Origin of the sequence: Streptomyces sp. NPDC005799, from assembly GCF_040630525.1 — a bacterium.
GTDB lineage: Bacteria > Actinomycetota > Actinomycetes > Streptomycetales > Streptomycetaceae > Streptomyces > Streptomyces griseorubiginosus_B.
Window position 1 is genome coordinate 1 of sequence record NZ_JBEXXQ010000071.1, and the last position, 48,978, is coordinate 48,978.

General features: G+C 68.4%; 48 protein-coding genes and 3 pseudogenes. 38 read left to right on the top strand and 13 right to left on the bottom strand.

Annotated elements, in window-relative coordinates; translation table 11 throughout:
* Positions 1-171: 171 nt before the first annotated feature.
* Positions 172-741: a TetR/AcrR family transcriptional regulator gene (locus tag ABZ453_RS44085; RefSeq protein ID WP_359024589.1), complete on the top strand. Its 570-nt coding sequence runs from the start codon at positions 172-174 to the stop codon at positions 739-741.
* A 7-nt stretch (positions 742-748) separates the two neighbouring features.
* On the opposite strand, the gene ABZ453_RS44090 is transcribed toward ABZ453_RS44085, so the two are convergent.
* Positions 749-1,264 (bottom strand): helix-turn-helix domain-containing protein, encoded by a 516-nt coding sequence (locus ABZ453_RS44090; RefSeq protein WP_359024680.1) that lies wholly within the window; start codon positions 1,262-1,264, stop codon positions 749-751.
* 101 nt (positions 1,265-1,365) lie between these two features.
* Here ABZ453_RS44090 and ABZ453_RS44095 point away from each other — a divergent pair, with 101 nt between their 5' ends.
* Positions 1,366-2,181, top strand: coding sequence for an oxidoreductase (locus tag ABZ453_RS44095; RefSeq protein ID WP_359024682.1), 816 nt, complete (start codon positions 1,366-1,368; stop codon positions 2,179-2,181).
* A 66-nt stretch (positions 2,182-2,247) separates the two neighbouring features.
* Entirely contained in the window at positions 2,248-3,225 is a 978-nt protein-coding gene (locus ABZ453_RS44100; RefSeq protein ID WP_359024591.1) for an NmrA family NAD(P)-binding protein, read from the top strand.
* Positions 3,226-3,349: 124 nt separating this feature from the next.
* Here the strand turns inward: ABZ453_RS44100 and ABZ453_RS44105 are convergent.
* Both ABZ453_RS44105 and ABZ453_RS44110 read right to left on the bottom strand, forming a co-directional pair.
* Positions 3,350-3,568 (bottom strand): annotated as a pseudogene (locus tag ABZ453_RS44105) (transposase); the annotation flags it as partial.
* Positions 3,510-4,080: pseudogene (locus ABZ453_RS44110) on the bottom strand (LLM class flavin-dependent oxidoreductase). The pseudogenes ABZ453_RS44110 and ABZ453_RS44105, both read right to left, overlap by 59 nt.
* A 105-nt stretch (positions 4,081-4,185) precedes the next feature.
* On the opposite strand from ABZ453_RS44110, the gene ABZ453_RS44115 reads away from it, so the two are divergent.
* From ABZ453_RS44115 to ABZ453_RS44130, 4 genes are all read left to right on the top strand, one after another.
* Positions 4,186-4,815 (top strand): TetR family transcriptional regulator, encoded by a 630-nt coding sequence (locus ABZ453_RS44115; protein WP_359024593.1) that lies wholly within the window; start codon positions 4,186-4,188, stop codon positions 4,813-4,815.
* A 284-nt stretch (positions 4,816-5,099) separates the two neighbouring features.
* The gene (locus tag ABZ453_RS44120; protein ID WP_359024684.1) at positions 5,100-6,368 is read left to right on the top strand and encodes an acyl-CoA dehydrogenase family protein; all 1,269 of its coding nucleotides are present in this window, start codon (positions 5,100-5,102) and stop codon (positions 6,366-6,368) included.
* Positions 6,358-7,458: an acyl-CoA dehydrogenase family protein gene (locus ABZ453_RS44125; RefSeq protein ID WP_359024595.1), complete on the top strand. Its 1,101-nt coding sequence runs from the start codon at positions 6,358-6,360 to the stop codon at positions 7,456-7,458. Before ABZ453_RS44120 ends, ABZ453_RS44125 begins: the two co-directional genes overlap by 11 nt.
* On the top strand, positions 7,455-8,597 hold the full coding sequence (locus ABZ453_RS44130) for an iron-containing alcohol dehydrogenase family protein (RefSeq protein WP_359024598.1): 1,143 nt from the start codon (positions 7,455-7,457) through the stop codon (positions 8,595-8,597). Before ABZ453_RS44125 ends, ABZ453_RS44130 begins: the two co-directional genes overlap by 4 nt.
* A gap of 12 nt (positions 8,598-8,609) precedes the next feature.
* Here the strand turns inward: ABZ453_RS44130 and ABZ453_RS44135 are convergent, their stop codons facing one another.
* Both ABZ453_RS44135 and ABZ453_RS44140 read right to left on the bottom strand, forming a co-directional pair.
* Positions 8,610-9,077 carry an SRPBCC family protein gene (locus ABZ453_RS44135; RefSeq protein ID WP_359024600.1) on the bottom strand — a complete coding sequence of 156 codons (468 nt, stop codon included), beginning with the start codon at positions 9,075-9,077 and terminating at the stop codon, positions 8,610-8,612.
* Positions 9,078-9,159: 82 nt separating this feature from the next.
* Positions 9,160-9,861: a GntR family transcriptional regulator gene (locus ABZ453_RS44140; RefSeq protein ID WP_359024602.1), complete on the bottom strand. Its 702-nt coding sequence runs from the start codon at positions 9,859-9,861 to the stop codon at positions 9,160-9,162.
* A gap of 125 nt (positions 9,862-9,986) precedes the next feature.
* Here ABZ453_RS44140 and ABZ453_RS44145 point away from each other — a divergent pair, with 125 nt between their 5' ends.
* From ABZ453_RS44145 to ABZ453_RS44160, 4 genes are read left to right on the top strand one after another with little or no spacing between them, the layout of a single operon-like run.
* The gene (locus ABZ453_RS44145) at positions 9,987-10,751 is read left to right on the top strand and encodes an enoyl-CoA hydratase-related protein (protein ID WP_359024604.1); all 765 of its coding nucleotides are present in this window, start codon (positions 9,987-9,989) and stop codon (positions 10,749-10,751) included.
* On the top strand, positions 10,748-12,127 hold the full coding sequence (locus ABZ453_RS44150; protein ID WP_359024606.1) for an acyclic terpene utilization AtuA family protein: 1,380 nt from the start codon (positions 10,748-10,750) through the stop codon (positions 12,125-12,127). The genes ABZ453_RS44145 and ABZ453_RS44150 overlap by 4 nt, the downstream gene beginning before the upstream one ends.
* An 8-nt stretch (positions 12,128-12,135) precedes the next feature.
* On the top strand, positions 12,136-12,486 hold the full coding sequence (locus ABZ453_RS44155) for a hypothetical protein (protein WP_359024608.1): 351 nt from the start codon (positions 12,136-12,138) through the stop codon (positions 12,484-12,486).
* Position 12,487: 1 nt separating this feature from the next.
* Entirely contained in the window at positions 12,488-13,684 is a 1,197-nt protein-coding gene (locus tag ABZ453_RS44160; RefSeq protein ID WP_359024610.1) for an acyl-CoA dehydrogenase family protein, read from the top strand.
* 104 nt (positions 13,685-13,788) lie between these two features.
* On the opposite strand, the gene ABZ453_RS44165 is transcribed toward ABZ453_RS44160, so the two are convergent.
* Positions 13,789-14,745 carry a zinc-binding dehydrogenase gene (locus ABZ453_RS44165; protein WP_359024612.1) on the bottom strand — a complete coding sequence of 319 codons (957 nt, stop codon included), beginning with the start codon at positions 14,743-14,745 and terminating at the stop codon, positions 13,789-13,791.
* A gap of 497 nt (positions 14,746-15,242) precedes the next feature.
* Between ABZ453_RS44165 and ABZ453_RS44170 the strand changes: the two genes are divergently transcribed.
* From ABZ453_RS44170 to ABZ453_RS44180, 3 genes are all read left to right on the top strand, one after another.
* On the top strand, positions 15,243-15,761 hold the full coding sequence (locus ABZ453_RS44170) for a helix-turn-helix domain-containing protein (RefSeq protein ID WP_359024614.1): 519 nt from the start codon (positions 15,243-15,245) through the stop codon (positions 15,759-15,761).
* Between the two features lie 86 nt (positions 15,762-15,847).
* Positions 15,848-16,582 (top strand): NAD(P)-binding domain-containing protein, encoded by a 735-nt coding sequence (locus ABZ453_RS44175; RefSeq protein ID WP_359024616.1) that lies wholly within the window; start codon positions 15,848-15,850, stop codon positions 16,580-16,582.
* Positions 16,583-16,744: 162 nt separating this feature from the next.
* Positions 16,745-17,998, top strand: a complete 1,254-nt coding sequence (locus tag ABZ453_RS44180; protein ID WP_359024618.1) for an NtaA/DmoA family FMN-dependent monooxygenase — start codon at positions 16,745-16,747, stop codon at positions 17,996-17,998.
* Positions 17,999-18,018: 20 nt separating this feature from the next.
* Here the strand turns inward: ABZ453_RS44180 and ABZ453_RS44185 are convergent, their stop codons facing one another.
* Complete coding sequence (locus tag ABZ453_RS44185) at positions 18,019-19,635, bottom strand: class I adenylate-forming enzyme family protein (protein ID WP_359024620.1); 1,617 nt, start codon at positions 19,633-19,635, stop codon at positions 18,019-18,021.
* Positions 19,636-19,857: 222 nt separating this feature from the next.
* Between ABZ453_RS44185 and ABZ453_RS44190 the strand changes: the two genes are divergently transcribed.
* From ABZ453_RS44190 to ABZ453_RS44275, 18 genes are all read left to right on the top strand, one after another.
* Positions 19,858-20,610 carry an enoyl-CoA hydratase-related protein gene (locus ABZ453_RS44190; protein WP_359024622.1) on the top strand — a complete coding sequence of 251 codons (753 nt, stop codon included), beginning with the start codon at positions 19,858-19,860 and terminating at the stop codon, positions 20,608-20,610.
* 149 nt (positions 20,611-20,759) lie between these two features.
* A complete protein-coding gene (locus tag ABZ453_RS44195) occupies positions 20,760-21,089 on the top strand; it encodes a 2Fe-2S iron-sulfur cluster-binding protein (protein ID WP_359024624.1) in 330 nt (109 codons plus the stop codon).
* Positions 21,090-21,151: 62 nt separating this feature from the next.
* Positions 21,152-21,352 (top strand): hypothetical protein, encoded by a 201-nt coding sequence (locus ABZ453_RS44200; RefSeq protein WP_359024626.1) that lies wholly within the window; start codon positions 21,152-21,154, stop codon positions 21,350-21,352.
* 30 nt (positions 21,353-21,382) lie between these two features.
* Entirely contained in the window at positions 21,383-22,834 is a 1,452-nt protein-coding gene (locus ABZ453_RS44205) for an aromatic ring-hydroxylating dioxygenase subunit alpha (protein ID WP_359024628.1), read from the top strand.
* Positions 22,835-22,917: 83 nt separating this feature from the next.
* On the top strand, positions 22,918-23,319 hold the full coding sequence (locus ABZ453_RS44210; protein ID WP_359024630.1) for a nuclear transport factor 2 family protein: 402 nt from the start codon (positions 22,918-22,920) through the stop codon (positions 23,317-23,319).
* A 23-nt stretch (positions 23,320-23,342) separates the two neighbouring features.
* On the top strand, positions 23,343-23,696 hold the full coding sequence (locus ABZ453_RS44215; protein ID WP_359024632.1) for a hypothetical protein: 354 nt from the start codon (positions 23,343-23,345) through the stop codon (positions 23,694-23,696).
* 130 nt (positions 23,697-23,826) lie between these two features.
* Entirely contained in the window at positions 23,827-25,311 is a 1,485-nt protein-coding gene (locus ABZ453_RS44220) for an FAD-dependent oxidoreductase (RefSeq protein ID WP_359024634.1), read from the top strand.
* Between the two features lie 118 nt (positions 25,312-25,429).
* Positions 25,430-25,852, top strand: coding sequence for a cobalamin-dependent protein (locus tag ABZ453_RS44225; RefSeq protein WP_359024636.1), 423 nt, complete (start codon positions 25,430-25,432; stop codon positions 25,850-25,852).
* 62 nt (positions 25,853-25,914) lie between these two features.
* Complete coding sequence (locus tag ABZ453_RS44230; RefSeq protein WP_359024638.1) at positions 25,915-27,567, top strand: acyl-CoA mutase large subunit family protein; 1,653 nt, start codon at positions 25,915-25,917, stop codon at positions 27,565-27,567.
* Between the two features lie 124 nt (positions 27,568-27,691).
* Positions 27,692-30,049, top strand: a complete 2,358-nt coding sequence (locus tag ABZ453_RS44235) for a CoA transferase (protein WP_359024640.1) — start codon at positions 27,692-27,694, stop codon at positions 30,047-30,049.
* 7 nt (positions 30,050-30,056) lie between these two features.
* The gene (locus ABZ453_RS44240) at positions 30,057-30,848 is read left to right on the top strand and encodes an enoyl-CoA hydratase-related protein (protein WP_359024642.1); all 792 of its coding nucleotides are present in this window, start codon (positions 30,057-30,059) and stop codon (positions 30,846-30,848) included.
* A gap of 3 nt (positions 30,849-30,851) precedes the next feature.
* Entirely contained in the window at positions 30,852-31,703 is an 852-nt protein-coding gene (locus ABZ453_RS44245) for a MaoC/PaaZ C-terminal domain-containing protein (RefSeq protein ID WP_359024644.1), read from the top strand.
* 46 nt (positions 31,704-31,749) lie between these two features.
* Positions 31,750-32,511 carry an SDR family NAD(P)-dependent oxidoreductase gene (locus ABZ453_RS44250; protein ID WP_359024646.1) on the top strand — a complete coding sequence of 254 codons (762 nt, stop codon included), beginning with the start codon at positions 31,750-31,752 and terminating at the stop codon, positions 32,509-32,511.
* Between the two features lie 34 nt (positions 32,512-32,545).
* Positions 32,546-33,697 carry a thiolase domain-containing protein gene (locus ABZ453_RS44255; protein ID WP_359024648.1) on the top strand — a complete coding sequence of 384 codons (1,152 nt, stop codon included), beginning with the start codon at positions 32,546-32,548 and terminating at the stop codon, positions 33,695-33,697.
* On the top strand, positions 33,694-34,122 hold the full coding sequence (locus tag ABZ453_RS44260; RefSeq protein ID WP_359024650.1) for an OB-fold domain-containing protein: 429 nt from the start codon (positions 33,694-33,696) through the stop codon (positions 34,120-34,122). The genes ABZ453_RS44255 and ABZ453_RS44260 overlap by 4 nt, the downstream gene beginning before the upstream one ends.
* Positions 34,123-34,168: 46 nt before the next feature.
* Positions 34,169-36,067, top strand: a complete 1,899-nt coding sequence (locus ABZ453_RS44265) for a propionyl-CoA synthetase (RefSeq protein ID WP_359024652.1) — start codon at positions 34,169-34,171, stop codon at positions 36,065-36,067.
* 59 nt (positions 36,068-36,126) lie between these two features.
* Positions 36,127-37,296: an acyl-CoA dehydrogenase family protein gene (locus ABZ453_RS44270; RefSeq protein WP_359024654.1), complete on the top strand. Its 1,170-nt coding sequence runs from the start codon at positions 36,127-36,129 to the stop codon at positions 37,294-37,296.
* Positions 37,297-37,363: 67 nt separating this feature from the next.
* On the top strand, positions 37,364-38,203 hold the full coding sequence (locus tag ABZ453_RS44275; RefSeq protein ID WP_359024656.1) for an LLM class F420-dependent oxidoreductase: 840 nt from the start codon (positions 37,364-37,366) through the stop codon (positions 38,201-38,203).
* Here the strand turns inward: ABZ453_RS44275 and ABZ453_RS44280 are convergent, their stop codons facing one another.
* The 3 genes from ABZ453_RS44280 to ABZ453_RS44290 form a co-directional block, all read right to left on the bottom strand.
* Positions 38,204-38,704: a hypothetical protein gene (locus ABZ453_RS44280; RefSeq protein ID WP_359024658.1), complete on the bottom strand. Its 501-nt coding sequence runs from the start codon at positions 38,702-38,704 to the stop codon at positions 38,204-38,206. It abuts the gene before it with no gap.
* A 203-nt stretch (positions 38,705-38,907) separates the two neighbouring features.
* Entirely contained in the window at positions 38,908-39,660 is a 753-nt protein-coding gene (locus ABZ453_RS44285) for a GntR family transcriptional regulator (RefSeq protein WP_359024660.1), read from the bottom strand.
* A gap of 64 nt (positions 39,661-39,724) precedes the next feature.
* Complete coding sequence (locus tag ABZ453_RS44290) at positions 39,725-40,009, bottom strand: hypothetical protein (RefSeq protein WP_359024662.1); 285 nt, start codon at positions 40,007-40,009, stop codon at positions 39,725-39,727.
* 933 nt (positions 40,010-40,942) lie between these two features.
* Between ABZ453_RS44290 and ABZ453_RS44295 the strand changes: the two genes are divergently transcribed.
* The 3 genes from ABZ453_RS44295 (at position 40,943) to ABZ453_RS44305 (ending at position 43,890) form a co-directional block, all read left to right on the top strand.
* Positions 40,943-41,884, top strand: a complete 942-nt coding sequence (locus tag ABZ453_RS44295; protein ID WP_359024664.1) for a thiamine pyrophosphate-dependent dehydrogenase E1 component subunit alpha — start codon at positions 40,943-40,945, stop codon at positions 41,882-41,884.
* Complete coding sequence (locus ABZ453_RS44300; protein WP_359024666.1) at positions 41,881-42,879, top strand: transketolase C-terminal domain-containing protein; 999 nt, start codon at positions 41,881-41,883, stop codon at positions 42,877-42,879. The genes ABZ453_RS44295 and ABZ453_RS44300 overlap by 4 nt, the downstream gene beginning before the upstream one ends.
* Before the next feature lie 72 nt (positions 42,880-42,951).
* Positions 42,952-43,890, top strand: a complete 939-nt coding sequence (locus ABZ453_RS44305) for an LLM class F420-dependent oxidoreductase (protein WP_359024668.1) — start codon at positions 42,952-42,954, stop codon at positions 43,888-43,890.
* A gap of 401 nt (positions 43,891-44,291) precedes the next feature.
* Here ABZ453_RS44305 and ABZ453_RS44310 read toward each other — a convergent pair whose 3' ends face one another.
* Positions 44,292-45,929, bottom strand: coding sequence for an AMP-binding protein (locus ABZ453_RS44310; RefSeq protein ID WP_359024670.1), 1,638 nt, complete (start codon positions 45,927-45,929; stop codon positions 44,292-44,294).
* Positions 45,930-46,127: 198 nt separating this feature from the next.
* Here ABZ453_RS44310 and ABZ453_RS44315 point away from each other — a divergent pair, with 198 nt between their 5' ends.
* Positions 46,128-46,967, top strand: coding sequence for a LuxR C-terminal-related transcriptional regulator (locus tag ABZ453_RS44315; protein ID WP_359024672.1), 840 nt, complete (start codon positions 46,128-46,130; stop codon positions 46,965-46,967).
* A 222-nt stretch (positions 46,968-47,189) separates the two neighbouring features.
* Here the strand turns inward: ABZ453_RS44315 and ABZ453_RS44320 are convergent.
* Positions 47,190-47,549: pseudogene (locus ABZ453_RS44320) on the bottom strand (fibronectin type III-like domain-contianing protein); the annotation flags it as partial.
* 21 nt (positions 47,550-47,570) lie between these two features.
* Between ABZ453_RS44320 and ABZ453_RS44325 the strand changes: the two are divergent.
* Positions 47,571-47,711 carry a hypothetical protein gene (locus ABZ453_RS44325; protein WP_359024674.1) on the top strand — a complete coding sequence of 47 codons (141 nt, stop codon included), beginning with the start codon at positions 47,571-47,573 and terminating at the stop codon, positions 47,709-47,711.
* Positions 47,712-48,024: 313 nt separating this feature from the next.
* Positions 48,025-48,474 (top strand): hypothetical protein, encoded by a 450-nt coding sequence (locus tag ABZ453_RS44330; RefSeq protein ID WP_359024676.1) that lies wholly within the window; start codon positions 48,025-48,027, stop codon positions 48,472-48,474.
* Here the strand turns inward: ABZ453_RS44330 and ABZ453_RS44335 are convergent.
* A partial coding sequence (locus tag ABZ453_RS44335; protein WP_359024678.1) for an ATP-binding protein occupies positions 48,384-48,978 on the bottom strand: 595 nt, incomplete at its 5' end. The genes ABZ453_RS44330 and ABZ453_RS44335 overlap by 91 nt on opposite strands.

Here is a 48,978-nt window from a genome sequence, read left to right on the forward strand (position 1 = left end):
GTGCACGCGCGCGTGCAGGAACCGCAGCACGTCCTTGCGGCCGCGGAACCACTCCAGGTTGGGCGGCATCTCCAGCTCCACGCCGTACCCCCAGGCCGTCGCCGAGCCTCTGCCCCACCCCTTGGAAACCGAACGGTTTTCATTTCGTCCACTTCGGGTTAACCTCGCGGTATGACCACCGAAGTGAAGCTGAGCCCCAGGGAGCGGCTGCTGGAGGCGGCGGCCACCCTCACCTACCGAGACGGCGTCAGCATCGGCGTCGAGGCCCTGTGCAAGGCGGCAGGAGTGTCGAAGCGCTCCATGTACCAGCTGTTCGAGAGCAAGGACGAACTCTTGGCAGCAAGCCTGAAGGAGCGCTCCTCCGCCTATGTGGCGACTCTCCTGCCCACGGCGGACGACGGCCGGTCACCCCGCGAGCGGATCCTGCACGTCTTCGCGCAGGTGGAATCACAGTCCGCCGCCCCCGACTTCCACGGCTGCCGGTACCTGGCCGTGCAGATCGAACTCAAGGACCAGAGCCACCCCGCAAGCCAGGTGGCGCACCGCGTCAAGGCGGACCTGACCGCCTTCTTCCGTGCCGAGGCCGAGCAGGGCGGGGCGAGCGGCCCGGACTTGCTGGCCCGGCAGCTCAGCATGGTCTTCGACGGCGCCAGTGCCCGCGCCGGAATCCAGGCCGACAGCCTGACCGGGCTCGTCGCGCCCACGGTGACCACCCTGCTCGACGCGGCGGGCGTCCACTAGAACTCCCTCACATCCCGGCACCCGCGGGCAGCCCGATGGCCGTAAGCGTGTTGCCGAGCCTGCCGCACGCGAAGAAGCTCGCGGTCTCGTCGGTGTCGGCGCCCAGCGACAGATGCACGGTCTCCCAGATCCTCATCCAGCCCGCCCGGACGACCTCACCGAACAGGTCGTCGCCCTGCGCCTCGGCGGCCGCCACGGCAACGTATCCCTGCATCTGCATCAGGAGCGTTTCGGGGTGCGTCAAGATCAGCCGCGAGTAAGCGCTCGCCATCGCCTGGAGGGCCCGCTCACCGTCCGCCACCCCCGCGGCCGCCGCCTCGATAGCCAGGCGGGTGTTTTCCATGCTCCGCAGCAGTGCGGCGACGAAGATCGCCTTCTTGCCGGGAAAGAGCCGGAAGAGATAGGGCTGCGTGGCGTCGACCCGGTCGGCGATCGCCGCGGTGGAGGTGCGGTGGTAGCCGGTGCGTGCGAACTCGGCGACCGCCGCACGGATGACTCCCTCGCGCCTCTCCTGCGCACTGATCCTGCCCGTGAGGTCATTCTCCCTGTCTGAACTTGCGCCTGGAAACCGATCGGTTTACGGTAGCGGAAACTGATCGGTTTCGAAGGGTTCAGGAGTGCATGATGACGACAGGTCGGCCAGTGGCGCTCGTGACGGGCGCGTCATCGGGCATTGGAAAGGAAACCGCGCTGGCCCTGGGCGCAGCCGGATTCGAGGTGGTCGGCACCAGCCGTGACACTTCACGCGTCACCCCGCTCGACGGCGTCACGTTCCTCGGACTCGACGTCGCCGGCGACGACTCGGCCGCCGCCGCGGTTCACGAGGTGAGCGAGCGGTTCGGGCGGATCGACGTCCTGGTCAACAACGCCGGTGTCGGTTCCATGGGTGCGGCCGAGGAAACCTCCCTCGCGCAGGCCCGGTCCGTCTTCGATACCAACGTCTTCGGGGTCATGCGCATGGTGAACGAAGTCCTGCCGCACATGCGCGCTCAGCGGCGCGGACGCATCATCAACATCTCGTCCGTGCTCGGGTTCCTGCCCCAGCCCTACATGGCCGCCTACGCCGCCTCCAAGCACGCGGTCGAGGGCTACACCGAATCCCTGGACCACGAGGTCCGTGACCACGGTATCCGGGCGCTCATCGTCGAACCCGCCTACACCAGGACCGGGTTCGAGGCCAACAGTGCGAAGCCCGACACACCGCTGGACGCGTACGCGAAGCAGCGGCAGATCGTCGACCGCGTCATGGCGGAGGCCGTCAGGGGTGGCGACGCCCCTGTTGTCGTCGCCAGGGCGATCGTCGCGGCAGCGACCGATCCGAAGCCGAAGCCGCGCTACACCGCCGGTCCCTTGGCCGGACGCGCACGCGTACTGCGCCGCCTCGCTCCCGCCGGGGTCTTCGACAAACAGATCCGCAAGATGAACCAGCTGGCCGGCTGACGCACAGGCGCTGTGCCTGGGCTTTCCGAACGGCCGTCTCACCCCCAGTACACAAAGGACACCTTCATGCCAGAGCGCAATCCCATCCTGATCACCGGTGCCGCCGGCGAGATCGGTGGTGTGAGCCGGACGATGGTCGACATGCTGCTTGAACAAGGGCAGCCGGTCAGGGCGTTCGTACGCCACGACGACGAACGCGCGCACTCGCTCCGTCGGGCCGGCGCCGAGGTCTTCGTCGGTGACCTGCTCACCATCGCCGACGTGACTGCCGCTCTGAAGGGGGTGCGGCGTATCTACTTCAGCATGAGCCTGTCGCCGTACTACACCGACGCCGTGAGCCTGATGGCCGCTGCGGCGCGGGCCCAGGGCGGCATCGAGGCGTTCGTCAACATCTCCGAGTACGAGCAGTCATTCATGACGTTCGAGAAGATGACCGCGGCGGAGGAAGAACGGCGCGCGTGGCTCGGCGGACTTGTCGCCGACTGGTCCCCGCAACAGCGGGCCCATTGGGTCGCCGAGCAGGTGCTGGAGTGGTCCGGCCTGCCGACCGTCAATGTGCGGGCTGCCATGTTCGTCGAGAACCCCCTGATGACCTGGCTGGCACTGGAGCCGCTGACCAAGGGTGAACTGCGCCTGCCCTTCGGCGACCATCGGCTCGCGCCCATCGCGGGTTACGACGTGGCGGAGCTGTGCGTGAAGATCCTGACCGACCCGACGCCGCACATCTCCAAGTCCTATGTCCTCAACGGCCCGGAGTTGAAGAACATGCACGGCTTCGCGGAGGACTACGCGGCCGTACTCGGACGCCCGGTCACCTACGTCCCCGTCGGGATCGAAACCTGGAACGAGACCTACGTGGACGCCGCCCTGGCCTCGTTCCCGCACACCGCGGAGCACCTGAAGACCCTGACCAGGTTGATGGGCGGCGGGGGTTACCGTGGCACCACCGACCAGCTGGAGACCCTCCTCGGACGCGCCCCGAAGACTGTCCGCTGGGCACTGGGGAACCACCCTCGCATCCAGAAGCTGGCGACTGGTCTGTGACATTGACCGCCTCCTGGCTGAACAGGACGAGTGGTGGTGTTCCCGGGGGCGGGGCCGCCGGCGGAACCGGTTGAGGGAGACGGCGAGACTACGCTGGCGTCAGCACTCCGTACGAAGTGCCGCATCAGGCGACGTTTGCCCTGTTCACGACCCCGCAGAGGCGGTCGTTGATGGCGTGCTCGGTGCGCCGGATGATGTAGCGGCGGATCATGCTTCCCTGCTCTTTGTGCCGGGCATGGTCGGTGCCGTCCAGCGCGGACTGCCGCAGGGCGGTGAACTGGGCCTCAATCCGGTCGAGCCAGGAACCGTTGGCCGGGGTGCAGGCGATCTCCGCGTTGTGCGAGACGCCTTTTCCCTGCGCGCCGCGACCAGTTGAGTCTCCGAGCCCCGGTGTCGGTTTCCGCCCCCACGGCAATGACCGCCAGGATGCCGCAGTTGCCGAGGTGGGCGAGCACCTCCTGTACATGCTGGTCGTAGCTGTCGAACGGCGAGCTGTTGCGGTTACGGCACAGGGCGAGGTCGGCCACGGGGCCGGTGGTGGCCCGGCCGAGGCCGAGGGCGATGCGTCCCGGCGCGAGAGCCTCGAACTGAAGGAAAGTCTCGGCGACCTTGTAGGGGCTGTAGTGGTCGAGCAGCACCGGGCCGGAGCCGACTCGGATGCGCTGGGGCCGCCAGCGCGATGAGGATTTCCGGTGCCTGGGAGGCGAAGTTGGCGGTGTCGTGGTGCTCGGCGTACCAGATGCGGTGGAAGCCGAGGTCCTCCGTCTGCCGTGCGGCCTCGACGGCAGTCTGGAGAGCTTGGGGTTTGTCGGAACCGGTGGCCATGGTGGCCAGTTTGACGAGGGGGAGTTTCATGACTGACGGTCCTTGCTGGTGGCACTGACATTCAGTCCGCTGCAGAAACGGTAACCCGTACTGGAACGCAGTACCATTTCGGTCCTGTGCTTTACACTGGTTGGCATGCCCGAAGCGCCCAGCCCCTCATCCACCCGCGCCGCCGTGTCCCCCTCGCTGCGGGAGAGGACCCGCGCCGCCATGCGCGAGGAGGTCAGTGAGGTGGCGTTCCGGCTCTTCGCAGAGCAAGGCTTCGACAAGACGACGGTCGAGCAGATCGCGGCCGAGGCCGGTCTGGGGCGAACCACCTTCTTCCGGTACTTCGGCACCAAGGAGGACCTCGTTCTCCGCAAGGTGGGCGAGTTTGGTCACGAGGTCGCCGCGGCGCTCGCCGCCCGACCCGCCGACGAGCGGCCCTGGGAAGCGCTGCGCCGTTCCTTCGACGTGATCACCGATCCGCAGGCTGACGAGGTGCAGCCGTCCTTGAGTCGGATGCAGCTGCTCAGTGATGCCTGTTCCCTGATGACCCGCAAGTGGGAGAAGACGCAGGGCTGGCAGAGCATGATGGCGCCGGTGCTCGCTCGGCGGCTCGGCGGCTCGGGGTCTGCCGACGATATTCGCGCCCAGGCCCTCGTGGCGTCGGCGATCTCCTGCCTCGACGCCGCCACTGATGCCTGGACCGCCGCGGACGGCACGACCCCGCTGGCCGTTTTCGTGGACCAGGCGATGAGTGCGCTGAGCGAACTGGTTGACTAGCGGAACAGCTCTCGGCCGCCGATGTTCACGGTCTCGTGCTCGGCGGAGGTATCACCATCCCTGTAGTCGCCGCCTGTTGGGGGCGTAAGGCTCCGCATTAAGTCTGCAGTTACTCCGCCCGGCGGCGACCCGCCACTGCGTCCACAGGCCCTGTGCTGCGGGCGCGCAAGCGCCGCGCGATGTGCTACGGCGGTCCTCGGGGTCTCTATGACGACAAGAGGCATGCCATATTGCATGCCATCGGGTATGCTATGGCTCGCTGTCGTCTGGTCCCGGGAGAGATGATGGATCTGCACTACTCGGACACGGAGCGGGCCTACCGAATCCAAGTCCGCGAGCTTCTCCGGCAGTTGCTTGGTCCTGACTGGCGTGGGCTCGGAGCCCTGTCCGAAGGGGAGCGTCAGGGGTTTCGTGTGTCCTGGCGGGAGGCCTTGCAGGAACAGGGCCTGCTGGCGCCCGGTTGGCCGTCGGAGTACGGCGGGGGCGGCCTGGGGTTGATCGAGCAGTCGATCGTGGCCGAGGAACTCGCGGAGGCCGGGGCGCCACAGTTCCCGACAGCGAACGACGCGAACGGCATCGTCCTTTTGGGACCGACGCTGATGCACTACGGCTCGGCGGAGCAGAAGGCGTACTTCCTCCCCCGCACGCTTTCCGGCGAGATCAGGTGGGCGCAGGGCTACTCGGAGCCTGAGGCCGGCTCGGACCTGTTCAACGTCCGCACCCGGGCGGTCCGGCAGGGCGACTCCTGGGTGATCAACGGGCAGAAGATCTGGCAGACCGCAGGGGTCACCGCCAACTGGCTCTTCGGCCTGTTCCGGACCGATCCCGCGTCCCCAGGCGGCAGAGGGCTCAGTTTCATGCTGCTGCCGATGGACCAGCCCGGGGTCACCGTTCGCGGCATCCGCAACATGGCGGGTGAGACGGAGTTCGCCGAAGTGTTCTTCACCGACGCGACCGCCGCGCACGCCCACGTGGTGGGCGGAGTCGGCAACGGCGCCCAGGTCGCTCTCGGACTGCTGGGCTTCGAGCGGGGTGCCGGAGGGGTGGCCGCTGCCGCCGCCGCGCGTATCGAGGTCGAGCGGCTCACGGAGCTGGCCCGGGCGACGGGCGCTGCCGGGGACTCGGCCGTCCGAGCCAGTATCGCGAGGTGCCGTGCCGACGTACATGTGCTGCGCTGCCTGGCGCTACGCAGCCTCGCGGCCGGGGTGTCCGGCGCGCCGCCCGGCCCCGAGTCGTCGATTACCAAGATGTTCACCTCCCAGTACCGCCAGCGGATCACCGAACTCGCCCTGGACATCCTGGGACCCCGCGCGCTGTCCCTCGACGGTCCGGGCGCAGTGGCGCCGCTCGGCCCTCAGCCGCTCGGCCTCGATCCGACGTCCGCCACGGTGTGGATCCAGGACGCTCTGCACGCCCGGCCCGGAACCGTCTACGGCGGTTCGCTTCAGATCCAGCGCAACACCATCGCCGAACGAGTGCTCGGCCTACCACGGGAGCCGAGGCCCGCAGCGGCCCGGAACGCGCAAGCAGGAGGGGACAGCAGTGCGGTTTGATCTCAGCGACGAGCAGCGTGATCTGGCACAGCACGCCCGGCAGTTCTTCGAGCGCGCACGTGCCTCGGACCTCGAAGCGGTGCTGGAGGGCAAGCCCGTCGCCGACCCTCGCGTCTGGGCGCAACTGGCGGGAGAACTCGGGCTCGCCGGAATCGCCGTGGCCGAGGCGGACGGGGGAGCGGGAGGCAGTCTCGTCGACCTCGCCGTGGTCCTCGAGGCGGCGGGGTACGACCTGTCGACGCAGCCGCTGCTCGCCAGCGCCGGCTGCGCGGTCGCCGTCCTGCAGGCAGGCCGGGGCGACCAGGCGCAGGCATGGCTGGCCGGGCTGGCCGCGGGCGAGGTGATCGGGACCTGGGCAGACCCGGGGGGCCTGAGCGAGCCGGTCAGGGCCGAGGAGACGAGTGACGGCTGGCGGTTGCACGGCCGGATCATGCATGTGCCGTGCCCGGACCGGTCCGACTTGCACCTCGTCGTGGCACGGGCGGGAGACGACGAACGAGTCTTCGGGGTGCACAGGGGCGCCTCGGGTGTGCGGATGGAGCTGGATTTGGCCCTGGACCCCACGCGGCCGCTGACCACCCTCACGCTGTCCGGCGCCGAGGCCACGGCGGCACACACGCGGACCGACCGGGCCGCCCTGGTCCGCGCCCGCGCCGTACCGGTGGTGCTCCTTGCAGCCGAGGTGGCCGGTGTCGCTCGGGGAGCGTTCGAGCTGGCCCTGGCGTACGCCCGTGAACGGCAGCAGTTCGGCCGCCCGATCGGGAGCTTCCAAGCCGTCAAACACATCCTGGCCGACATGTTCGTGGACGTGGAGACCGCCCGGGACGTGGCGCGTTACGGCGCGTGGAGTCTCGCCGAGGGCGTCGACCCACCGGAAGAACTCGCGGCGATGACCCATGCGCACGTGTCAGCCTGCGCTGTCCGCGTGACGGCCTCGATGCTCCAGATCCTCGGCGGCATCGGCTACACCTGGGAGCATCCCGGCCACCTCTACTACAAGCGCGCGCTGAGCTCTGCCCGCTTGTTCACGACCGTCGAGCGCGAACTCGACCGTCTCGCGGGCCGGACCGGGCTCGGCGAAGCGCCATGAAGGCCTGGTCCTTCTCGCGCACGTCCCTGCGCGTGCACTGGGGCGACGGCAGCGCCGAGCGGCTCGCGGGGGAACTGGACCGGGTCGGGTCCGTGCGGCCGATGGCGGTGTGCACTCCGAGCGTGGCTCGAGACAACGATCTGCTCAGCCGCGTCGAACGGTGCACCCGCCGCGGCTTCGCGGATGTCCTGACAGACGTCCGTCCCCATAGTCCGGTCGAGATGGTTCAGGCCGTCGCCGGCCGACTCCAGGCCGCCGACGCGATCGTGGTGATCGGGGGAGGGTCCGCCATGGTGACCGCGCGGGCCGCGAACATCCTCTGCTGCGAGGAGGGCGAACTCGAGGCGCTCGCGACGCGGCGCGACGCCGGTGGTGGCCTCGTCAGTCCCCGACTGACCCGGCCGAAGCTGCCCATGATGGTCCTGGCGACCACACCGACGACAGCGGCACCGAAGGCCGGGGCTGCGGTCACCCGGCCGGAGTCGACCAGCCGTCTCGCCCTGTTCGATCCGGCGACCCGTGCCCGATGCGTGATCGTCGATCCCGAGCTGACGGCCGGGGCACCTGACACGGTGGCGCGTGACGCGGCGTTGAACGCACTCGTCATGGCGTTGGAGGGCATGACGACCCGGCGCCGGAACCTCTACGCCGACGCCGCTCTCAGCCACGCGGTCCGGCAGCTCCCCGGCCGCATCGTCGCGCTGGCGAAGCAGCGGGACGATCCGGCGGTGCGGGTGGAACTGACCCTGCTGGCCTTGCTCTCGGGCGAGGGGACGGACTCCACCGGGGGAGGCCTGACCGCCGCGTTGTCGCACAGCGTGGGCCACCGCGTCCATGTGCACAACGGCCTGGTGGACAGCATCCTGCTTCCCCATGTTCTCCGGCTGGCGAGCAGGCGGGACCCGTCCGCCCTGACCTCTGTGGGGGAACTCCTCGGTGTCGCGCCGGTTGACGTGGCCGACGCCGTGGAGGAGTTGCTGGCACCGCTGTCGCCCACGCGACGACTGCGCGAGATCGGTGTCGCCGAAAGTGACGTGCCGCTGTTCGCCGACTCGGCCATGGATGATTTCGCTTCCCGGGGGACGACCTTCCCGCTCCATGAACGCGACCTCGAGCAGGTGCTCGAGGAAGCGCTGTGAGCGGTCCGTCCCTCAGGCCGGCGAAGTGACGACGGGAACCTCGAGATGAGCGCGCAGATCGCTCAGGAACGAGGCGTAGAGGTCGCGCAGACCAGCCTCGATCGCCGGAGCCACCTCCGCGTTTGCGCATGCGTACTCTCCGTACCACTCCACGAAGGTGCGACCCGAGTCGGTGACCGGCAGGACGTGAATGGTGGCCAGATAGTCCGTCATCCCGAAGGGGAGGTGGTGCTGAGCCATCTCGTAGGTCATCAGGCGGTTGCGCGCGTCGTAGGAGACCAGCCGCTCTCGTGCGATGTGGTGGTCGTCCCCGACGGTCAGCAGCCGCACCGAACCGATCGTCGGCACCTGCTCGCCGACCTCCGGGCTCGAGGTGTGCACTCTCTCCATCCAGGCGTCGACTCGGTGAAAGTCGCCGAGCGATGCCCAGACCACGTCCACGGGCTGCTCGAAGACCGTGCTCACGTACACCTTACGCATGTGACCCTCCCAGCCTGAGTGTGTAGGCAATTATGCATGCAGGAGAAGGGCGCGGAAAGCCGGAGTCCGCACTTGGTTCCCTTCAGCCGACCGGCGACCAGCTGCCGGAAAGCTCTCTCGCGGCCTGCGGCAGTGTGAGGACGGCGGTATCGGCCGAGGGGCCGAGCATGTTCTGCAGCATGGAGCGTGAGCCGAACCGGTGCCGGTCCATCAGGGCGACGAGCTGAACGGCGTCCTCCGCCTCGATCGCGGCGATCATGGCGTCGTGGTCGACGGCGGCGCGCTTGCGTCGTTCGCGGTCGGACTGGTAGTGCAGCGCGCGGTACGGATCCGAGAGGCGCCAGATGCGCTCGATCTCGGTGACGAAGATCTTCAGGGGCGACCAGCTGAAGGTCAGGAAGTGGAACGCGCGATTGGCCTCGATGAGCCGGTCGATCTCGCCTTCCTCGGCGGCGGTGCGGCATGCCTCGTTCAGGGCCCTGAGCTCGTTGAGGCCGTCCGGGCCGGGCCACTCGAGGGAACGCAGCACCTCGGTTTCCAGGAGTGTGCGCATGGAGTAGCACTGCAGCAGGTCGCTGGCGCTCAGCTTCGCCACGGCATAGCCCGCGTTCGGCACGCGCGTGAGTATGCCGTCCGAGGCGAGAGCTCTCAGCGCCTCTCGCAGGGGTGTCCTGCTGACCTGGAGTCGTTCGGCGATGAGCCGCTGGTCAACGCGCTGACCGGGAGACAGTTCTCCGGTGCGGATCAGTCGGCACAGGTCGTCGGTCAACGGGTCGTCGGCCATGCAGCGCTTCTCCGGTCGAAGAGAATCATGTGGACCATCTTACATGCACAGTTGCTACGACAGGCGTCGTTGACGGTGAGCATAATTGCATGCAAGATAATCGACACGATGATGAGGAGGTGTTGATGACCGACGTCCTGCAGTCCGAATCGCGCGATGGCGTCCTCCTGCTCACTCTCAACCGGCCGGAGGCACGTAACGCGGTCAACAGTGCGTTGCGGGAGGCTCTCGCGGCGGCGATGCACGAGTTCGCGGCGGACGACTCGCACCGGGTCGTGATCATTACCGGTGCGGGGGAGAAGGCCTTCTGCGCGGGAGCCGACCTCAAAGAGATGGCCGACCGGTCCGTCGGCCGCCCGCCCACGGACTACTTTGCCGAGTTCGGGCCGGACGACTTCATCGAGAAGCCGGTCATCACGGCGGTCAACGGCGCCGCCTATGCCGGCGGGTTCCGCCTGGCACAGTTCGGCGATCTCTGCCTGGCATCGGAAACCGCGTCCTTCGCCATCTCCGAGGCACGCTGGAGCCGGGGCGCTCCGTGGGCGGCGCCCCTGACCCGCATGCTCCCACGACGGGTGCTGGCCGAGCTGCTGCTGACCGCGCGGCCGATCACGGCCCGCCGGGCCTACGAGGTCGGCTTGGTCAACGAGGTGGTACCGCCGTCCGAACTGCTTCCCCGGGCCTGGGCCACCGCGCGGACCATCGCCGACAACGCCCCGCTGTCGGTCAAAGCCTTCAAGTGGCTCATGCGCGTGGGGGCGGAAGCCGGAGTGGGGGCCACCGGCGCCATCGCCAAGGAACTCTTCCGGCCCGTCTACGACAGCGAGGACGCCCGGGAAGGCCCGCGCGCGTTCCGTGAGGGCCGCCGACCGGAATGGAAGAACCGATGAAGACGAGCGTGCGCATCGGGGGTGGTCTCGGCTATTGGGGCGACGACATCTCGGCCCCAGGCAAGCTGGTCCGCGAGGGCGCACTCGACTACCTGGTGATGGACTTCCTCGCCGAGGTCACGATGTCGATCCTGCGCAAGCAGATGCAACGCGACCCCGACGCTGGCTACGCGACCGACATCATCCCGATCCTGCGCGACGTACTGGTCGACGCGGTCGACCGCGGGGTCACCATCATCTGCAACGCGGGCGGCGTGAACCCGGTGGGCTGTGCGCGGCGCGTCCAGGAACTGGCCCGGGAACTCGGCGTCGGCGACCGCGTACGTGTCGCGGCGATCTCCGGTGACGACCTGATGCCCCGCGTCGGCGAACTCCTCGAGCGGGGGGTCGGCCTGGACAACACGGAGACCGGGGAGCCGTTCTCCGACGTGGCCGGCCGGCTCGCCGGCGCCAATGCCTACATCGGTGCCGAACCGGTGGTCGAAGCGCTGCGGCGCGGGGCGAACGTGGTGATCGCGGGCCGGGTGGCCGACCCGTCCCTGACCCTGGGAGCCCTTCGGCACGCGTTCGGATGGAAGCACGACGAGTGGGACCTGCTCGCGGCCGGCATCGTCGCGGGCCATCTGATCGAGTGCGGCGCACACGTCACCGGGGGCAACCACCAGGCGGGTTGGGAGGACGTCCCGGACATGGCGGAGATCGGCTCTCCGATCGTCGAGGTCGACGGACACGGCCGCATCGAGCTCAGCAAGACACCGGGCAGCGGCGGTGTGGTGGACGTGTCGACGACGATCGAGCAGCTGCTCTACGAGATCGGCGACCCACGCGCCTACCTGACCCCGGACGTGTCCGCGGACTGGACCACCCTGCGGGTGAGCCAACTCGCCCCCGACGTCGTGGAGATCACCGGTGCGAGCGGACGCCCCGCCCCACGGACCCTGAAGGTGTCCGCCAGCTACACGGACGGGTACACGACCAGCTCGCTCTGGCTCTACTCGGCGCCGGACGCCGTCGGCAGGGCCCGCAAAGCACGAGAGGTGCTCGAGCGCCGCATCGCCCGCCTCGGTCTCCCGATCGACGCCGTGCACTGGGACCTCATCGGGATGGACGCGGTCCACGAGCGCAGGACGCCCCGCACCTTCACCGGCCGGCCGAGCGAGGTGGTGCTGCGATTTGCCGCCCGATCGCAGGACCGCGCGGCACTGCAACGCGTGGTCGTCGAACTGGGCACCGTGTTCCACGGACCACCTGGCAAGACCACGCTGTCCCCCGGCAGGGCGCGGGTGTCGTCGGTGGTGAGCTACTGGCCCACTCTCGCGCCCCGGGAACTCGTCCACCCGAGCGTCGAACTCCTCCAGGAAGGCACTCCCTCATGAGAGTTCCGGTGGGTCGCATCGCTTACGCGCGTTCCGGGGACAAGGGCGGCACCGCGAACATCGGCGTGGCGGCCCGGCATCAGCACTGGTATCCCGCCCTGCACAGGGAGCTGACCGCGGAGGTCGTGCAGGACTACTTCTCCGACCGTGCCAAGCGCACCGAACGCTTCGAGCTCGAGAACCTCAACGCACTCAACTTCCTGCTGCACGGGATCCTCGGTCGCGGCGGTACCAGCACCCTCCGCCTGGACCCCCAGGGGAAGGCGCTCGCCGATGCGTTGTGCTTCCTCGAGATCGAGCTCACCGACACCGAATCCACCCTGCTGAGCGCGGGCGCCGACGACGAGGGGCTCAACTGACATGACCATCAAGCAGGAACACCTCCCGATCACGACGCTCGGGCACGACGACATCCGGGACGCGGTCAAGGCGATCAACGCCAAGTACCCGCTGGAGTACTGGAGCGAGAAAGAAGAACGCCAGGAGTTCCCGGAGGAGTACTACCGGGACTTCGTCGAGAGCGGGTTCACCACCATGACGGTGCCCGAGCAGTACGGCGGCGGAGGCGCCAGTATCAGTCAGGCCGCGGCCATGCTGGAGGAGGTCGGAGCAGGCGGCGGAGCCACAGCAGCCTGCAGCACCGTGCATTCCAGCCACATCGCCCTGGGCTCGATCATCAAGTACGGCAGCCGCGAACTGCAGGACAAGTACCTCGAGCGCATGGTCGCCGGCGACCTCGTGGTCAGTTTCGGTGTCACCGAGCCGGACGCGGGCACCGACACCTCCCGCATCAAGACGACCGCCGTGCGGCAGGGCGATCACTACATCGTCAACGGGCAGAAGGTGTGGAACTCCCATGCCCAGCGCGCCGAGAAGTGCCTGCTGCTGTGCCGTACCACCAGCCGTGGGGAGGACGGGGCGGAACAGACCTCGGGCATGTCGATGCTTCTGGTCGACCTGAAGGTTCCGCAGGTGACCATCAAGAAGATCGCCAAGCTTGGACGCAACGCCGTCGACTCCAACGAGGTGTGGTTCGACAACCTCCCCGTCCCGGCGTCCGACCTGGTCGGCGAGGAGGGACAGGGGTTCCGGCAGATCCTGGCGAGCGTGAACTCCGAGCGCATCCTGCTGGCCGCCGAGTGCGTCGGCATGGGCCGCTGGTGCCTGGAGCGCGGAGTGGACTACGCCGGCGAACGGGTCGTCTTCGGGCGCACGATCGGCAAGAACCAGTCCGTGCAGCACCCTCTGGCCGACTCCTACATCCAGCTCAGCGCCGCCGCCCTCGCGGTGCGGGAAGCGGCCGCTGCCTATGACGCGGGCGCCCCCGCCAAGGAGATCGGCCGTCTCGCCAACATGGCGAAGTACCTGGCCTCCGAGGCCGCCTTCCGCACCGCGGACGCGGTCATGCAGGTGCACGGCGGTTACTCGTTCGCCACCGAGTACCACATCGGCCGCCACTGGATCGAGCTACGGCCTCATCGGATCGCTCCCGTCAACAACCAGATGGTGCTCAACTTCATCGGGGAGAAGGTGCTGGGGCTCGAGAAGAGTTACTGACCCGCCCCCGTCCTGACGAGGCAGTGACGAAACGCGGCTCCTGGTGGTGGTGCCGGAGTGAAGACTCCGGAACCACCACCAGGAGCCTTCGCCGGTCCCGCCGCTCAGTCCTCGTACCGGGCGACGAGGCGGCCGACGACACCGCCCTTGCGGAGGCGCTCCAACCCCTCGGGGATGCGGTCGGGACTGATCAGGTTGATTGGTGGGTTCAGCTGTCCGCCGCGCATGAGCTCGTAGAGCTCGGTGAGGTCCTCTTTCGTGCCCGACAGGGAGCCGAGGATCTGCAGTTGCTTAAAGACGATCGTCTGGGTGTTCACCGTCGACTCATTGCGCCCCAGGCCGACCTGCACGAGTGTCCCGAACTGACCGAGCGTCTCCACTGCCTGGGCCGTCGTCGTTCCGAACCCCGCGAAGTCCACGATCAGCGGCAGGTCCTTGTCCGCGAACTCGGTGATCGACTCGGCGACGCGGGCCAGCCCGATCTCGTCAGCGAGTTCCCGGGCGGCCGGGTTGAGGTCGGCGGCGTAGACCTCGGCTCCCTTGAGCGCGGCGATGCGCGCGCCGATGTACCCCAGACCGCCGAGCCCGATCACCCCGACCCGCATGCCTTCCTTCGCACCGCCGCGTGTCACCACGGCGTGGTAGGAAGTGAGACCCGCATCGGTCGCCATGGCTCCCATCTCGAAGGAGAGCTCCTCCGGCAGCCGTACGAGGTTCGCCTCGGTGGCACGCACCTTGGGACCGTAGCCCCCGTCCCAGGCGCCGTAACCGATGGCGTCACCGTCGGGCATCAGCGGCGACAGCCCGACCCGGTCACCCACCTTCCACCCGTCCATCCCCGGGCCGACCTCGCTGATCACCCCGGCGTTCTCGTGGCCGAGCGTCATCGGGATGCGCGGGAACGACCGCATCCACGCCGGATCGTCGAGCGTGCCCACATCGGAGTGACACAGGCCGGCGGCCTTTACATCCACGACCACCTCACCGGGACCCGCTTGCGGCGCGTCCACCTCTTCCAGGGTCAACGGCTGACCGGTCCCGTGGAATCGCCAGGATTTCATGACGCTCACTTGTCCTTTCGTATGGCATCGGCGCGTATTCGCTCGAAGGCCAACACTCAAGTGCCTGATGTGCGCTGATGCAGCAGCTGTCCGTGCCGCCGGCGCGCCCGGTTCGGCGCGGCGGAAGTCGGTGTGCTCCCGTCTCTCGGACCCGGGCGCCGCCCGGTTCCGTCGGGGGGCACATCGAGGCCGGCTGTGCGGTTCGAGGATGGCGGCCCGCCGTCGCCCTACGCCCCTGGCCGTCGATGCGGCCGGCGACAGCGATCGTCCAGTCGCTGTCGGCCGCCCAGGCCCGGACTCGTAGGTCTTCGCCGCGAGTGTACACGGACCCTAAGTGGTACTCCATACCATCTTGGGCTACCGTTCCTCGTGACGGATGTGTTCCATCCGCAGGAGCCGAATTTGACCGGAGGGTGCCTCCGTTTTACGGTGGACTCTGTGCGGAGGTAGCCTCCGTTTCGTTTGGATCGCAGAAATGACCTGGTCAGGGAGGACGCATGGTCGCCGACGAACAGCAGGGGCGTAGGCCCCGGGTGCACGTCCAGCGCAACCGCGTGGCCCTCCTGGATGCGGCGCAACGTCACTTCCTGGCCCATGGCGTCGGCACGCCTCTGGAGGCGGTCGCCAAGGAGGCGGGTGTCGGGCTAGGCACGTTGTACCGGCACTTCCCGAGCCGGGAGGCGCTGCTGGCCGCCGTGCTGCAGTCGCGCTCCATGGAGGACTACTTCAGCGCCTTCAGCGGGCTGCCGGAGCCGCTCATGGCCGCGGCCAGGGCGCACGATCCGGGAAATCCACTCACCCTGCCCTGCGAGACCCTGATCTCCGCGACCGAGGGATACGTCAGAGCCGCACCGCTCGCCGGGCATGTGCGCCCGTCCGTCAAGGGCTACGACCTATTCCTCGCGGCGGTCTCGATCGCCTGGGTCAAGGGCACCGCGGCCATCGACGAGGAGTCGTCGGGCCGCCTGCGTTCCCTCATCGAAAACGGATACAGCGAGCCGCGCGAGTGGGTGTAGCCCGCCGCATCGCCATCGGCCTCACCGCACCGTCAGACCTTGCGTTGCCCCTCAGGGGCGATGCAACCTTGGAAAGGAAGAAAACAATGAAGATCACCGTTATCGGCGCGGGTGCCATCGGAGGCAACCTGGCCCGCAAGCTCAGCGAGGCGGGCCACGACGTTCAGGTCGCGGACGTCCGCGGGCCCGAGGCCGTCCCCGCCGAGGTCCTCGCCTCGGGAGCCCGCGCGGTGGACCTCGACGCGGCCGTCCAGGACAGGGAAGTGATCGTCCTGTCCATCCCCTTCGACCGGGTCCCCGAACTGGCCGGCCTGTTCGCCTCCGTGCCCGAGGAGACGGTGGTTATCGACACCTCCAACTACTACCCGCACCTCAACGGCCGGATCGAGGAAGTGGAGAAGGGGGAGGTGGAGACCGTCCGGAACGCCCAGGCCCTGGGCAGGCCCCTGGTCAAGGCGTGGAACGCCGCCCTGGCCGAGACCCAGCGGGCGAAGGGTGTCCCGGCGGGGACGCCGGGCCGTATCGCCATCCCGGTGGCGGGCGACTCCGACGAGGCCCGGCGCGTGGCCATGCGGCTCGTGGACGACACCGGCTTCGACGCGTACGACGCCGGCGTGCTCGCCGACTCCTGGCGCCAGCAGCCCATGGGCCCCGCCTACTGCACGGAGCTGACCCTCGACGAACTGCCGGCCGCCCTGGCCGCCGCCGACCGGGTAAAGGACGCGCAGGTCCGCGACAGCATGATGGAGCGCTTCGCCGCACTCGGGGACGCGCCGACGCACGACGACGTCGTCGAGATGAACCGCGCCGCCCACCGCTGAAACGGCGGCCTTGAACCAGGGTTTACGAGCCGGTCGCGGCTGGGTGCCCGGACCCACAGCACCCAGCCTGCATCCGGCCCACTTCGAGTCCATGCCAGGACGGATGTCGAGAGGCCGACCGTTCTCGACCCGTCACACCGCGCTTCACAGGGAGGAGCGGCCATGGCAAATCGGCCTCTGGCCCGCTATACGGACATGGACCAGTTCGTGCGGTACGCCCAGGCCGCCGAGCGCGGCAAGATCCAACTCCTCTTCTTCGCGGACACCCCGGTCCTGGACGTGGACCTCGAAGACCAGGCCCCCCACTTCCCCGTCGACCCGCTGCTGGTCATGACCTCCGTGGCCCGCGAGACCGAGCGGATCGGTCTTGTCGCCACCGCCTCCACCACCTTCAACGAGCCCTACAACCTCGCCCGCCAGTTCAAGGCCCTGGACGTGATCAGCCACGGCCGGGCCGGCTGGAACGCGGTCACCACCTCGGATCCCGCCGCCGCGGCGAACTTCGGCCGTCAGATACCGCCGCGTGCGGAGAAGTACGAGCGCGCACACGAGGTCGTGCAGATCGTGCAGGCGCTGTGGGGCAGTTGGGAGAAGGACGCCTGGGTCCGCGATGTGGGCGGCAAGCGGTTCGCCGACATGAGCAAGATCCAGCCCGTCAACATTCAGGGCCGTCACGTTGCCTCCCGCGGCCCGCTGTCCATCCCTCCGTCCGAGCGGGGTCAGCCCGTCATCTTCCAGGCGGGCGGCGGCCTGAACGGACTGGAACTGGCGGGGCGTTACGCCGACGGCGTCTACGTCAACCCGCACACCGTCGAAGACGGTCAGGCTCAGCGCGATGCCGCCAAGCGAGCCGGACGCGACCCGGACGAGGTGAAGATGTTCGCCGGCTTCATGCCGACCATCGCGGCCTCCCGCCGTGCCGCCCTCGACCGGCGCCGTTTCCTGGACGAGTCGGTCGACCTCCACCAGCGTGTGTGCTACCTCGGTGCCATGATCGGTCTGCCGCTCGGCTACGACCAGATCGACGAGCGGCTGACCGACAGCCAGCTCGCCGACGCCGTACCCAGCCCGCACGACCCGCGCTCCGCTCGTGCCCTCGAGGTGGCCCGCGAAGGCTGGAGTCTGCGCGACGTGCTCGCGCACGGGGTCATCGACTACCACCCGGTCGTATCCGGCACCGCGGTCGACGTGGCCGACCACATGCAGGATTGGTCCGAGGCGGGAGCCTGTGACGGCTTCTCGCTGGCCATCGACGGCTACCACGTGGGCGTCGACGCCTTCGTCGGCCAGGTCGTCCCGCCCCTGCAGGAACGCGAACTGTTCCATCTCGACTACGAGGGCCCCACCCTGCGGCACCATCTCGGGGCCCGCGACCAGTACGGGCTCGACCTCCGCGTCACGGAACCGGCCCGGTAATGCTCGGCCGATCATCTCGGTCACGGATGCCGCGCGGCGGCGCGGAGGTCCTGCTTCCGCAGCTTGCCCATCGGCGTCGTGGGCCACTGGCCCGGGGTGATCTCATGGAACCACTTGGGGATCTTGTAACCGGCGAGCCGTCCGCGGCACGCCTCGCGCAGCGCGTCCGGGGCGAAGGCCACGCCGGGTGCGAGTTCCACGTAGGCGACGACGGCTTCGCCCCAGCGCTCGTCCGGCGCTCCGACCACCGCCGCGGCGACCACTCCTTCGATCTCGCGGACCAGGAAGTCCTCCACCTCCGTCTCGGAGACGTTCTCGCCACCCGTCTTGATCATCATGGAGTAGCGGCCCCGGTAGTAGAGCCGCCCCGCGTCGTCCAGCCAGCCGTGGTCGCCGGTGTGGAAGAACCCGTCGCCGTCGATCACCTGGCGTGTCAGCTCAGGAGCCTTGAAGTACCCGGAGAAGAGGTTCCAGCCCTTGAAGCAGATCTCCCCCGCGGCGCCGGCCGACTGCGGTGCCCCGGTGTCCGGGTGGCAGATGCGGACGGTCACCCCGGGCAAGGGGTAGCCGTTGCTCATCCTGCCGCGCTCGGACTCGAGGTGCGGTTCGGTCAGGGTGACCATGTTCGCGGCTTCGCTCATCGCGTACATCATGACGACCGTGGCGCCGAGGTCCTCCAGTCGGTCGTGGACGGTCGTTCCAGGCGCGCACCCGACTTTCCGGAACGGACACGGCCAGGCGTTCTTCTCGAACTCGCCCAGCAGTCGGGACAGGACCAGGTCGAAACCGGTGGTGGCGGTCATCGCGTGCTCGTGGGCCGCCCGAGCCATCTCGGCGGGCTGGAAGCCGTCGTAGAGGTAGTGGGCGGAGCCGTGGAGGAGGGGCCCCAGCAGCTGGACGAGCCCGCCGGCGTGGAAGTACTGACCGAGTCCGAGAAAGCGGTCGTCGGGGGTGAGCCCCAGTCGGCCCATGAAGAAGTGCGCCGATCCCAGCAGCGACTCCTGACGGACGACGACGCCCTTGGGGCGTGCGGTCGAGCCCGACGTGAACAGGACCATCGCGTCCTGGTTGTCGGCGGGTTTCGGGGGCAGGCCCGCGTCAGCGCTCAGCCACTCCTGCAGGTGCCAGTCATGGGAAGTCGCGTCTCGGTCTTCGACGACCACGGCGCGCAGCGCGGGATACCGGGAACCGGTGACGGGTCCGTCCTGCGGCAGTCCGAGGGCGGTAAGGCGCTGCGCAATGGGCTTTCCCGCCACGGCCGCGCTGAGGAAGACGAACTCGGCGTCGGTGAACCGGAGAGCGTAGTCCAACTCGTCGGCTTCCCAGGCCGTGTTGAGCGTGATGACCACGGCCCCCACGCGCCACAGGGCATGCAGGAGGACGACGTGTTCCCAGCAGCGCCTGAGATACAGCGCGACGTGCGTGCCCGGTACGATCCCGCGCTCGGTCAGGACCGCGCTGAGAGCGTCACGGCGCACTGCGAGTTCGCTGAACGTCAAAGTCGTGTCACCGTCGACCACTGCTGGGCGACCGGGCCACTGGACGACGGCCTCGTCGAGGGCCTCGCTGATGACCCTTGCCCGCCACGGGTTGCCGGCCACGTCCCCGAGCGGGAGGTTGCTGCCGAGTTCTGCCATGAACGCCCCTCTTCCTTCTCGCGCGACATTGCGCAAGTGGTCGGCGCCTCGCCTGCCGTCAAGATGTCATGCAATATAGTAGACCAAACGGCCCGGGATCTTACGATGCTGCCAGGAGGTCCTCGGCGCGGCAGACGTCCGCTCGCAGCCGACCTCCTCACAGCTGAAAGGGCCTGCTCTCGTCGGCCCCGTCGTCGCCGCTATCGAAGGTCGTGACTGCCCATGCCGCACATCCAGACCCGGACACACGAGACAGTCCACATTCTGACCCTGAACCGCCCCGAGCGGCTCAATGCGGTCATCCCCGAGCTGTTCGACGAGCTCTCCGAGGCGCTCGTCGACGCGCGGGACAAGGCTCGCGCGATCGTCCTTACCGGGGCGGGCAAGGGTTTCTGCGCCGGTGGTGACATCCGTGCCCCGAAGCCGGACTACGCGCCGGCGTCGCGCCGGATGCGACGCTTCTACCACCCCGTGGTGGCGCAGCTGGACGAGCTCGACATCCCGGTGATCGCCGCGGTCAACGGGCCCGCCCTCGGCGCCGGTCTGTCCCTCGCGGCCGCCGCCGATCTGCGCCTGGCCTCCGAGCACGCGTCCTTCTCCGCGGGGTTCGCCGCCGTCGGCCTCTCCCCGGACAACGGCGCCACGCATCACCTGGTACGAGTGCTGGGCTACACCAGGGCTTTCGAGCTGCTCCTGACCGACGTGCGCCTCGACGCGGCGGCGGCGCTGGAGTGGGGGCTGGTCAGTGGCGTGGTGCCGCACGAGGAGCTGCTGGACCGGGCGGTCGAACTGGCCGACCGCCTGGCGGCCATGCCGGGCGTCAGCGTCTCCGTGACCAAGCGGCTGCTGAAGGACGCACACCAGCGACATCTCGCCGAGCAGCTCGAACTGGAGGCGCGCGCGTTCGACCGGACGTCACAGGACCCCGGCCGCGTCGCGGCCCGCGAGGCCATGCGGAAACGGATCACATCCTGAAGCGCAGCCGTCTGACCAGGGCCTGCGCGCAGAGCCGGCAACGCGGGAGCTCCGTTGAAACCCGGAGTGCTGTGACCCTAGACACGCGTCGATTATTTTGCATAACATGACGCCTACCAAAAGGGAGGCCCGTGGACGAAGGGATCCCGATGCCACAGCCTGACGGACGCCCCGTGACAGTCACGGTCGAACCGAAAAACGTAGTGATAGAGGTCCCTTCGGGCCTGAGTGTCTTCGAGGCCGCCCTTCAGCAGGGTGTCCGATGGCCGACGACATGCGAGGGCATGGGGACGTGTCACCTCTGCTTCATGTCGGTGGTCGAGGGCGCGGACCATCTCGACCCGCCGGGGCCGCTGGAAGCCGAGGGACTCACCACGATCGTGGACACCGTGAACAGGGGCCCGCTGCGCCTCGCCTGCCAAGTGCGTCCGGACAAGGACCTCGTCGTCTTCAAACGCGGAGTGCGCAGGGCGGCATGACACGGGACCCGGGCCGCATGCCTCGAGCCACCCAGACGGGTCGGGAACGCCAAGGAGCAGGGATGAGCAAGAAGCTGGTGCAACGGGGCACGAACATGGTCTTCACTTTGCTTCCTGACGGCACGGTGGAGGTCGAGAAGCCCGACACGGGCGAACGCGGTGTGTTCCGCCGCGACGGGACGAGGGTGTCGGGGGACCTCACCTACGCGGACCAGGTGATGCTCGACTATGTCGCCGGCGCCCACACCGCATCCCAGGACTGAGTCACCACAGCGAGAGGAGCGGCGCCGAAGATGACGCAGCTTTCGGAATCTTCCTCGGAGCAGACCGACGTCGAAGCGCTGATCGAGAAGAAGGTCGCGGGACGGTCGGGGAAGACCTATCAGCAGGTCGTTCGAGAGGACGGGGACGAGATCCCCGACTTCCTCCGCCCGTCCTGGACGGATCTGGGGGACGAGGACATCCCCGCCGAGCGCTACACCTCGAAGGAGTTCCTGCAGCTCGAGGTCGAGCACGTGTGGCGCAAAGCGTGGCAGATGGCGTGCCGGGAGGAGGAGATCCCGGAGCCCGGCGACCATGTCGTCTACGAGATCGTGAACGACTCGTTCATCGTCACCCGCACCCCGGGCGGACAGATCAAGGCGTTCCAGAACGCCTGTCTGCATCGGGGCCGCAGGCTGCGCACGGTGGACGGAAGGGTGCCGGAGCTGCGCTGCCCGTTCCACGGCTGGACCTGGGACCTGGACGGCGGGATCAAGAAGCTCCCGTGCGGTGACTGGGACTTCAAGCACGTGGACCAGGAACGGTTCGCGCTGCCCGAGGTGAAGGTGGGTACCTGGGGTGGGTTCGTGTTCATCAACATGGACCCCGACTGCGAGCCGCTCGAGGAGTTCCTGGCACCCATCCCCGATCACTTCAAGCACACCCGCTACGAGGAGCGCTACAAGTCGGTGCACGTGGCGCAGGTCGTGTCGGCCAACTGGAAGGTGGCGCTGGAGGCGTTCATCGAGGCCTACCACCTCCCCGCGACGCATCCGCAGACAGCGCCGAGCATCCAGGACTACATGAGCCAGGTGGACCTGTTCGGCAAGAACGTCAACCGTGTCCTGTCGGCGCGCGGCGTGAGCAGCAGCACCCTGGGCGAGTTGGAAGAAGAGGACATCTACGAGAGCTATCTCGAGGCACGGACCTTCTACGAGGAGCGGCTCGGCACCAACTCACGGGACGTGCCAAGGGAGATTCTCGAAGGCCTCCCCGAGGGGATGACCGCACGCCAGCGCATCGTCAACACCATCCGCGAGGAACTCGCACCTCGGCTGGGTCTGGATCTGCGGGACACCCCGGCCTACCAGCTGATGGACGCCGTCCAGTACTTCGTGTTCCCGAACTTCTTCCCCTGGGACTCGGGGATGACGAACATCTACTACCGGTTCAGGCCCAACGGCAACGACCCCGACTCCTGCATCCTCGAGATCTTCTATCTGACGCCGGTGCCCGAGGGACAGCCCCGCCCGGAGCCGGCCAAGGTGCACTGGCTCGAACGGGACGGCGACTGGCTCGACGCTCCCGAACTCGGGAGCCTGGGAGCGATCGTGAACCAGGACCGCATCAACATGCCGGAGATCCAGCGCGGTCTCAAGGCGCTGCCGCGGACCAAGCCGGGGATCACACTGGCTTCGTACCAGGAGAGCCGGATCCGGCACTTCCACGCCCGGCTCATGGACTACATCAACGACCGCGTCTGACCGCGCGACCTGCCCCCCACCATCAGTGCCACCGATCCCCCCACTTGGAGTTCCATCACGACCGCTCAATGAGGAGACCGGTTATGAGCAACGCGCACAAGGAAGTCGTCAAGACGTACTTCAAGGCGATGGGGGCAGGTGACGTGGAGCTGTTCAAGTCCACGATCACCGAGGACTACCGCGCCGTCATCGCCGGGTACAGCAAGATCTCCGGGACCATGGACCGTGACGCGGTGCTCGCCTTCGTCGAAGGAGTGCCGAGCATGACCAGGTCGGGGATCAGCTTCGAGATCCGGTGTCTCACCGCAGAGGAGGACCGGGTCGCCAGCGAGTCGCTCGGGCGGTCGGTCATGGTCAACGGGGCCGAGTACAACAACCAGTACATCCATCTCTTCCGGTTCCACGACGGAAGGATCCGTCAGGTCACGGAGTACATGGACACCCAGCTGGCGGAGAAGACCCTGCTCCCTCTCATGTCCCACTGACGACGAGACAGAGAGGGACAGGCATGGCCAGAGGGATCTTCTACGTCGAGACATGGCCTTCGGCGCCGGAGCGCGAGGCCGAGTACAACCACTGGTACGACCATGTGCACCTCCCTGACGTCTGCTCCGTCGAAGGATTCGTCGGCGCACGCCGCTACGCCCCCGCTGACGGCAACGGGCCCCACGTGGCGATCTACGAGATCGAGGCGGACGATCTCCAGGGCGCGGTCCAGCGCCTGCTCGCCGCCTTCGACGCGGGCGAGTTCCGGATGTCGGACGCGATCCAGACCGATCCGCCTCCGGTGACCAGACTCCTGCGGCTGATCACCACCCACGACACCGCGGCGGCGCGGACAAGCTCCCCAGGAGAGTCCTGACGGGCTCACGATCGTGTGACGGTGCCCATGAACGGGGGTCCTGGCTTCGAAACGGACACCGTCCACGGCAAGTGTCCTGCGGCAGCCGTCGAGGAGCCGTGCTCGCATGACCCCATTGACAGGAGAGACCATGAGCAACACCAGCCAGGACGCCGTCACGAACGACGTCGATGTCGTCGTCGTCGGTTCGGGGATGGCGGGTCTGTCGGCAGCCCTCGAGGCGGCGGAGAACGGCGCGGACGTGCTTCTCGTCGACGCCGAGACGACCCTCGGCGGCGCCAGCCGGCTCTCTACCGGCATCATGATGGCGGCCGGTACCAGTCTGCAGAAAGCGAACGGACTCGAGGACGACCCCGACGCACTGTTCCACGACTACATGCTGGCCAACCACTGGGACGTGGTGCCCTCCGTGGTCCGTCGTCTGGTGGACGAGCTTCCCGAGACCTTCGAGTGGATCCGCGGCCTCGGCGTCACGTTCCAGGACCAGCTCATCCACGCCGGTGAGGAGAGTGTCCCTCGGGGGCACGCGGTGCCGGGCCAGGGACAGGAGATCGTCGACGTCCTGGTGCGTCACGTCCGCAGGCACCCGAAGATCGACATAGCCCTGGACCAGCGGGTCGACCGCCTGGTGGTCGAGGACGGGGTGGTACGCGGGATCGCCGCGGGCGACCAGGTGATCCGGGCCGACGCCGTGGTGCTCGCCACGGGGGGTTTCGCCGGCAACCCGGCCCTGCACGAGAAATATCTGCCGCTCGCCCACGAGAACGACGCCTACTGGTACATCGGCGGGGACTTCCCCGACTCCGGTGACGTCTTCGGTCTCGTGGAGCCGGTCGGCGCCTACATCGAGGGCAAGGACCGCGGCGCGTGGGTCCTCATCGCGGACTTCAACCGCGACCCGCAGGCGTACCTCCCCGGCTGGCTGGTGATAGTCAACCGCGACGGGCGCCGGTTCATGGACGAGATGGCGCCCTACAGCGTGGCGGATCCCATCGTGCGCGCGCAGGGCAATCGTGTCTTCGCCATCTTCGACCACGCCGCGAAGCAGGCGGCCAGCCCGGCCGCCACCATGGCGGCCACGAAGGTCAACCTGTCCGGTGTCCCCAGGCCGCACTTCATCGAACCGGTCATCGACGAGGCGATCGAAGCGGGCAAGGTCAAGACCGGTGCGACACTGGCCGACCTGGCCGCGCAGCTCGGGATTCCGCCGTCCAACCTGGCCGGCACCATCGAGCGGTACAACGCGGACGCCGCGCACAAGCACGACTCGCTGTTCCTCAAGGACGGCGAGCAGATGCGCCCGGTCGACCAGGGGCCGTTCTACGGATGCGAGCTGCGGCTGTCCATGACCGGGCTGACCGCCTGCGGACCCGCTGTCGACTCCGAGGCACGGGTGCTGCGCGGCGACCAGCGACCGGTGCCCGGCCTGTTCGCCGCGGGCGAGTGCACCGGCGGGGTGATCGGCAAGGTGTACATCGGAAGCGGCAACTCGATCGCGAACTGTCTGGCGTACGGACGGGTCGCGGGCCGTAACGCGGCTCACCTCGGCGACGACACGGCCCGGCCCGCCTCGCCCGACGCGGTACCGGAGGCGTCGACCGCGATCGGGGCCTGACCCTGGACCCGGAGGCCCCGCAGACGCGGATCGCTCTCGGCGGGGCCTGCCGCAGACAGGCGGAGGACGATGGAATGCTAAAACGCATGCACGCTGTGCGGGTGAGGGAAGGTTCCCGGTGAGTCCACGGAAGATCCGATGCGTTCTGGGCATGGTGGCGTCCGACAAGCACAGCAAGGGCATCCGCACCCTGGCCCGGACCTTTCGGGACCACGGCCTGGAAGTCGTCTACCTGGGCGAACACAACACCGCTGAGCAGCTTGCCGAGGTGGCTGTCAGCGAGGACGCCGATTTCGTCGGGGTGAGCTTCAGTACGGGTGACTATGTGGCGCGGAGCGAGGAGCTGGTCAGGGCGCTCGCCCGGGCCGGAGCCGAAGACGTCGGGGTCCTCGTGGGCGGGCTCATCCACCCGGAGGACGTCCCCGCCCTGGAGGGCCTGGGAGTCACCGGCGTCTTCGGGCCCGGTTCCACCCGTTCCGAGATCCTCGAGTTCATCGACCGCACCTTCACGCCGCCGGCGTCGAGTGAGCGGGGTCCGTGAGACCCGATCGGTCGACAGCGGCGGCAGGCCGGTACCAGCACGGCGATGTGGAGGGAGCAAGGGTGAACGCTCAGGAGAACGGACGTACCACCGAGGACGTGTCCGAGGTCTCGGTCAAGCTGTCACGGACGGACACCTGGTCGGGGATGCCGACAGAGGCGTTCTACCGGCCCGACGAGCCGGACGAGCGGTACCACGAGGCACTCGGTGACCCGGGCGTCTTCCCCTATACACGCGGCGCCTTCCCGAAGATGTACCGCAGCCGCATGTGGACCCTGCGCAACATCGTCGGCTACGGCAGTCCGGAGGACACCGCCGAGGGTGTGGCCAGGTCGCTGGACGCGGGATCGGCCGCCGTCGACGTCGTACTGGACACGGTCTCGACCCAGGGGCTGGATCCGGACCACCCGGTGCTGCGCCGTGACGTGGGCCTCGAGGGCGCGTCGGTGTCGAGCGTCAACGACCTCGAACGGCTGCTCAGGGACATCGACATCACCAAGACCGACGTGGCCTGGCACGTCACCTTCAACATCTACCCCATGGTCATCGCGTACGCCCGCAGGAACGGGCTGCCGCTCAGCGATCTGCACGGCTCGCACATGCCGGACTACCTGCGGCTGAACCTCGACGGCGGCGGGCAGAAGTTCGTCTCGCCGGCCTTCGGGCACCGCCTCGCGATCGACACCCTGGAGTTCGTCGCCCGCAATACCCCGAAATGGTCCTGCGGGTTCCCCCAGTGCTACAACCTGCGGGAGCGCGGGACGACGCCCGTGGGGGAGATCGCCCTGGGGATGGCGATCGTCCGGCAGACCTTCACGGACCTGCTCGCACGCGGAGTGCGGATCGACGAGATCGCCCCGAGAATGGCCTGGGTCTCCACCACCGACATCGACCTCTTCGAGGAGGTCGCCAAGTTCCGGGCACTGCGCCGGATCTGGGCGCGCACGATGCGGGACGAGTACGGCGCGAGGGACCCGCGCAGCATGCGGCTACGCATCGCCTGCCACACGTCGGGGCGCTCCCTGGTCCACGCGCAGCCCCTCAACAACCTGACACGCGCCGCCGTCGAGACCCTGGCCGCGATCCTCGGCGGGGTCCAGTCGGTGGAGACCTGCACGTTCGACGAGCCCATCGGTGTCCCGACCCATGAGGCCCGCGAACTCGCCACCCGTACCCAGCTGATCCTCGCGCACGAGGTGGGTGCCGCGCGCACGGCCGATCCGCTCGGCGGAAGCTACTACGTCGAGGCGCTCACGGACCAGGTCGAGGCCGAGGCACTGGCCCAACTGGCGAAGATCGAGGAGCACGGACTGCTGCGAGGCATCGAGGACGGCTCGATCGAGTCGGCGATGGACGAGGAGAACTTCCGCCGTGAGGAGGAGGTCGAGGCCGGCGAACGCATCGTGATCGGAGTGAACGCCTTCCCCCCGTCGCACGACGAGCGGCCGCCCCGCTTCCAGGTGGACCGTGCCGCCGTCGAGGCGCATGTCCAGCGTTTCGTGGAGGAGAAGAGGGCGCGTGACCCGCGGCAGCTGGAACAGGTGCTGCGCGGCGTGTACGACTCGGCACGCGGACAGAGGAATACCCAGGACGCCATGGCGGACGCCTTCCTCGCCGGCGCGACGGTCGGCGAGGTGTCGGGCGTGCAGCGTCTGGCCTGCGGCATGCGCTACGACCCCTTCGACGCGGTCGAGTCACCCTTCGCCTTCGGCTGACCTTCCGGTCTTGCCGGTCCTCCCGGCTCTGATGGACGTGTCCTGCTAGACGTTGACGTTGGCTCAGGTGTCGCCAAAATGGCATGCAATCTGGCATGCTTATCGGAGCGATAAGGAGATGATCGTGACTCAACCCAGTACGCGTGCCGCAGCCCGTGGGCTACGTTCCGGCGACCTGCTCGCGGGTACCCGCGTGGTCGAGCTCTCGTCACGTCCGTCCGGTGCCTACGCGGGCAGGTTGCTCGCCGCTCTCGGCGCGTCGGTGACGCGCTTCGGGCCGCCCCTCGACATGGCGGCGACAGGCCGGACCGCGGAGCTGGCCGACCGGTGGCTCCACGAAGGAAAGGCGCAGCCCGATTTCAACGCGTCCCTCGCTCCCGAGAGCCTGGTCCACGGCGCGGACGTCGTCCTCGTGGAGACCGACTCGGGGGACGCGCGGTGGCGCGAGCGGGCGTCGAAACTCGTCACCGCGGCGGCCCAACTGGCCACGCCGCCCGTCGTTGTCCACCTCGCGGGGGCCGTCGTGGACGGCGAGACGATCCCCAGCGACAGCCTTACCACCGCCGCGTGGTCCGCGGTGAGCTGGTCGATCGGCAACGCGGACATGGCACCGCTGAGCCTCCCCTTCGACATCGCGGACTTCCAGGCGGGCGTCTACGCGGCGGCCGCCGGGCTCGCCGCACTCCTCGCGGACCCCGACAGCCGCGACCTGCGCAGCGTCGAGGTGGCCGGCCGCGACGTGCTGGCCTACTACGTCGGAATGATCACGGCGAACTTCCTGCCGTACGAACGGCCGTGGACCCGCGACGGCGCACGGCCTCCCGGCTCGGCGGGTGTCTACCCGGCCAGCATCTTCCGCTGCCAGGACGGTCACGTCGTCCTGATGTGCCGCAACCAGCGAGAATGGCACCTCCTGCTGGAAGCCATGGGCAACCCCGCGTGGAGCCGCGACGAGAAGTTCGCCGATCCGCGGGTGGTGGCACGGCTGCACGCCGACGAGGCCGACGCCCACCTGGAGCCCTGGATCCGCGCGCACACCATCGACGAACTGATGGAGATCGGGCGGGAGAAGGGCCTGGCGGTGGCACCTATCCGATCCATGCGGGAGGCCCTGGAGGAGGAGCAGTTCGCGTTCCGGGACTTCCTCGCGGAGCACCCCGATGGCGTTCGCGCTGCCACCGTCCCCTGGCACCTGCACGAGCCCGCGGCCGACACGACCGGCCCGCGCCCCTGGCCGGTGACGGGCACCGCGCACGAGCCCGCCCGTCTGCTCCAGGGCCTGCGGGTGCTGGACCTCAGCTGGGTCTGGTCGGGTCCGCTGACTACTTCGGTGCTGGGCGACCTCGGCGCGGACGTGATCAAGGTCGAGCACGCGGGGCATCTGGACACCGGACGGCTGCGGGGCAAGGCCCGTCGCGACGGCGTCGAGGTCGAGGGCCCCGAGCACGAGGCGACGCCGTACTTCAACCAGATGAACCACGGCAAGCGCAGCATCACCGTGGACATGAAGGACGAACGCGGCCGGGCACTCCTGCTCGACCTGGTCCAGCACTGCGATGTGGTCGTGGAGAACATGCGCCCCGGCGCCCTTTCCCGCCTAGGCCTGACGTACGCGGACTTCGCCGAGCGCAACCCGTCGGTCGTCATGCTCTCGATGTCGATGGGAGGGCAGGAGGGTCCGCTGCGCACGATGAAGGGCTACGCCGGGATCATGGCGGCGATGTCCGGCCTGGAGTCCCTGATCGGCTACGACGAACACAACATCGTCGGCAGCCTGTCACCCGCTCTCGGTGATCCGAACGCCGCCGGACACGCGCTCACCGTCCTGCTCGCCGCGCTCATCCGCCGACGCCGCAGCGGGCGGGGCAGCTGGATCGACCTGTCGCAGATCGAGGCCCTGCTGTGCGTGCTGCCGGCTCCGATCGCCCAAGGCCAGATCGAGGCGAACATCCCGGTGCCGGCCAACACCCATCCGCGGTTCGCCCCGCACGGCCACTTCCCGTGCAAGGGCGGCGACCGGTGGATCGCGCTCAGCGTCCGCGACGAGCAGTGGCCGGCTTTCGTCGCGGCGGCGTCGGACGCCCCGTTCGCCGCGGACCCGCGCTGGTCCGACAGCGGCGAACGACTGCGAAGTCGACCCGAGCTGGAGGCGGCGATCGCCCACTGGACCTCGGGCCACGACCGGGACGAACTCGTCGAGACGCTGCTCGAGGCCGATATACCGGCGGCCCCCGTCGCCTCGTTCGAGGACATGTCCCGCTCGCCCTGGGCGAAGGAACGTGAGCTCACCGTCCGCGTCCCCCACAAGTACCTGGGCGACACCGACGTCTATGTGGTCCCCTGGAAGTTCGGCGGCAGGACCGGGGGACGGGCAGCGCCGGCGCCGTTGCTCGGCGCCGACACCGACGACGTCCTCGAGGAACTGCTCGCGGTTGATCCGCGGCGGATCGAACAACTGCGCGCCGACGGCGTCCTGCGCTAGGAGTCCCATGAGCACATCCCCGATCGACGTGACGGCCCATGACAACGGGCGGACCGAGATCATGTTGTCGCGTCCCGAGCTGCTCAACCGTGTCGACGACTGTCTTCGTGACGCACTCGTCGACGCAATCCACTCCGTGGCGAAGGACGGTTCCACACGGTGCGTCGTCCTGGGCGCCGAGGGGAGGGTGTTCTCCGCCGGCGGCGACATGGAGATGCTGAAGAGCAAGCATGGCGACATCGCCGCCATCCAGCGCGGCACCGACGCGGGCCGTCGGCTCATCGACGCCCTGTTCGACCTACCGGTGCCCGTGGTGGCTGCCGTGCACGGACACGCCGTCGGTCTGGGCTCGACGATCGTTCTGGCCTGTGACGCCGTGGTCGCCGCGCGCGGCGTCCGCATCGTCGATTCACACGTGGCCATCGGACTGGTCGCCGGGGACGGCGGCGTGGTGATGTGGCCGGCCGCGATGGGAATGGTGAAGGCCAAGCGCCATCTGCTGACGGGCGACCCGCTGCTCGCCGAGGACGCCGCAGCGCTCGGTGTGGTGTCGGACCTCGTGGAAACTCCCGAGGAGGTCCTGCCCACCGCCCGTGCGCTCGCCGACCGGATCGCCGCGCTGCCGCCGCTCGCGGTCCAGGGCACGAAACGGTCCCTCAATCACGTGATGCGGCTGCGCGCCCAGGAGGTACTAGAGCTGTCCTTCGCCTACGAGGCGCAGACGATGAGCTCGCAGGACCTCCTCGAGGGGATCAGCGCGTTCCAGTACAAGCGCGCACCCAAGTACTCGGGGCACTGACCCATGGAGCTGAACCTCGACGCGGTCGGTTTCCGGGCGGAACCGTTCACGGTGAACTGGACCGACAAGGACGCGATCCTCTACGCACTCGGCGTCGGCGCCGGCCAGGCCGACCCCGCGGACGACCTCAGTCTGACGACGGAGAACACCGCCGGCGTCGCCCAACAGGTCCTCCCCACCTTCGGCATCGTGCTCGCCCAGAGCGGCCTCCTGCGGCGCATACCCCTCGGCGAGTTCGACCGGGCCAAGCTCCTCCACGCCGACCAGCGGATCGAGATGACCGCGGCGATCCCTCCCGAGGGCGCCGCACTTGTCGAGGCGCGGCTCGAGGGAATCCACGACAAACGCTCGGGCGCGCTCGTCGTCATCTCCACGAGTGCCTCGCACGCCGAAACGGGCGAGCAGCTGTGGCGCAGCCGGCTCGGCTACTTCATCCGGGGAGCGGGCGGGTTCGGCGGGCCCCCCGATCCCATGTCGGGATGGAGCGAACCGGACACCGAGCCGGACACCGTCGTCACCACGCCGACCAGACCCGACCAGGCGCTGCTGTACCGCCTCAGCGGGGACCGCAACCCCCTGCACTCCGATCCGGCCTTCGCGGCCCGGGCGGGTTTCGACCGGCCGATCCTGCACGGTCTGTGCACCTACGGCGTGGTTCACCGCGCCCTGGTCGGCGAGCTGTGCAAGGGGGAGGTGTCCCGGTTCCACACCATGTACGCGCGATTCAGCCGTCCCGTACATCCGGGCGAGCGACTACGGACGGAGACGTGGGCAGACGACGTCGGGGTCCGGTTCAGGACGAAGGACGAGACAGGGCGGACCGTGCTGGACCAAGGGCGGTTCGACTTCCGGTGAGCACGGGCAGAGCGGGTCATAGCAACAAGCCGCAGAGGAGAGAGCAATGGTGAACCTGACCGGTCGCGTAGCGGTCGTCACGGGTGCCGCCCAGGGCATCGGGGCCGCCACCGCGCAGCGACTGGCGGCGGCGGGCGCCGCGGTCGCCGTCGTCGATCTCGCCGGAGACAAGGCCGAGTCGGTGGCGTCGGGCATCATCGCCGACGGCGGCAAGGCCACCGCAGTCGGCTGCGACGTCTCCGACCCCGATCAGGTGGCCGCCGCCGTCGAGCGCACGATCGGCGAACTCGGACCGATCGGGGTACTGGTCAACAACGCCGGGGTGCTACGGGACAACCTCCTGTTCAAGATGACCGTCGACGACTGGACGACGGTCATCGACACCCACCTGAAGGGCACGTTCCTGTTCACCCGGGCCGCCCAGGCCTCCATGGTGGAGAACCGTTGGGGACGGATCGTGAACCTCTCCAGCGTCGCGGCACTCGGCAACCGCGGGCAGACCAACTACTCGGCGGCGAAGGCCGGAATCCAGGGCATGACCAAGACGCACGCGCTGGAACTCGGCCAGTTCAACATCACCGTGAACGCCGTCGCCCCTGGTTTCGTCGACACCGACATGGTCCGGCAGACTGCCGAACGGCAGGGCATCGACTTCGACGCCTTCAAGGCCGCCGCAGAGAAGCGCAACCCGATGCGCAGGGTTGCCCAGCCCGTCGACATCGCCAACGCGATCGCGCTCCTCGCGAGCGAGGACGCGGGTTTCATCAACGGCCAGGTGATCTACGTAGCTGGCGGTCCCCGCACGTGAACACCGCCGATCCCGCTGTCGCAAGGAGTGCCCGATGACCCTTCGTGGTGCGGCCTTCATTGTGGGTGCCCACGAACACCCCGGGCGCGTCCTGCCGGACACCTCCACGGCGCAGATCCATGTCGAGGCGGCCCTTGGCGCGCTCGCCGACGCGGGTCTGCGACTGGAGGATGTCGACGGGTACTTCTGCTCCGGGGACGCGCCCGGGGGACCGTTGGCGATGGCGGACCATCTGGGGCTCGCCGCCAGGCACATTGACTCGACGGACCTGGGCGGCTCGACCTACGTGGCCGAGGTGAGCCATGCGGCCCAGGCCATTGCCGCGGGGAAGTGCACCGTCGCGTTGATCACGATGGGCGGCCGCCCCCGGTCCGCCGGACGCCGAACGCCCCCGTCCACCGGTCCCGCTCATCCCTTCGAGGCGCCCTACGGACACAGCAACGCCGCCTCCTACGCGCTCGCGGCACGCCGGCACATGTACGAGTTCGGCACCACGCCGGCGCAGCTCGCCGAGGTCAAGGTCGCCGCCGCCGCGCACGCGCAGCACAACCCGCGGGCGTTCCTCTCGAAGCCGGTGACGGTCGAGGAGGTCCTGGAATCCCCGATGATCGCCGACCCCTTGCACCGTATGGACTGCTGTGTCGTCACCGACGGAGGCGGAGCGCTGGTGGTGGTCTCGCCGGAGGTCGCGGCGGGCCTGTCGCGCCGGGCCGTCAAGGTGCTCGGAGCCGGGGAGGCCGTGAAACACACGGACCTGGGGCGCACCGACCTCACGCACACCGGCGCGGTATGGTCCGGACCTCGTGCCTTCGCCGAGGCAGGCGTCACCCACGCCGACATCGACTACGTCTCGATCTACGACTCCTTCACCATCACGGTCGTCATGACGCTGGAGGACCTCGGCTTCTGCGCGAAGGGCGACGGCGGACGCTTCGTCGCCGACGGCACGCTGCGAGCCGGCGACGCACTGCCGTTCAACACCGACGGCGGGTCCCTGTGCAACAACCATCCCGCGAACCGCGGCGGGATGACGCGCACCATCGAAGCGGTACGACAACTCCGGGGCGAGGCAGCCCCGGCGGTACAGATCCCGGACTGCGACGTGGCGCTGGTCCACGGCACGGGCGGCTGGCTCGGCACGCGCATGGGCAGTGCCACCCTCATCCTCGGCCAGGAGGACTCATGAGCGACGGCGGATCGCACGCGTGGCCCGATGTGGCGTTCACCGTCGAACCCGGCATCGAGGCGTACTGGGAGGGCGCGGCCGAGAACAGGCTGACCCTCGCGAGGTGCGCCGAGGACGGAGCGTTCCTCTGGCCGCCCCGCCCCTTCTGCCCTCGCCACCAAGGCAGCGAGGTCCGCTGGGAGACGGTCGCCGGCAACGGCGTCGTGTACAGCCACACCGTCGTGTACCGGGGAGAAGGTGCCTTCGCGAAGGCCTCGCCGTATGTGCTGGCGTACGTCGAACTCGAGGAAGGGCCACGTGTGTTGACGAACGTCATCACGGCCGACGGCGGTCCTGTCTTGGATGTCGCCATTGGCAGCCGCGTCACGGCACGCTTCGACAACGTCGGCGCCGCCCCCGTCCTGCGCTTCGTTGTGCAGTCATGACCCACGGGCGAGCGACCGTTCCATCGACCAGGGAGTGAGGCGAACAGTGGACCAAGCAGCCACGTATAAGGAGGTCTTTCGGTCGAGCATGGCGGACCGGGAGGGCTTCTGGCTCCACGCGGCGGACAGCCTCGCATGGCACCGGGCCCCGTCGAAGGCACTCGACGACGCGAACCCACCCTTCTACCGCTGGTTCCCCGACGGTGAGCTGAGTGTCGCGTTCAACGCCCTGGACCGGCACGTGAATGACGGGCACGGCGATCATGCCGCCTTGATCTACGACTCCCCGGTCACCGGGCACACGCAGACCTACACCTATGGGGAACTGCTTTACTACGTGGCGCGGTTCGCCGGTGTGTTGCGCGACCTCGGGGTGCACAAAGGCGACCGGGTGATCATCTACATGCCGATGGTGCCCGAGGCGGTCGTCGCGATGCTGGCCTGTGCGCGGCTCGGGGCGGTGCATTCGGTGGTGTTCGGCGGGTTCGCCGCGAAGGAACTGGCGGTCCGCATCGACGACGCGGAACCGGCCGTGATCGTCTCGGCGTCCTGCGGCATCGAGGGCAAGCGGGTCATCGAGTACAAGCCCCTGCTGGACCGTGCTGTCGAACTGGCTAGGCACACACCCGGCAAGCGCGTGATCCTGCAACGCCCCCAGGCCGAGGCCACGATGGGGCCCGACGACGTCGACTGGGCCGAGGCGATGGCGTCGGCGGAACCGGCGGACTGCGTGCCGGTCGAGAGCACCCACCCCCTGTACGTGCTGTACACGTCGGGCACCACCGGCAAACCGAAGGGCGTGGTGCGCGACTGCGGCGGCTACGCGACGGCGTTGGTCTGGTCGATGCACAACGTCTACGACGTGGGCGCCGGCCAGACCATCTTCACCGCGTCCGACGTCGGCTGGGTCGTCGGTCACTCGTACATCGTGTACGGGCCGTTGCTGGCCGGGGCGACGACGATCCTCTACGAGGGCAAGCCCGTCGGCACCCCCGATGCCGGGCAGTTCTGGCGCGTGATCTCCGAGCACGGAGCACGCACCATGTTCACCGCTCCCACCGCCTTCCGGGCGGTCAAGAAGGAGGACCCGGCAGGCGAGTACGCCCGGCGGTACGACCTTTCCTCCCTGAAGTACCTGTTCCTCGCAGGCGAGCGGCTGGACCCGGAGACGCACCGCTGGGCGTCGGAGCTGCTCGGGATCCCGGTCATCGACCACTGGTGGCAGACCGAGACCGGGTGGCCGATCGTCGCCAACCCGGCCGGGATCGAGCTCCTCGAGATCAAGCCCGGGTCGCCGACGCTCCCGTTGCCCGGCTGGGACGTACAGGTCCTCGACGCCGGCGGCAGGCCGATGCCGCCCGGCGAGGATGGGGCCATCGCCGTGAAGCTGCCCATGCCACCCGGGGCGCTGCCCACCTTGTGGAAGGACGACGAAGGCTTCATCAAGTCGTACCTGTCGGCGTACGAGGGCTACTACCTCACAGGCGACGGCGGACGGATCGACGCCGACGGCTATGTGTACGTCATGGGGCGCACCGACGACGTCATCAACGTCGCCGGGCACCGCCTGTCCACCGGTGGGATGGAGGAGGTCCTCGCGTCCCACCCGCACGTCGCCGAGTGCGCCGTGATCGGCGTGAACGACCAGCTGAAAGGACAGGTACCGCGGGGCTTCGTGGTCCTCAAGGCGGACGTCGACACCAGCGGCGACGACTACGCCCAGAAGCTGTGCGCCGAACTGGTCGGGATGGTGCGCGACCAGTTGGGTGCCGTCGCATCCCTCAAGGACATCGCGATCGTGCCGGCCCTGCCCAAGACCCGTTCGGGCAAGATCCTGCGCAAGACCATGCGCGGGCTCGCGGACGGCGCGGACGAGCCGGTGCCGTCGACCATCGACGACCCGCGCGTCCTCGACACGCTCCGTCCCTTCCTTCATAGGACCTGAGCGGTATGACGCTCGCCGGAAGCCAAGAGGCCGCGCCAGGCCTGACATCAGGAGGACATATGTGGGAGCTCACCGAGGAGCAGCGCGACCTGAGGGCGCTGGCGGCGCAGGTGGCCGCCGAGCAGTACGCGCCTCGGGCTCGTGAGTGGGACGCCGGACGGGTGCACCTGCCGGACGCTGAGCGCAGGCGGCTCGCCGACCTGGGGCTGCTGGCCCTGACGTTGCCCGAGGAGTTCGGCGGTGGTGGCCGCCCGCTGATCGACGCCCTCATCGTTCTGGAGGAGCTGGCCAAGGCGAGCCCGGTCGCCGCCTGGCCGGTGTTCGAAGCGTCGACCGGTCCGGCAAGGGTGATCGACCTGTTCGGATCGGAGGAGCAGCGCAAGCGCATCCTGCCCGAAGTGGCGAGTGGGAAGACGACGATCGCCGTGTCCATCTCCGAACCCGACGCGGGATCCGCGGCCACGGACGCGACGACCACCGCCCGGATCGAGGGTGACCAGGTGGTGCTCAACGGCACCAAACGCTGGTGCTCGGGCGCGGGATTCTCCGAGAAGTACCTCGTCTACGTCCGCTTCGGCCCCGAGAAGGGGTCCGCCGGAATGGGCGCCGTGCTGGTGGACCGCGACACGCCTGGCCTGACCTTCGGGCCCCAGGAGAACCTGATGGGCTTTCGGGGCATAGGTTCCGCCGACATGTTCCTGTCGGACGTCCGCGTCCCGCTCGATGACGTGATCGTCCCGAAGGGCGGGTTCCGCAAGCTCTTCACCGCGTTCTCCGTGGAGCGTCTGGGCAACGCGACCATGTCGCTCGCCGTCGGCCAGACCGCGCTCGACCGCACCGCCCGCTACATCCAGGAACGCCGCCAGTTCGGCCGGGAGATCGCGGAGTTCCAGACGGTCCAGTCCGCCCTCGCGGACATGGTGGTCCAGGTCGAGGCCGCGCGGCTGCTGATCGCACGCGCCGCGGTCAACGCGGGAACCGGTGCACCGGCCGCGCTGGAAGCCTCGGTGGCGAAGCTCTTCGCCAACCAGATGGCGAAGCAGGTCTCCGATCTCGCCATCCAACTGCACGGCGGCTACGGCTACTCCGAGGAGTACGAGGTCGAACGGCTGCACAGGGACGCGCACGGGTGGGCCCTGGCCGGGGGCACCCCCGCCATGCAACGGATCAGGATCGCGTCCGAGTACCTGGGGCGCCGATTCGACCAGCGCGGGCAGTGCGCCGGATGACGGGCCGCGACGGCCAGTCGGATCGCTTCCCGAAAGCGGGCGGCGCGAGATGCACAAGGGGCGTCACATGAAGCTGGGATTCTTCGGGGCGAACGTCGGCGGGATGGTGTCCCGCCAGGCGAGCGAGGTGGCCGCGTACGCGGAAGGACTCGGCTACCACTCGCTGTGGACCGGGGAGCATCTCGTCCTGCCGAGTCCCCGGCAGGACAAACCTCCCCTCGACCCGGACTGGCCCATGGCCGACCCCCTGGTCACCCTCGGCTACCTCGCCGGCCACACCGAACGCATCCAGCTGTGCACCGGGATCGTGGTGGCCACGCTGCGGCAACCGGTCCAGCTCGCCAAGGAGGCGGCGACCGTCGACGTCCTCTCCGGCGGGCGCCTGGTCCTCGGCGTGGGCGTCGGCTACCTGACGGTCGAATACCAGGCCATGGGCGTTCCCACGGACCGCCGACGCGCCCGGTTCCGGGAACACCTCCAGGCTCTGAAGGCGCTGTGGACGATGAAGGAACCCGTCTTCGACGGAGACTTCGTGACGTTTGGCGGCATCGACGCCCATCCGCGTCCGATCAGCCCCGACGGCCCTCCACTCGTCCTCGGGGGCACGACGCCCACGGCGTTGAAGGACGCCGCCGAACTCGGCTCCGGCTGGTACGGCTTCGGACACACCCCGGAGCAGGCGGCGGAGGCGAGAACGGCCATCTTCCAGCATGCGGAGACACTCGGCCGAGACCTCACCGGGTTCGAGATCACGGTGACCCCCCGCGCGCGCCTTTCCACGGAACTGGTCGAGCGGTACCGGCGGGCCGGGGTGACCCAGCTCGTGGTCACGGTGGAGGCGGACACCTTGGAAGGGGTTCGGCGCAGACTCGAGCTCAACGCCCCGGAGCGATACGGGCTGCTGTGATCATGGCAGGCTGGCCGACTTCTTCTCGAAGGCCTCGGCTGCCTCCGTCAGCCGGTGGAACTCCTGGGGCACATCCGCGTCCTCCAGGACCCAGAGGTCGGAGGCGCCGAGGTTGCCGCTGAGGTGGAACTCCTCGCCGATGAGCCGGCCGGCTTCGTCGAACGGCCACAGGATGCAGTTGCGGAACCGCTTGAGGTAGACCCTCGCCGGGTCGGCGTCCGGCACCCCGCGATCCCTGATGTTCTGTCCGGGCAGGACGGCGGACATGTAGCCGTCTGTCACAACCGTCCGGTCGTCCACCACGATCGTCTCGATGTCGTACTGCAGGACGAGGCCGCGTGCGCGCAGATGTCCCGCGTACCAGTCCCGCACGGCCTGGCGGCCCTTGGGGCCGACGTCGGCGCCGTCATGCCATACCCGGTAGCTCGGCTCGGGAACCGGGTAAGCGTTCATGAGCCGGTCGAGGTCGAACTCGACCTCGCCCTCGAGGTGCTCGAGCACCTGCTCCAGCATGTGCCTGTGGCGTGGGTTCCGCGTCGTCTCGTAGCGATCGCGGACCCTCTTCACCATCCGAATCGGATCGAAGGTGAAACCCTGGGCTTTGGGGATCGACATAGTCCACCCTCTCTGCACGCTGTAATAATGCATGCTATTTTGCGTGCGATTGGATGGTCAACATGTCAGCGGTCCGCTGGTACGTCCACTCAGGAACTCTGACGAGCCCGCCGGCTGTCCTGGGGGAGGGACACGAGTGCGGGCGTGATGGCCGAACCGAGCATGTCCTGCAGGAGGTTCCGCGACCTTCCCCGATGCTCGTCCATGAGCCGGACCAGCTTCTTGGCGTCCTGAGCCTCGATGGCCGCGATCATCTTGTCGTGGTCGGCGGCGACACGACGACGTCTGTCGGGATTGGAGAGGTGAAGAACCCGATACGGCTCCGAGACCCGCCAGACCCGCAGAATCTCCTTGTACATGACGGTGAGGGGCGACCAGGAGAACATCATCAGGTGGAATGTGCGGTTGCTGGAGACGAGCCGGTCGATGGTGACGTCGTTCGCGGCGGCGCGGCACTCCTCGTTGGCCTCCTTCAAGGCCGCCAACTGCTCGGCGTCGGGCCAGACCAGCGAACGCAGCACTTCCGTCTCCAGGAAGGTGCGGATCGAGTAGTACTGCAACAGGTCCGCGGCGCTGAGCTTCGCGACCTCGTAGCCGGCGTTGGGGGTACGGACGAGGACCCCGTCGGTCGCCATAGCGCGCAGCGCTTCACGCAACGGAGTCCGGCTGACCTCGAGACGCTCGGACATGGCGCGTTGGTCGACACGCTGACCCGGTGACAGTTCTCCCGTACGGATGAGCTCATAGAGCGAGTCGAGGAGAGGGTCGGCATCTGCCCTTACGCTCGTTGCCACCATCGAACTCCGAATCGCCGAATTGACATGCAACAGTGTCGCCAACATGGTCCGTCGCAAAGTCTACAGTCGCCTCGACGCACCCTCGGACGGAGTTCGCTGGGAAAGGCGGTCAGAAAACCCGTCCCGCCACCCGCACGCGCGTGGCGGCTGCCAGTGCGGAGCGCAGCGCGTCCGCCGATACGGGAGCCACAGGCGCTTCGAGCATGCTCCCCGCTGGAACCTGCCGATCGGCGAGGTACACGCGGGTGTACGCCTTCGCCTCGGGCTCGAACCGCCAGCTCTCGGAGAGTGGGCCCGCGTCGACGGCGTCGAACCCGAGCCGCTCGATGAGCGCGGCCGCGACCGCCTTGGCCTCATCGTCGTCGGAGGCGACTGGCGGCGCCGTCCGGTCCACCGCGTCGGCCGGGCGGGCCGGCTGGGGATGTGGTGCGCCAGGATGTTGTTGAAAGCCTTCACAAGACGGACCTCGCCCATCCAGCCGAGGACCAGTTGGCTTGTCGTCTTCTCCTCGGCATCGAGCTCGGCGATCCGACCGTCCCGTGACGGGTAGTAGTTGCTCATGTCGATGACGATCTTGTCCGTCAACAGCCCGGTGTCGGCCGAGGCCGTCGGACCCAGTTCCGCGACGATGTCGCCCAGGGTTTCCGGCCACGCGTGGGTTGGCCACGACCACCGTCTCTCCGCCGCCGACCGCCAGCCGGGCCACCGCTGAGCCGATGTTGCCGCTTCCGATGATTCCCAGCGTCGCCATGACATGACCATCCCGTCGTCGTTGTGGTCCGAGAGTCAGACGCCGCGCCAGAGGCTTGATCGCGAGACCTACGGTGAACCCCGCGCCTCGCCTTGACATGCATTATGGCATGTGGCTAAGGGGTCAGGCTTCGGAGCGGCTATGCCTCCAGGATGCTGGGTTTTTCGTGCATGACCACCCTCGCGGATGTATGACGATCGCGGTGCAGGGGTTCAGTCCGCGGGTGCGGAAACTGCTACGCCGGGCCGCGCCATGCCGGGGCTGTCCCGCTCGGGATTGCCCGACACCTTTCCGCCTCACGCTTCGCATGCTAAATTGCATGCATAAAGTTCGGCCAAGGCGCGTGCCGCGTTCCTGTACCGCCCGACCGCGGGCGACACCCCGGAGCAGTCCCCAGACACGGCCGACCAGGGCGTGAACACCTGGGCCACGGCGACCTGGAGTCGCAAGGGCCTGTCCTCAGGGCCCTGCGCGCCCCAGCATCCATGGGAGCAGAAGGTGACGAACACGATGTCCGAGACCGGCTCTGCGCTGAGTTCCCTACCTCGAGCGGATCTGATTCGGCTCTATCGCTCGATGCGGCTCATCGCCGAGGTGGATCTGCGCATCAACCAGGAGGTCCGGGCCGGCCGCCTGAAGGCGGCCACCTATCCGGTGCGGGGCCTTGAGGGCTCGTGCGCCGCAGTCGGCCTGAACCTGCGGCCGGTGGACCAACTGGTCTCCACCTACCGGAATCTGGGAGACGCCCTGGCGAAGGGGTCGTCGCTGGACGCCCTCGTGGCCGAGATCTACGGGCGGCTGACCGGAGCGTCCAAGGGCAAGGGCGGGGCGATGCACCTGCAGGACCAGGCCGCCGGCTTCGTCACGAGCACCGGCATCGTGGGGTCCGGTATCCCGATCGCGGTAGGGCTGGGAGTCGCCGCGCAACTCGACCGCAGCGACCGCGTGGTCGTCACCACGTTCGGGGACGGCGCGACATCCATCGGGGCGTTCCACGAGTCCATGAACATGGCGAGCCTGTGGAAGCTTCCAGTGATCTTCGTGTGCCAGAACAACCAGTGGGGCGAGCACACCCCGATCGCCGAGTACGCGGCGTCCACCGATCTGGCGGGCCGCGCGAGCGCCTACGCGATGGCGTCGGCACGGGTCGACGGGTTCGATCCGGTCGCCACCGCCCTGGAGGTGCGCGGCGCGGTCGAGCGGGCTCGGCGGGGTGGCGGCCCCACCTTCATCGAGGTGGTCACCTACCGGCTCACCGGGCACTCCGGCGTCTCGGATTATTCCTATGTCCCGAAGGACAGGCTGGCGCAAGCCATGGAGCGGGATCCGGTCCCCGTTTTCCGGCGCAGGCTGGGCGAGGACGGTGTCGTCCAGGACGCCGAACTGGAGGCAATCGACAAAGAGATCGCCTCCGAGGTCGACGCGGCGTTCAGCAAGGCCGTCGAAGAGCCGTTCCCGCCGCAGTCCGAGCGGTTCACCGATGTTTTCGCCGACGAGAAGGTGGTGCAGGGGCTGTGACAACGGCAGTCGACCAGCAGGTCACCCGGATGACCATGGCGGTCGCGCTCAACTCGGCGCTGGACCTGGCCATGGAGCACGACGACAAGGTGATCGTCATCGGAGAGGACGTGGCCGACCCCGCCGGCGGCGTCCTGAAGGTCACCAAGGGCCTGTCCACGAAGTACGGGACCGCCCGCGTGCGGGCGACGCCGATCGCGGAACAGGCCATAGTCGGGGCCGCGATCGGGGCGGCACTCGGTGGCTACCGTCCCGTCGCCGAGGTCATGTACATGGACTTCACCACCGTGGCCATGGACCAGATCGTCAACCACGCGGCCAAGCTCCGGTACATGTCAGGCGGCGCCTCGCCGGTGCCGCTGACCATCCGGACCTGCATCGGCATGCAACGCTTCGGGGCGCAGCACACCCAGTCGCTCGAGGCGTGGTTCATGCACACTCCCGGCATCAAGGTCGTGATGCCGTCGACCGCGATCGAGGCCAAGGGTCTGCTGGCTTCCTGCATCGCTGACGACGACCCCTGTCTGTTCATCGAGAACTTCGCCATGGTCTTCAGCCAGAAGGACGACGTTCCGGTGGGGGAGTACCGTATTCCCCTGGGGGAAGCGGCGGTCAAGCGCGCCGGCGGTGATGTCTCGGTGATCACCTACGGGGCGGCCGTCCATACGGCGCTGGAGGCCGCGGAGCAGGCGGCGGCGAACGGGATCTCGCTGGAGGTCATCGACCTGCGCACCCTTGTGCCGCTGGACTGGGACACCGTCTTCCAGTCGGTGGAACGGACGCGCCGCGCGATCGTGCTGCACGATGCCACGACGTTCTGCGGTCCCGGCGCGGAGATCGCGGCAAGGATCACCGAGGAGTCGTTCGGGGAGCTTCTCGCACCGGTCAAGCGACTGGGCGCGGCCTATACCCCAGCCCCTTACGCCCCTTCGGGTCTTCCTTTCCTGCCCACCCCCGCGGACGTCGTCGACGCGGCGACACGGTTGATGGGCTGACCTGTCAGTGACGGTCACCGCTCGCAAGGGAGTGGTGACCGGCAGGACCACGCGGCGCGGGAGGAGAACGCAGTGCCGTCATCTGGTACACCGGTTCGCAACGATCTGGGAGTCGATTCGGGTCGGGCCCTGGGCCGGGTAGGCCTCTGGAGTCAGGCGCTCGACAGGTTGCCGGCCTCGGCGGCCCTTGACGTGGTCCAGGAACTGGAGGAACTGGGCTACCCGGCGCTGTGGATCTCCGAAGGCCTGCGCCGCGAGGTCTTCGTGAACGCCTCGATCCTCCTCGGCGCCACCAGCCGTATGGTCGTGGCGACGGGAATCGCCAACATCTGGGCTCGTGACGCCCCGGCGATGGTGGCGGGCCAGCTGACACTGGCCGAGGCGTTCGACGGACGCTTCCTGCTGGGCATGGGGGTGAGTCAACCGGCCATCGTCGAAGGCATGAGGGGGCACGTCTACAGCAGTCCGCTGAAGCGGATGGCCTCCTACCTCGACGCCATGGACGAGGTTCAGTACCAGTCGCCCGCTCCCGCCCACACACCGCCACGGATCCTCGCGGCCGTCGGACCGAAGATGCTCGAGCTGGCAGGTCGGCGAAGCGCGGGGGCCCACCCCTACTTCGTCGTGCCCGAGCACACCGCAGCGGCCCGGGCCGTGCTGGGACCGGACGGACTGCTGTGCCCGGAGCAGGCGGTCGTTCTCGAGACCGATCCTGAGCGTGCCCGTGCGATCGCACGGGACTACGCACAGTTCTATTTGCGGTTTCCGAGCTATCGCAACGAGCTGAAGAAGCACGGATTCGCCGATGACGACTTCGAGGACGGCGGCACCGCTCGCCTCATCGACGCCGTTGTCCCATGGGGTGATGTGGACGCGCTCACGTCCCGGGTCCAGGCCCACCTCGACGCCGGCGCCGATCACGTCGCCGTACAGGTCCTGCCGCCGCCCGGGACGACCGCCCCGCTCGAACAGTGGCGAGAGCTTGCCCCAGCCCTGCGTTCCTGCACCTGACACCGCGTAGGTGAGGCGGGTGCAGGACGCCTCTCCCGAGCGGAGACTTGCAGCAGGAGACCACACTCTCGACCGGGAAACCTCGGAGTCCGGGCAAGGCGTCGGTAGACACGATCGTCGCGATGGGCCGCGACGCGCGGTGCAGACCGCCGGGTGTTGCCTGAGGTCATCGGACCGTCGCGGCTGGCCGGTGCGGGCATCGGCACATGCGAACGCGGAGACGACCTTGACCTTCTCGCAGCCGAGGCCACCGGAGCCGGGGCGGGGAGAGGATCCAGGTCGAGGGGGGTGTCGGCTCGAAGATCGCACAGTTGCTGGTCGTCCAGAAGTTCATCTGAGAACCTTCGGTGTCGTCGGCGACCCGTTTCCAGGTCGCGCCACGACTGCGAAAGGCCCATCACCTACGAATGCAGGTTCAGCAGGCGTACCGCTTCCTCCCGCATCTCCACTTTGCGGATCTTGCCGGTCACGGTCATGGGGAATGCGTCGACCACATGCACGTAACGTGGAATCTTGAAGTGGGCGAGCCGGCCGGCACAGAATTCGCGCACCGCGTCGGCGGTCAGCCGCTCGGCGCCCTCTTTCATTCGGATCCAGGCCATCAGTTCCTCGCCGTACTTCGGGTCGGGGACCCCGATGACCTGAACGTCGAGAACGTCAGGGTGGGTGTAGAGGAATTCCTCGATCTCGCGCGGGTACAGGTTCTCCCCGCCGCGTATCACCATGTCCTTGATCCGGCCGGTGATGCTGACGTAGCCGTCCTCGTCCATGACCGCCAGGTCACCGGTGTGCATCCAGCGTCCGGCGTCGATGGCCTCGGCCGTCTTCTCCGGCTCTCCCCAGTACCCGAGCATGACCGAGTAGCCGCGGGTGCACAGCTCCCCGGGTTCGCCGCGGGGGACCGTGAGTCCCGTGTGGGGGTCGACCACCTTGACCTCGAGATGCGGACCGACGGCGCCGACGGTCGACACGCGGCGGTCCACCGAGTCGTCCCGGCGCGTCTGGGTCGACACCGGTGATGTCTCCGTCATGCCGTAGCAGATGGACACCTCGGTCATGCCCATGCGCCCGATGACCTCCTTCATCACCTCGATCGGGCAGGGCGAGCCCGCCATGATCCCGGTACGAAGGCTGGACAGGTCGAAGGATCCGAAGTCAGGGTCGGTCAGTTCCGCGATGAACATGGTCGGTACGCCGTACAGCGACGTGCACGACTCGGCGGCCACCGCGGCCAGAGTGGCCTTCGGCTCGAACGACGGCGCCGGGATCACCATGGCCGCGCCGTGGCTGGTACATGCGAGGTTCCCCATCACCATGCCGAAGCAGTGGTAGAAGGGCACGGGAATGCAGACGCGGTCGTTCTCGGTGTAGTGGCACAACTCGCCGACGAAGAAACCGTTGTTGAGGATGTTGTGGTGCGACAGGGTCGCGCCCTTGGGGAAGCCGGTGGTCCCCGACGTGTACTGGATGTTGATCGGGTCGTCCGGGCTCAGTGTGGCCTGCATCTCGGCCAGCACGGCCGGGTCGCGCTGCCGCCCGTCCGTCATCAGGGAGTTCCAGGCCCGATCGCCGATCAGGATCACATGCTTCAGTGCCGGACAGCGCGGCCCGACCTCGGCGAGCATGCCGGCGTAGTCGGAGGTCTTGAATCTCTCCGCGGCGATGACCAGTCGGACTCCGGCCTGGTTCAGCACGAACTCCAACTCGTGGGATCGGTAAGCCGGGTTGATGGTGACCAGGATCGCGCCGATCTTCGCGGTGGCGTACTGGGTGAGCGTCCACTCCGCACAGTTGGGTGCCCAGATGCCCACCCGGTCGCCCTTGCCGATACCCAGCCCCAGCAGCCCGAGAGCCAAAGCGTCGACGTCGGCCGCGAGTTCCCCATAAGTCCAACGGCGTCCGGTGGCCCGCTCGACCAACGCATCCCGATCGGGAAAGGACAGCACCGTACGATCGAAATTCGCGCCGATCGTGTCACCCAGCAACGGCTTCTCGTAAGTCCCCGATGCGTAGCTGGGCGCGCTCGATGTTGTCGACACGAGATACCTCCTGGATATGGCGACTGCTAATGAGGAGTGCCTGGTATGCCGGAAAGGGCGCGGATTTCGGGTGTCATCGAATCGTGCCGTGACAGCGCTTTGCTGCGGCGTTACGGCGACTTATGCTCCGGGTTACGCGATCGGCCGACTACCCCCGAAATGAGGTAGAGGTATATGGGTGCAAATTCGGACAAAATAATGAGACCTGATGACGGGGACGCGTTCCGACATGTCCTTCGGCTCACCCAGCGGCGTACCGATCTACCTGTCGTCTTCGGCGGCCAGGTGCGCGGCGAGACACTGCAGCTTCTGCAGTTCCTCGGCGCCCGGACCACGGCGATGCGCGGGCTCAACGTCGTTCCGGGGGCCGGTCTGGGCGGTCAGGTGCTGGCCAGGCGCCGCCCTGTCGCCGTCACGGACTACCGGTCCGCCGATTCCATCACCCACGACTACGATGCCGCCGTCGCAGCGGAGGGTATCCGCTCGATCGTGGCCGTCCCCTTGGTGGTGTCGGGCGCGGTGCGCGGAGTGCTGTACGGAGCCTCCCGTGGAACCGCGCCCCTCGGAAACCAGGCGACGGACGCCATTGTCGAAGCGTCGCGGCAGTTGGCCGAGGAGATCGCTCTACGGGACGAGGTCGACCGCCGGATGGAGTTCCAGCGGGTCGCCGAGACAGACCGCGGCCTTCCGGTGAGCCGTATCGCCGCCGAGGAAGTCCGCGAGCTGCACGCGGAACTCCGCGTCATCGCTCAGGACATCAGCGACGACGCCGTGCGCGAACGACTCCTGAAGGCGTCGGGGCGCTTGGTCGGCCTCGGTACGGCACCTCGGACGGACGACGGCTCGCCGCTCTCGCCGAGGGAGGTCGACGTCCTCGCACAGGTGGCGCTGGGGTGCAGCAACGCCGAAGTCGCCAGACGCCTGTCGCTGCTGCCCGACACCGTCAAGACGTATCTGCGCAACGCCATGAGGAAGCTCGATGCCCACACGCGGTTCGAGGCCGTGGTCACCGCCCGTCGCCGGGGGCTGCTGCCGTAGAGGCTGTCATGGTCTGAACCGACTTCCCCGCAGCCCTGCGAGCCCGCAGACAATCTCCGCGGCGATGTCCCTCCGCTTCCAGCGGCGCGGCGCCGTCCGCCGGTTGATCGCCGGGGGCCGGGGGAAACCGGCCGTGGACCTCAGAGCGTGGTGTGCCCCGGCAACGGGTGTCAGGAGAGACGTCCCCGGGGCGCACCAGTCGGGCGGCCGACGGTCCCACACCCGCAGGTGCGCCGTCAGCCGGGTGTCGGTGAGGGAGCGGGATGCCTGGACCTCGTATGTGCTCTGGATGAGCGACCAGGTGGACTTCTGGTCGTCCTAGGTCTCGAAGGCGCGGCGGGGGAGTTCGACCACGGCCTGAGCGGTCTCGCCGGGCGCGGCCTCGACCGTGGCGAAGCCGGCGAGCCAGCGCGCGGGGCGCTGGACCGTGTCCTCGACGGGGGCGACGTACAGTTGCACGGTCTCGCGGCCGGGCCGGGAGCCGGTGTTGCGGACCCGGACGGTGGCCGTGGTTCCGGTCACCTGGACGGACTCGTACTCTCAGTCGGTGTAGCCGAGGCCGTGCCCGAAGGGGTAGGCGGGGACGGCACAGATCTCCGGCGCATGGCCCAGCGTGTCAACGTCGCCCTAGCTCTCGCCGGCCGACCGCGACCGGAGGCGCGCGCGACGGCCGACGGCCGGACGGTGGCCTGCCATCGCGACCCGGAATGGCAGAGCGAACTCCCCACCGACGCCGCGAAGTAGTCCGTGTCCTGTACACAACGCCGTAGGCCGCGGCGCGAGTCGGCCGCGACTGACTCGCGCCCCCACACGTCACCCCGCAAGTTCCGAACCGATTCAGTGCGAAGGATGATCCGTATGAACCTGCTTCGCCGTTTCCCCCGCGGTATCGGGGCCCGTGCCGCGCTGATGGCGCTCGGTGTCACCGCTGGGACGATCGCCGGCCTCACGCCGGGATCGGCGTCGGCCGCGAGCGGGGACCTGCCGCCGGTGGCCGGGACCGTGCCGGTCGCCGGCGCGACGATCGTCGGAGAGCAGTGGGTGTCACACCCCCGCCATGTTCGAACAGGAGATCACCGAGAGCCTCAGCCGGTTCGCCAGTCGGTTCTCCCAGGACATCCCGGACCCCGTGACCTTCGACTACCGGTCCATCGAGCCGCAGTTCGGCGTGTACGGCTGGTCGGTCACGGCTGACCCCGACCGGGCGCTGGAGTTCCTGGACCTGCACGACGTCAGCGCCGCTGGACTCACCGTCACAGGCAGCGGATCGACCCGCATCACGACGCCGGCCTTGTTCCAGGGCGTTCCGACCGTCACGGTCATGATCGACGGGGTGCCGACCAGCGTCACATCGGACGCCACGGGCCGTCTCACCTTCGTCGTGATCCTGCGCGACTCGCGCGCCGCTGGGACCTCTCAGCTCAGGGTGTCCCACAGCAGGGTCGGCGGTCCAGCGCCGTCCGAGGGGGCGAGGTTCTGTTCGGTCCAGATGGTCTTTCCGGACTGACCGTAGCGGCTGCCCCATCGCGTGGTGAGCTGGGCGACCAGGAAGAGGCCGCGGCCGCCTTCGTCGGTGGTGCGGGCGCGCCGCAGCCGCGGCTGGGTGTTGCTGGAGTCCGTGACCTCGCAGATGAGCGCCGCGTCACGGATGAGACGCAGGCCGATGGGACCGCCGCCGTAGCGGACGGCGTTGGTGACCAGTTCGCTGACGACGAGTTCGGTGGTGAAGGCGACCTCCTCGAGTCCCCAGGCGTCCAGTTGGCGCATGGCCGCCTCGCGGGCGTCGGCGACGATGGAGGGCTCGGCGGGGAACTCCCAGTCGGCGGTGGCTTCCGAGGGCACCGCGCGGATGCGGGCCAGGAGCAGCGCGATGTCGTCGACGGGGGAAGGCCCGCCCGCGTCGGCCAGCAGGGTGCGGCCGGCCTCGTCCAGTGAGCAGTCCGGGCTGCAGTGTGCGGTCAGTCGCTCGATCAGATGGCGGAGAGCTGCATCCGGGTCCGGGTCGTAGCGT

Excerpts from the sequence above, each read along its gene's own strand:
- ABZ453_RS44150 (WP_359024606.1), top strand. The coding sequence starts at position 10,748 with ATGAAGACGAGCGTGCGCATCGGGGGTGGTCTCGGCTATTGGGGCGAC.
- ABZ453_RS44175 (WP_359024616.1), top strand. The coding sequence starts at position 15,848 with ATGAAGATCACCGTTATCGGCGCGGGTGCCATCGGAGGCAACCTGGCC.
- ABZ453_RS44185 (WP_359024620.1), bottom strand. The coding sequence starts at position 19,635 with ATGGCAGAACTCGGCAGCAACCTCCCGCTCGGGGACGTGGCCGGCAAC.
- ABZ453_RS44115 (WP_359024593.1), top strand. The coding sequence starts at position 4,186 with ATGCCCGAAGCGCCCAGCCCCTCATCCACCCGCGCCGCCGTGTCCCCC.
- ABZ453_RS44295 (WP_359024664.1), top strand. The coding sequence starts at position 40,943 with ATGCGGCTCATCGCCGAGGTGGATCTGCGCATCAACCAGGAGGTCCGG.
- ABZ453_RS44085 (WP_359024589.1), top strand. The coding sequence starts at position 172 with ATGACCACCGAAGTGAAGCTGAGCCCCAGGGAGCGGCTGCTGGAGGCG.
- ABZ453_RS44135 (WP_359024600.1), bottom strand. The coding sequence starts at position 9,077 with ATGCGTAAGGTGTACGTGAGCACGGTCTTCGAGCAGCCCGTGGACGTG.
- ABZ453_RS44095 (WP_359024682.1), top strand. The coding sequence starts at position 1,366 with ATGACGACAGGTCGGCCAGTGGCGCTCGTGACGGGCGCGTCATCGGGC.
- ABZ453_RS44215 (WP_359024632.1), top strand. The coding sequence starts at position 23,343 with ATGGCCAGAGGGATCTTCTACGTCGAGACATGGCCTTCGGCGCCGGAG.
- ABZ453_RS44200 (WP_359024626.1), top strand. The coding sequence starts at position 21,152 with ATGAGCAAGAAGCTGGTGCAACGGGGCACGAACATGGTCTTCACTTTG.
- ABZ453_RS44130 (WP_359024598.1), top strand. The coding sequence starts at position 7,455 with ATGAAGGCCTGGTCCTTCTCGCGCACGTCCCTGCGCGTGCACTGGGGC.
- ABZ453_RS44160 (WP_359024610.1), top strand. The coding sequence starts at position 12,488 with ATGACCATCAAGCAGGAACACCTCCCGATCACGACGCTCGGGCACGAC.
- ABZ453_RS44250 (WP_359024646.1), top strand. The coding sequence starts at position 31,750 with ATGGTGAACCTGACCGGTCGCGTAGCGGTCGTCACGGGTGCCGCCCAG.
- ABZ453_RS44100 (WP_359024591.1), top strand. The coding sequence starts at position 2,248 with ATGCCAGAGCGCAATCCCATCCTGATCACCGGTGCCGCCGGCGAGATC.
- ABZ453_RS44255 (WP_359024648.1), top strand. The coding sequence starts at position 32,546 with ATGACCCTTCGTGGTGCGGCCTTCATTGTGGGTGCCCACGAACACCCC.
- ABZ453_RS44245 (WP_359024644.1), top strand. The coding sequence starts at position 30,852 with ATGGAGCTGAACCTCGACGCGGTCGGTTTCCGGGCGGAACCGTTCACG.
- ABZ453_RS44285 (WP_359024660.1), bottom strand. The coding sequence starts at position 39,660 with ATGTTGGCGACACTGTTGCATGTCAATTCGGCGATTCGGAGTTCGATG.
- ABZ453_RS44205 (WP_359024628.1), top strand. The coding sequence starts at position 21,383 with ATGACGCAGCTTTCGGAATCTTCCTCGGAGCAGACCGACGTCGAAGCG.
- ABZ453_RS44165 (WP_359024612.1), bottom strand. The coding sequence starts at position 14,745 with ATGAAATCCTGGCGATTCCACGGGACCGGTCAGCCGTTGACCCTGGAA.
- ABZ453_RS44240 (WP_359024642.1), top strand. The coding sequence starts at position 30,057 with ATGAGCACATCCCCGATCGACGTGACGGCCCATGACAACGGGCGGACC.
- ABZ453_RS44220 (WP_359024634.1), top strand. The coding sequence starts at position 23,827 with ATGAGCAACACCAGCCAGGACGCCGTCACGAACGACGTCGATGTCGTC.
- ABZ453_RS44260 (WP_359024650.1), top strand. The coding sequence starts at position 33,694 with ATGAGCGACGGCGGATCGCACGCGTGGCCCGATGTGGCGTTCACCGTC.
- ABZ453_RS44275 (WP_359024656.1), top strand. The coding sequence starts at position 37,364 with ATGAAGCTGGGATTCTTCGGGGCGAACGTCGGCGGGATGGTGTCCCGC.
- ABZ453_RS44195 (WP_359024624.1), top strand. The coding sequence starts at position 20,760 with ATGCCACAGCCTGACGGACGCCCCGTGACAGTCACGGTCGAACCGAAA.
- ABZ453_RS44325 (WP_359024674.1), top strand. The coding sequence starts at position 47,571 with ATGGCCCAGCGTGTCAACGTCGCCCTAGCTCTCGCCGGCCGACCGCGA.
- ABZ453_RS44180 (WP_359024618.1), top strand. The coding sequence starts at position 16,745 with ATGGCAAATCGGCCTCTGGCCCGCTATACGGACATGGACCAGTTCGTG.
- ABZ453_RS44315 (WP_359024672.1), top strand. The coding sequence starts at position 46,128 with ATGAGACCTGATGACGGGGACGCGTTCCGACATGTCCTTCGGCTCACC.
- ABZ453_RS44120 (WP_359024684.1), top strand. The coding sequence starts at position 5,100 with ATGGATCTGCACTACTCGGACACGGAGCGGGCCTACCGAATCCAAGTC.
- ABZ453_RS44140 (WP_359024602.1), bottom strand. The coding sequence starts at position 9,861 with ATGGCCGACGACCCGTTGACCGACGACCTGTGCCGACTGATCCGCACC.
- ABZ453_RS44190 (WP_359024622.1), top strand. The coding sequence starts at position 19,858 with ATGCCGCACATCCAGACCCGGACACACGAGACAGTCCACATTCTGACC.
- ABZ453_RS44145 (WP_359024604.1), top strand. The coding sequence starts at position 9,987 with ATGACCGACGTCCTGCAGTCCGAATCGCGCGATGGCGTCCTCCTGCTC.
- ABZ453_RS44210 (WP_359024630.1), top strand. The coding sequence starts at position 22,918 with ATGAGCAACGCGCACAAGGAAGTCGTCAAGACGTACTTCAAGGCGATG.
- ABZ453_RS44170 (WP_359024614.1), top strand. The coding sequence starts at position 15,243 with ATGGTCGCCGACGAACAGCAGGGGCGTAGGCCCCGGGTGCACGTCCAG.
- ABZ453_RS44330 (WP_359024676.1), top strand. The coding sequence starts at position 48,025 with ATGTTCGAACAGGAGATCACCGAGAGCCTCAGCCGGTTCGCCAGTCGG.
- ABZ453_RS44270 (WP_359024654.1), top strand. The coding sequence starts at position 36,127 with ATGTGGGAGCTCACCGAGGAGCAGCGCGACCTGAGGGCGCTGGCGGCG.